54 protein-coding genes, 2 tRNA genes and 1 pseudogene (1 of these 57 running past the window's edge) are annotated in these 55,589 nt (G+C 67.5%); 18 read left to right on the top strand and 39 right to left on the bottom strand.

What is annotated here, in order from left to right; translation table 11 throughout:
• Positions 1–49: 49 nt before the first annotated feature.
• The 7 genes from mshD (at position 50) to asd (ending at position 7,337) form a co-directional block, all read left to right on the top strand.
• Entirely contained in the window at positions 50–1,021 is a 972-nt protein-coding gene (gene mshD / locus ABD243_RS03380; RefSeq protein ID WP_344362069.1) for a mycothiol synthase, read from the top strand.
• Between the two features lie 142 nt (positions 1,022–1,163).
• Complete coding sequence (locus ABD243_RS03375; RefSeq protein WP_116765124.1) at positions 1,164–3,428, top strand: RNA degradosome polyphosphate kinase; 2,265 nt, start codon at positions 1,164–1,166, stop codon at positions 3,426–3,428.
• An 11-nt stretch (positions 3,429–3,439) separates the two neighbouring features.
• A complete protein-coding gene (locus tag ABD243_RS03370; protein ID WP_344362065.1) occupies positions 3,440–4,417 on the top strand; it encodes an NUDIX hydrolase in 978 nt (325 codons plus the stop codon).
• Positions 4,418–4,495: 78 nt separating this feature from the next.
• Positions 4,496–5,299, top strand: coding sequence for a thymidylate synthase (locus ABD243_RS03365; protein WP_344362063.1), 804 nt, complete (start codon positions 4,496–4,498; stop codon positions 5,297–5,299).
• On the top strand, positions 5,296–5,889 hold the full coding sequence (locus tag ABD243_RS03360; protein WP_116765127.1) for a dihydrofolate reductase: 594 nt from the start codon (positions 5,296–5,298) through the stop codon (positions 5,887–5,889). The genes ABD243_RS03365 and ABD243_RS03360 overlap by 4 nt, the downstream gene beginning before the upstream one ends.
• Complete coding sequence (locus ABD243_RS03355) at positions 5,889–6,107, top strand: NF038396 family protein (RefSeq protein WP_344362060.1); 219 nt, start codon at positions 5,889–5,891, stop codon at positions 6,105–6,107. The genes ABD243_RS03360 and ABD243_RS03355 overlap by 1 nt, the downstream gene beginning before the upstream one ends.
• A gap of 87 nt (positions 6,108–6,194) precedes the next feature.
• Entirely contained in the window at positions 6,195–7,337 is a 1,143-nt protein-coding gene (gene asd, locus ABD243_RS03350) for an aspartate-semialdehyde dehydrogenase (RefSeq protein WP_091251914.1), read from the top strand.
• Between the two features lie 6 nt (positions 7,338–7,343).
• Here the strand turns inward: asd and ABD243_RS03345 are convergent, their stop codons facing one another.
• Complete coding sequence (locus ABD243_RS03345) at positions 7,344–8,462, bottom strand: winged helix DNA-binding domain-containing protein (protein ID WP_344362056.1); 1,119 nt, start codon at positions 8,460–8,462, stop codon at positions 7,344–7,346.
• 138 nt (positions 8,463–8,600) lie between these two features.
• Here ABD243_RS03345 and ABD243_RS03340 point away from each other — a divergent pair, with 138 nt between their 5' ends.
• Positions 8,601–9,107 carry a hypothetical protein gene (locus ABD243_RS03340; protein ID WP_237563233.1) on the top strand — a complete coding sequence of 169 codons (507 nt, stop codon included), beginning with the start codon at positions 8,601–8,603 and terminating at the stop codon, positions 9,105–9,107.
• On the opposite strand, the gene ABD243_RS03335 is transcribed toward ABD243_RS03340, so the two are convergent.
• The 6 genes from ABD243_RS03335 to ABD243_RS03310 form a co-directional block, all read right to left on the bottom strand.
• Positions 9,104–10,255 carry an amidohydrolase gene (locus ABD243_RS03335; protein WP_344362114.1) on the bottom strand — a complete coding sequence of 384 codons (1,152 nt, stop codon included), beginning with the start codon at positions 10,253–10,255 and terminating at the stop codon, positions 9,104–9,106. The genes ABD243_RS03340 and ABD243_RS03335 overlap by 4 nt on opposite strands.
• Positions 10,256–10,266: 11 nt before the next feature.
• Positions 10,267–11,379 carry a mandelate racemase/muconate lactonizing enzyme family protein gene (locus ABD243_RS03330; protein ID WP_344362051.1) on the bottom strand — a complete coding sequence of 371 codons (1,113 nt, stop codon included), beginning with the start codon at positions 11,377–11,379 and terminating at the stop codon, positions 10,267–10,269.
• Between the two features lie 116 nt (positions 11,380–11,495).
• On the bottom strand, positions 11,496–12,302 hold the full coding sequence (locus tag ABD243_RS03325; protein ID WP_344362048.1) for an amino acid ABC transporter ATP-binding protein: 807 nt from the start codon (positions 12,300–12,302) through the stop codon (positions 11,496–11,498).
• A complete protein-coding gene (locus tag ABD243_RS03320; RefSeq protein ID WP_344362045.1) occupies positions 12,299–13,294 on the bottom strand; it encodes an amino acid ABC transporter permease in 996 nt (331 codons plus the stop codon). The genes ABD243_RS03325 and ABD243_RS03320 overlap by 4 nt, the downstream gene beginning before the upstream one ends.
• On the bottom strand, positions 13,291–14,241 hold the full coding sequence (locus ABD243_RS03315; protein WP_344362043.1) for an ABC transporter substrate-binding protein: 951 nt from the start codon (positions 14,239–14,241) through the stop codon (positions 13,291–13,293). The genes ABD243_RS03320 and ABD243_RS03315 overlap by 4 nt, the downstream gene beginning before the upstream one ends.
• Before the next feature lie 26 nt (positions 14,242–14,267).
• Complete coding sequence (locus tag ABD243_RS03310) at positions 14,268–15,134, bottom strand: hypothetical protein (RefSeq protein ID WP_344362040.1); 867 nt, start codon at positions 15,132–15,134, stop codon at positions 14,268–14,270.
• 104 nt (positions 15,135–15,238) lie between these two features.
• On the opposite strand from ABD243_RS03310, the gene ABD243_RS03305 reads away from it, so the two are divergent.
• Entirely contained in the window at positions 15,239–16,837 is a 1,599-nt protein-coding gene (locus ABD243_RS03305; protein WP_344362038.1) for a PucR family transcriptional regulator, read from the top strand.
• A gap of 64 nt (positions 16,838–16,901) precedes the next feature.
• On the opposite strand, the gene ABD243_RS03300 is transcribed toward ABD243_RS03305, so the two are convergent.
• The 4 genes from ABD243_RS03300 to ABD243_RS03285 are packed head-to-tail and all read right to left on the bottom strand — an operon-like array spanning position 16,902 to position 20,259.
• Positions 16,902–17,969, bottom strand: a complete 1,068-nt coding sequence (locus ABD243_RS03300; RefSeq protein ID WP_344362035.1) for a UDP-N-acetylmuramate dehydrogenase — start codon at positions 17,967–17,969, stop codon at positions 16,902–16,904.
• Between the two features lie 57 nt (positions 17,970–18,026).
• The gene (locus ABD243_RS03295; protein ID WP_344362033.1) at positions 18,027–19,334 is read right to left on the bottom strand and encodes an MFS transporter; all 1,308 of its coding nucleotides are present in this window, start codon (positions 19,332–19,334) and stop codon (positions 18,027–18,029) included.
• 14 nt (positions 19,335–19,348) lie between these two features.
• Entirely contained in the window at positions 19,349–19,786 is a 438-nt protein-coding gene (locus tag ABD243_RS03290) for a MaoC family dehydratase (RefSeq protein WP_116765140.1), read from the bottom strand.
• 2 nt (positions 19,787–19,788) lie between these two features.
• Positions 19,789–20,259, bottom strand: coding sequence for an FAS1-like dehydratase domain-containing protein (locus ABD243_RS03285; RefSeq protein WP_116765141.1), 471 nt, complete (start codon positions 20,257–20,259; stop codon positions 19,789–19,791).
• Between the two features lie 250 nt (positions 20,260–20,509).
• Between ABD243_RS03285 and ABD243_RS03280 the strand changes: the two genes are divergently transcribed.
• Together ABD243_RS03280 and ABD243_RS03275 are read left to right on the top strand one after the other, a co-directional pair.
• Positions 20,510–20,941: an ArsR/SmtB family transcription factor gene (locus tag ABD243_RS03280; protein WP_116765142.1), complete on the top strand. Its 432-nt coding sequence runs from the start codon at positions 20,510–20,512 to the stop codon at positions 20,939–20,941.
• Entirely contained in the window at positions 20,938–22,635 is a 1,698-nt protein-coding gene (locus tag ABD243_RS03275; RefSeq protein ID WP_344362027.1) for a SulP family inorganic anion transporter, read from the top strand. The genes ABD243_RS03280 and ABD243_RS03275 overlap by 4 nt, the downstream gene beginning before the upstream one ends.
• On the opposite strand, the gene ABD243_RS03270 is transcribed toward ABD243_RS03275, so the two are convergent.
• The 5 genes from ABD243_RS03270 to ABD243_RS03250 form a co-directional block, all read right to left on the bottom strand.
• Positions 22,625–22,849 (bottom strand): DUF3188 domain-containing protein, encoded by a 225-nt coding sequence (locus ABD243_RS03270; protein ID WP_116765144.1) that lies wholly within the window; start codon positions 22,847–22,849, stop codon positions 22,625–22,627. The genes ABD243_RS03275 and ABD243_RS03270 overlap by 11 nt on opposite strands.
• Before the next feature lie 128 nt (positions 22,850–22,977).
• Positions 22,978–23,382 (bottom strand): hypothetical protein, encoded by a 405-nt coding sequence (locus tag ABD243_RS03265; RefSeq protein ID WP_344362024.1) that lies wholly within the window; start codon positions 23,380–23,382, stop codon positions 22,978–22,980.
• 324 nt (positions 23,383–23,706) lie between these two features.
• A complete protein-coding gene (locus ABD243_RS03260) occupies positions 23,707–24,570 on the bottom strand; it encodes an HpcH/HpaI aldolase/citrate lyase family protein (RefSeq protein WP_116765146.1) in 864 nt (287 codons plus the stop codon).
• Between the two features lie 168 nt (positions 24,571–24,738).
• A complete protein-coding gene (locus ABD243_RS03255; RefSeq protein WP_425547118.1) occupies positions 24,739–25,734 on the bottom strand; it encodes an aldo/keto reductase in 996 nt (331 codons plus the stop codon).
• Positions 25,731–27,437, bottom strand: a complete 1,707-nt coding sequence (locus ABD243_RS03250; protein ID WP_344362020.1) for a glycoside hydrolase family 13 protein — start codon at positions 27,435–27,437, stop codon at positions 25,731–25,733. Before ABD243_RS03250 ends, ABD243_RS03255 begins: the two co-directional genes overlap by 4 nt.
• A 105-nt stretch (positions 27,438–27,542) precedes the next feature.
• On the opposite strand from ABD243_RS03250, the gene ABD243_RS03245 reads away from it, so the two are divergent.
• Positions 27,543–28,724 carry an ROK family protein gene (locus tag ABD243_RS03245; protein ID WP_344362018.1) on the top strand — a complete coding sequence of 394 codons (1,182 nt, stop codon included), beginning with the start codon at positions 27,543–27,545 and terminating at the stop codon, positions 28,722–28,724.
• A 15-nt stretch (positions 28,725–28,739) separates the two neighbouring features.
• Here the strand turns inward: ABD243_RS03245 and ABD243_RS03240 are convergent, their stop codons facing one another.
• The 7 genes and pseudogenes from ABD243_RS03240 to ABD243_RS03210 all read right to left on the bottom strand — a co-directional run bounded on the left by ABD243_RS03240 (position 28,740) and on the right by ABD243_RS03210 (position 35,644).
• The gene (locus ABD243_RS03240) at positions 28,740–30,311 is read right to left on the bottom strand and encodes a Na+/H+ antiporter (protein ID WP_344362016.1); all 1,572 of its coding nucleotides are present in this window, start codon (positions 30,309–30,311) and stop codon (positions 28,740–28,742) included.
• A gap of 123 nt (positions 30,312–30,434) precedes the next feature.
• Positions 30,435–31,094: an NAD(P)H-binding protein gene (locus ABD243_RS03235; protein WP_344362014.1), complete on the bottom strand. Its 660-nt coding sequence runs from the start codon at positions 31,092–31,094 to the stop codon at positions 30,435–30,437.
• A 20-nt stretch (positions 31,095–31,114) separates the two neighbouring features.
• A pseudogene (gene yidC / locus ABD243_RS03230) lies at positions 31,115–31,903 on the bottom strand (membrane protein insertase YidC); the annotation flags it as partial.
• 121 nt (positions 31,904–32,024) lie between these two features.
• Positions 32,025–32,098, bottom strand: a tRNA-Met gene (locus ABD243_RS03225).
• 62 nt (positions 32,099–32,160) lie between these two features.
• Positions 32,161–32,232: transfer RNA gene (locus ABD243_RS03220), tRNA-Thr, on the bottom strand.
• A 231-nt stretch (positions 32,233–32,463) separates the two neighbouring features.
• Complete coding sequence (locus ABD243_RS03215; RefSeq protein WP_344362012.1) at positions 32,464–34,602, bottom strand: DEAD/DEAH box helicase; 2,139 nt, start codon at positions 34,600–34,602, stop codon at positions 32,464–32,466.
• Between the two features lie 388 nt (positions 34,603–34,990).
• Positions 34,991–35,644: an MOSC domain-containing protein gene (locus ABD243_RS03210; RefSeq protein ID WP_116765153.1), complete on the bottom strand. Its 654-nt coding sequence runs from the start codon at positions 35,642–35,644 to the stop codon at positions 34,991–34,993.
• A 120-nt stretch (positions 35,645–35,764) separates the two neighbouring features.
• Between ABD243_RS03210 and ABD243_RS03205 the strand changes: the two genes are divergently transcribed.
• Together ABD243_RS03205 and ABD243_RS03200 are read left to right on the top strand one after the other, a co-directional pair.
• A complete protein-coding gene (locus ABD243_RS03205) occupies positions 35,765–36,955 on the top strand; it encodes an acyl-CoA dehydrogenase family protein (RefSeq protein WP_344362007.1) in 1,191 nt (396 codons plus the stop codon).
• 197 nt (positions 36,956–37,152) lie between these two features.
• Positions 37,153–37,635 carry a hypothetical protein gene (locus tag ABD243_RS03200; RefSeq protein ID WP_344362005.1) on the top strand — a complete coding sequence of 161 codons (483 nt, stop codon included), beginning with the start codon at positions 37,153–37,155 and terminating at the stop codon, positions 37,633–37,635.
• 61 nt (positions 37,636–37,696) lie between these two features.
• On the opposite strand, the gene ABD243_RS03195 is transcribed toward ABD243_RS03200, so the two are convergent.
• The 6 genes from ABD243_RS03195 to ABD243_RS03170 all read right to left on the bottom strand — a co-directional run bounded on the left by ABD243_RS03195 (position 37,697) and on the right by ABD243_RS03170 (position 44,563).
• On the bottom strand, positions 37,697–38,458 hold the full coding sequence (locus tag ABD243_RS03195) for an SDR family oxidoreductase (RefSeq protein ID WP_344362003.1): 762 nt from the start codon (positions 38,456–38,458) through the stop codon (positions 37,697–37,699).
• A gap of 35 nt (positions 38,459–38,493) precedes the next feature.
• Positions 38,494–39,900, bottom strand: a complete 1,407-nt coding sequence (locus tag ABD243_RS03190) for a glycosyltransferase 87 family protein (RefSeq protein WP_344362000.1) — start codon at positions 39,898–39,900, stop codon at positions 38,494–38,496.
• A 101-nt stretch (positions 39,901–40,001) separates the two neighbouring features.
• On the bottom strand, positions 40,002–41,348 hold the full coding sequence (locus ABD243_RS03185) for an MFS transporter (protein WP_344361998.1): 1,347 nt from the start codon (positions 41,346–41,348) through the stop codon (positions 40,002–40,004).
• Positions 41,345–41,890 carry a winged helix-turn-helix transcriptional regulator gene (locus tag ABD243_RS03180; protein ID WP_344361996.1) on the bottom strand — a complete coding sequence of 182 codons (546 nt, stop codon included), beginning with the start codon at positions 41,888–41,890 and terminating at the stop codon, positions 41,345–41,347. The genes ABD243_RS03185 and ABD243_RS03180 overlap by 4 nt, the downstream gene beginning before the upstream one ends.
• Before the next feature lie 61 nt (positions 41,891–41,951).
• On the bottom strand, positions 41,952–43,160 hold the full coding sequence (locus tag ABD243_RS03175; protein ID WP_344361994.1) for a cystathionine gamma-synthase: 1,209 nt from the start codon (positions 43,158–43,160) through the stop codon (positions 41,952–41,954).
• A 17-nt stretch (positions 43,161–43,177) separates the two neighbouring features.
• On the bottom strand, positions 43,178–44,563 hold the full coding sequence (locus ABD243_RS03170) for a cystathionine beta-synthase (RefSeq protein ID WP_116765161.1): 1,386 nt from the start codon (positions 44,561–44,563) through the stop codon (positions 43,178–43,180).
• 93 nt (positions 44,564–44,656) lie between these two features.
• Between ABD243_RS03170 and ABD243_RS03165 the strand changes: the two genes are divergently transcribed.
• Positions 44,657–45,826, top strand: a complete 1,170-nt coding sequence (locus ABD243_RS03165) for an SLC13 family permease (RefSeq protein WP_344361991.1) — start codon at positions 44,657–44,659, stop codon at positions 45,824–45,826.
• Between the two features lie 52 nt (positions 45,827–45,878).
• Here the strand turns inward: ABD243_RS03165 and ABD243_RS03160 are convergent, their stop codons facing one another.
• Positions 45,879–46,295 (bottom strand): VOC family protein, encoded by a 417-nt coding sequence (locus tag ABD243_RS03160; protein ID WP_344361988.1) that lies wholly within the window; start codon positions 46,293–46,295, stop codon positions 45,879–45,881.
• Positions 46,296–46,459: 164 nt separating this feature from the next.
• On the opposite strand from ABD243_RS03160, the gene ABD243_RS03155 reads away from it, so the two are divergent.
• Positions 46,460–47,440, top strand: coding sequence for a DNA-3-methyladenine glycosylase family protein (locus ABD243_RS03155; protein ID WP_344361985.1), 981 nt, complete (start codon positions 46,460–46,462; stop codon positions 47,438–47,440).
• Positions 47,441–47,530: 90 nt separating this feature from the next.
• Here ABD243_RS03155 and ABD243_RS03150 read toward each other — a convergent pair whose 3' ends face one another.
• Positions 47,531–49,207 carry an AMP-binding protein gene (locus ABD243_RS03150; protein ID WP_344361983.1) on the bottom strand — a complete coding sequence of 559 codons (1,677 nt, stop codon included), beginning with the start codon at positions 49,205–49,207 and terminating at the stop codon, positions 47,531–47,533.
• Between the two features lie 112 nt (positions 49,208–49,319).
• Between ABD243_RS03150 and ABD243_RS03145 the strand changes: the two genes are divergently transcribed.
• On the top strand, positions 49,320–49,598 hold the full coding sequence (locus ABD243_RS03145; protein ID WP_344361980.1) for a putative quinol monooxygenase: 279 nt from the start codon (positions 49,320–49,322) through the stop codon (positions 49,596–49,598).
• A 96-nt stretch (positions 49,599–49,694) separates the two neighbouring features.
• Here the strand turns inward: ABD243_RS03145 and trxA are convergent, their stop codons facing one another.
• From trxA to ABD243_RS03130, 3 genes are all read right to left on the bottom strand, one after another.
• Positions 49,695–50,108: a thioredoxin gene (trxA, locus tag ABD243_RS03140; RefSeq protein ID WP_344361978.1), complete on the bottom strand. Its 414-nt coding sequence runs from the start codon at positions 50,106–50,108 to the stop codon at positions 49,695–49,697.
• A 101-nt stretch (positions 50,109–50,209) separates the two neighbouring features.
• Positions 50,210–50,755: an acyl-CoA thioesterase gene (locus ABD243_RS03135; protein ID WP_116765168.1), complete on the bottom strand. Its 546-nt coding sequence runs from the start codon at positions 50,753–50,755 to the stop codon at positions 50,210–50,212.
• 68 nt (positions 50,756–50,823) lie between these two features.
• Positions 50,824–51,552: a Type 1 glutamine amidotransferase-like domain-containing protein gene (locus ABD243_RS03130; RefSeq protein WP_344361974.1), complete on the bottom strand. Its 729-nt coding sequence runs from the start codon at positions 51,550–51,552 to the stop codon at positions 50,824–50,826.
• A gap of 296 nt (positions 51,553–51,848) precedes the next feature.
• Here ABD243_RS03130 and ABD243_RS03125 point away from each other — a divergent pair, with 296 nt between their 5' ends.
• The gene (locus ABD243_RS03125) at positions 51,849–52,283 is read left to right on the top strand and encodes a DUF7144 family membrane protein (RefSeq protein ID WP_237563235.1); all 435 of its coding nucleotides are present in this window, start codon (positions 51,849–51,851) and stop codon (positions 52,281–52,283) included.
• Between the two features lie 13 nt (positions 52,284–52,296).
• Here ABD243_RS03125 and ABD243_RS03120 read toward each other — a convergent pair whose 3' ends face one another.
• The 5 genes from ABD243_RS03120 to ABD243_RS03100 all read right to left on the bottom strand — a co-directional run.
• The gene (locus ABD243_RS03120; RefSeq protein WP_344361970.1) at positions 52,297–52,716 is read right to left on the bottom strand and encodes a VOC family protein; all 420 of its coding nucleotides are present in this window, start codon (positions 52,714–52,716) and stop codon (positions 52,297–52,299) included.
• The gene (locus ABD243_RS03115) at positions 52,716–53,258 is read right to left on the bottom strand and encodes a GNAT family N-acetyltransferase (RefSeq protein WP_344361967.1); all 543 of its coding nucleotides are present in this window, start codon (positions 53,256–53,258) and stop codon (positions 52,716–52,718) included. Before ABD243_RS03115 ends, ABD243_RS03120 begins: the two co-directional genes overlap by 1 nt.
• Positions 53,259–53,367: 109 nt before the next feature.
• A complete protein-coding gene (locus ABD243_RS03110; RefSeq protein WP_344361964.1) occupies positions 53,368–53,781 on the bottom strand; it encodes a DUF1801 domain-containing protein in 414 nt (137 codons plus the stop codon).
• A complete protein-coding gene (locus tag ABD243_RS03105) occupies positions 53,765–54,496 on the bottom strand; it encodes an MgtC/SapB family protein (RefSeq protein WP_344361962.1) in 732 nt (243 codons plus the stop codon). Before ABD243_RS03105 ends, ABD243_RS03110 begins: the two co-directional genes overlap by 17 nt.
• A gap of 128 nt (positions 54,497–54,624) precedes the next feature.
• Positions 54,625–55,589, bottom strand: the 3' portion of a protein-coding gene (locus tag ABD243_RS03100) for an ABC transporter permease (RefSeq protein ID WP_344361959.1). 628 nt of this gene lie beyond the right edge of the window; 965 of the gene's 1,593 nt are visible here — the last part of the coding sequence; its start codon lies off the right edge, out of view; it ends in the stop codon at positions 54,625–54,627.

Below are 55,589 nucleotides of genomic sequence, written 5' to 3'. Positions count from 1 at the left end.
GTTCGACAAAATCGGCCGCCGGCGGCCCTGCGCCCGATAGCCTTGCACCATGAGCCCTGCGCACCCGGAAAACTGGCCTGTACTTACTGTCAAAGGAACCGTCGACGGCGGCCTGCTGCGGGACGTCGCGGCCCTTGTCGCCGCCGCGGAAGAGTCCGACGGCAATCCGCCACTCTCCGAACAGACCCTCGTAACGCTGCGCGCCGCCGACCCCGGCGAGCATTCGGTGCTGGCCCTGGCGCTGTACGCCGCGGACGACGAGTCCGACCCCGCGACGGCGCAGGACCTGGCCGGCGTCGCCGTCGTCATCGAAGAACCCGACGGAACCGGGGTCCTCGAGGTCGCGGTCCATCCCAGCTACCGCAACCAGGGCGTCGGCGACCGCCTGGTGGGGGAACTGAAGAACGTCCGCGGCTTCGCGGGCCTCAACGCCTGGTCGCACGGAAACCACGAGGCCGCCGCGGACCTGGCGGCCCGCTACGGCTACGGCGCCGTCCGCGAACTGTGGAAAATGCGGCTCATGACGGCGGCGGCGGAGCTGCCGGAGGCAGGGCTCCCGGACGGCGTCCGGCTCCGGGCCTTCGTGCCCGGCCGGGACGAGGACGCATGGCTGGCCGCCAACAAGGCCGCTTTCGCCCATCACCCGGAGCAGGGCAACATGACGCGCGCCGATCTGGACGCCCGCATGGCCGAGCCGTGGTTTGATCCGGCAGGCTTCCTCTTGGCCGTGGACCCGGCGGACCGGATCCTCGGGTTCCATTGGACCAAGGTGCACCCCCGGCACGGGGACCACCCGGCGATCGGGGAGGTCTATGTGGTGGGCGTGGCCCCGGAGGCCCAGGGTTCCGGACTGGGCAAGGCCCTCACTGTTGCCGGCATCAAGCACCTGCAGGGCCTCGGGCTCCGCGCCGTCATGCTCTACGTCGACGCCGACAACGCCCCCGCCGTCGCACTCTACCGCCGGCTCGGCTTCACCCGCTGGGATGTGGACGTCATGTACGCGCCGCTCCCGCAGCAGTAATCCCGCTACCCTCATCAGCCCCCGCGGACCGGCGTTAGTCACGTCGGCGGACTACCGGCCCGGCCGGGCCGAAATCTGGGGCCATCGGGCCGTTATTGCTTGTAAGGTTGAACCTACATCGCGCCAGCATTGAGGAGACACCATGCCACGGGAAACTGCCCGGACATCCACGTCTGAACCCGCTACGCCGGAAAAGGGGGCGCGCCCTGTACGTGCCCGCTTTGGCTCCTCCGAAGTGCCGGCCTCGCGCGCCACCCAGGACCGGATCGACATTCCGGAGTTCGCGCCGAACCTGGAACCGGAAGGCGAAATCAGCCCGGACCGGTTCCTGGACCGGGAGCTGAGCTGGCTTGCGTTCAACGCCCGGGTCCTGGAACTGGCCGAGGACCCCAATCTGTACCTTCTGGAGCGGGTCAGCTTCCTGTCCATCTTCGCCTCCAACCTCGACGAGTTCTTCATGGTCCGGGTGGCCGGGCTGAAGCGGCGGATCGCCACGGGACTCGCCGTCCCCTCCCCCGCGGGGCTGAGCCCCATGCAGGTCCTGGAGCAGATCGGCGACGCGGCCCACCGGCTGCAGCAGCGCCACGCCCGGGTCTACGCCGAACAGATCAGGCCTGCTCTGGCCTACGAGCACATCCACCTCATGCACTGGGAGGAACTCGACTCCCAGGCCAAGGACCAGCTCAGCGCCATGTTCGCGGAAAAGGTATTCCCGATCCTGACCCCGCTGGCCGTGGATCCGGCCCACCCCTTCCCCTACATTTCCGGGCTGTCCCTGAACCTGGCCGTGGTGGTCCGCAACCCGGTCAGCGACAAGGAGCTCTTCGCACGTGTCAAGGTGCCTGACCAGCTGCCGCGCCTGATCTCCATCGACGGTCCCCGTGCCGGCTCCGTCCCGGGACGCGTGGCACGGTTCATCGCCCTCGAAGAGGTCATTGCCGTGCACCTGGACCAGCTGTTCGCCGGCATGGAGGTCCTGGAGCACCACACCTTCCGCGTGACCCGCAACGAGGACGTCGAGGTTGAAGAGGACGACGCCGAAAACCTCCTGCAGGCACTGGAGAAGGAACTCCTGCGCCGCCGGTTCGGCCCTCCCGTCCGGCTCGAGGTCACCAACGACATCAACCCGAACATCCGCGCCCTGCTGATCCGGGAGCTCGGCGTCGAGGAATCCGAGGTCTACTCCGTCCCGGCACCGCTGGACCTGCGCGGCCTCTCGGTCATTGCCGGGATCGACCGGGCGGACCTGCATTATCCGAAGCACGTCCCGCACACCTCGCGGCACCTCAACGAATCGGAGACGTCCAAGGCGGCCAACGTCTTTGCCGCCATGCGGCGCCGGGACATCCTCCTGCACCACCCGTATGACTCTTTCTCCACGTCCGTCCAGGCGTTCCTGGAACAGGCGGCCGCGGACCCGAAGGTCCAGGCCATCAAGCAGACCCTCTACCGCACGTCCGGGGACTCGCCGATTGTCGACGCCCTGATCGACGCCGCCGAATCCGGCAAGCAGGTCCTTGCCCTCGTGGAGATCAAGGCCCGCTTCGACGAACAGGCCAACATCTCCTGGGCGCGGAAACTCGAGCAGGCCGGCGTCCACGTGGTGTACGGCATCGTGGGCCTGAAGACCCACTGCAAGCTCTCGCTTGTGGTCCGCCAGGAAGTGGACGGCCTGCGCCGCTACTGCCACATCGGCACGGGCAACTACCACCCGCGCACAGCCCGGTACTACGAGGACCTGGGCCTGCTGACGTCCAACGAGCAGGTGGGCGAAGACCTCTCGAAGCTGTTCAACCAGCTTTCCGGCTACGCGCCGAAGTCCACATTCAAACGGCTGCTCGTGGCGCCGCGCTCAGTCCGGTCCGGTCTGATCGACAGGATCGAAACCGAGATCAGGAACGCTAAGGCCGGCATCGCCGCCCGGGTCCAGATCAAGGTCAATTCGATGGTGGACGAGGCCATCATCGATTCGCTCTACCGCGCGTCCCAGGCCGGGGTGCCGGTGGACGTCATCGTCCGCGGCATCTGCTCCCTGCGTCCCGGCGTTCCGGGCCTGAGCGAGAACATCACGGTCCGCTCCGTGCTGGGCCGTTTCCTGGAGCACTCGCGCGTCTTCGCCTTCGCCAACGCCGGCGACCCCGTGGTGTACATCGGCTCGGCCGACATGATGCACCGCAACCTGGACCGCCGGGTGGAGGCCCTCGTGCAGCTCACGAGCGGCGACGACACGAGCTATGTCCTGGACCTGCTCAAGCGCTACATGGATCCGGAAACCGCCAGCTGGCACTTGGACAAGCAGGGCGACTGGACCCGCCACCACCTCGCGGAAGACGGCCGGAACCTCGAGGACGTCCAGTCCTGGCTGCTTGCTTCCCGCTCGCGTCAACGTTCGACCAGCCTGCGGTAGGGGCCGTGAGTGTGAGCAGCGATGCACTGGTTGCGGACCAGACGGACCAGCCCGGCGAGGCGGTTGCCGTCACGGCGGCCGGCGCCATTCCGTGGCGCCTCAATTCGGTCAACAAGGACCAGCTTGAGGTCCTGCTGATTCACCGCCCGCGGTATGACGACTGGTCCTGGCCAAAGGGAAAGATCGACCCCGGCGAGACCATCCCGGAATGCGCCGTCCGCGAGGTCTGGGAAGAAATCGGGCTCGTTGCGCCTCTCGGGATCCCTCTTCCGCCCATCCACTACCACGTGCCCGCCGGGCTGAAGGTGGTGCACTACTGGGCGGTCGACGTCAACGGCGCTGCGCTGGTGCCGGACGGCAAGGAAGTGGACAGCATCATGTGGTGTTCACCCGAAAAGGCGGCCCGGCTGCTGAGCAACCCCAGCGATGTCGAGCCGCTCGAGCATCTGGCTTCGGCCCATGCCCGCGGCGAACTCAAGACCTGGCCCCTGCTGGTGGTCCGCCACGCGAAGGCCAAGCCGCGCTCCTCCTGGAGCAAGGCCGAGGGTGATCGCCCGCTGGCCGCGACCGGCATGCGGCAAGCGCAAGCGGTGGGCCGGCTCCTGCAGGCCTGGAAGCCGGCGCGGATCGTCTCCAGCCCGTGGCTCCGGTGCGTGGCCACCATCGCGCCCTACGCGAAGGCGGCCGACGCCAAGGTGAAGCTCAACGAGGCTCTCACCGAGCACCGGCACGGCCGCAGCCCGCACAAGACGGCCGCCGCCGTCGAGGCGCTGTTCGACAAGCAGCGGGCCGTGGCCCTGTGCACGCACCGCCCGGCGCTGCCGACCGTCTTGAAACAACTCGAAAAACACATGAACTCCCGCCTTCGGGACGAACTGCCGTCCTCGGACCCGTACCTGGCCCCGGGCGAGATGATCGTCTGCCACGTGGCCCACGGCAGCAAGAACAAGGTGGTTGCCGTGGAGCGGTTCAGGCCCTTCGACGACTGACGTCCCGCAACACGTGGCGCCCTGCTGCCCGGTACCTTCACACTGCGAAGCCTTGGACCGGACCTCTAGACTGGAACCGTGAGCATTCCTACGCCCTATGAAGACCTGCTGCGTGACGTCCTCGAGCACGGCACGCACAAATCGGACCGTACCGGAACCGGCACCCTCAGCGTGTTTGGTCGCCAACTCCGCTTTGACCTGAGCAAGAGCTTCCCGCTCATCACCACCAAACGGGTGCACTTCAAGTCCGTGGCCGTGGAGTTGCTGTGGTTCTTGCGCGGCGACACGAACGTCAAATGGATGCAGGACCAGGGCGTGACCATCTGGGACGAATGGGCCGACGCCGACGGCGAGCTCGGCCCCGTTTACGGGGTCCAGTGGCGCTCCTGGCCCACGCCCGACGGCGGCCACATCGACCAGATCGCCGAACTCGTCGAGAACCTCAGGTCCAACCCGGACTCGCGCCGGCACATCGTCTCGGCGTGGAACGTGGCCGAGCTCAAGGACATGGCTCTGCCGCCCTGCCATGCGTTCTTCCAGTTCTACGTGGCCGATGGCAAACTCTCCTGCCAGCTGTACCAGCGCTCGGCGGACACCTTCCTGGGCGTACCTTTCAACATCGCGTCCTACGCGCTGCTGACCTGCATGCTGGCCCAGCAGACCGGCCTGGAACCGGGCGAATTCGTCTGGACCGGCGGAGACGTGCACATCTACGACAACCACATGGACCAGGTCCTCAAGCAGCTCGCCCGCGAGCCCTACGACTACCCGCAGCTGAAGATCACCCGCAAGCCTGACTCCATCTTCGACTACACCCTCGAGGACTTCGAGGTGATCGGATACCAGCACCACCCGACGATTAAGGCCCCGATAGCCGTATGAGCACAGAAAAGACCCCGGGCGTGCAGCCCGGCGATTTCACCGAGCAACTCCGAGCCTCCACCACCGGCCTGGGGCTGGTCTGGGCCCAGACCAGCACCGGCGTCATCGGCAAAAGCGGCACCATGCCGTGGCACCTGCCCGAGGACCTCAAGCACTTCAGCAGCCTCACCGCCGGCCACCCGGTCATCATGGGCCGCAAGACCTGGGAGTCGTTCCCGGAGAAGTTCCGCCCGCTGCCCGGCCGGACGAACATCGTCATCACCCGCCAGGAAGCCTGGGGCGGAACGCCCGCGGCGGCCGGTGCCGTCGCCGTCAGGTCCCTCGACGATGCTCTCCTGGAATCGCAGTTCGCCCCCGGCAACGAGATGGTCTGGATCATCGGCGGCGGAAGCATCTACGCGCAGGCGCTGGACCTTGCCGACGTCGCGGTTGTGACCACGATCGACACCACAGCGGAAGGGGACACCTTCGCGCCCGAACTCGGCTACGAATGGGCCGCCTCGGCCAGCCTTCCCGCCAACGGCTGGCTGACGTCCGCCAGCGGCACCCGCTACAGGGTCACGCTATGGCGCCGTACGGAGGCCAAGTAGTGCTGAGGAAGCCCGAGACACTCTTTGTCCTGGGGTACATGCTCCTGCCCCTGCTGGCGCTGCTCTCGGCGATCGTGGGACTGACCATGATCCTGGGCGGCAACAAGATCCCCGGTGCCATCGTGCTGGTGGTGGTGACCCAGGTCTTCGCGTTCGGGGCGGTCTTTGCGCTGCGCCGACGCAAAGCGGCGCTGCTGGAAGAGCCGCACAGCGACTAGCGCCGGCCGCCTCCCGGCCCGGCGTCGTCCGCGCCCGCGTGACGTAACCGACTGCGTCCTGCGGCCGGTGAAGTCTAAACTGGGCCCATGACTACAGCAGCTACCCCGTCCGTCGGCCTGGTCGGTTGGCGTGGCATGGTCGGTTCCGTCCTGATGCAGCGCATGCAGGACGAGGGCGACTTCGCCAATATCAACCCGGTCTTCTTCTCCACCTCGAACGCGGGCGGTGCCGCCCCGGCCATTGCCGGTGCTGCCGCGGGCGCGGCCGGCAAGCTGGAGGACGCGTTCGACGTCGAGACGCTGGCGAAGCTGCCCATTATTGTCACCGCACAGGGCGGCGACTACACCAAGCAGGTCCACGGCGAGCTGCGCAGCCGCGGCTGGGACGGCCTCTGGATCGACGCCGCGTCCACCCTGCGCATGAATGATGACTCCATCATCGTGCTGGACCCCATCAACCGGGATGTCATCGACGCCGGCCTGTCCGGCGGCGTGAAGGACTACATCGGCGGCAACTGCACCGTGTCCTGCATGCTCATGGGCCTCGGCGGGCTGTTCAAGAACGGCCTCGTCGAGTGGGGCACCTCCATGACGTACCAGGCCGCCTCCGGCGGCGGCGCACGCCACATGCGTGAACTGCTGAACCAGTTCGGCACCCTCAACGCGGAGGTCAGCAGCGAACTGAGCGACCCGGCGTCGGCCATCCTGGAAATCGACCGGAAGGTCCTGGCGCACCAGCGCACCGACATCGACGCCACGCAGTTCGGCGTCCCGCTGGCTGGCTCCCTCATCCCCTGGATCGACGCGGATCTCGGCAACGGCCAGTCCAAGGAGGAGTGGAAGGCCGGGGTGGAGACCAACAAAATCCTCGGCACCTCGGCCGAAGACCACGTCATCATGGACGGGCTGTGCATCCGGATCGGCGCCATGCGCTCGCACTCCCAGGCCCTGACCCTGAAGCTGCGCGAAGACCTCTCGGTCGCCGAGATCGAGAAGCTCCTGGACGCGGACAACGAGTGGGCCCACGTGGTGCCGAACACCAAGGAAGCCTCGATGGCCGACCTCACCCCCGTGGCGGCGTCCGGCACCCTGAACATTCCGGTGGGACGCATCCGCAAGATGGAGATGGGCCCGCAGTACATCAGTGCGTTCACGGTCGGTGACCAGCTGCTGTGGGGCGCCGCCGAGCCGCTGCGCCGCATGCTCCGCATCGCCACCGGAACCCTCTAGGGCTCGTCAGGAACCCGTTCCGGCACCAAGATATCTGCGGTACTTCGCGGCCTGCAGCTCAAAGGATTTTTGGGCGGCAGGCCGCAGCCCGTTAACGGCATCGAAGGGCTCGGCCACGACGCCACCGCCCCGGCGGCCCGCCGGTCCCGCCCAGGTGCCGATCACCCCGCCGCCCGCCACAATGGTCTTCTTGAACACGCCGTTGCCGCCCGGGACGATTCTGTCCGCATGCTCGGCCGGCAGCACGAGGGACCGGTCCGCGTAGCCGAGCAGGAATTCGTCGAACCCCGGCAGGGCCAGCACGGTGCGCCGCCCGGGGACGCCGTCGTCGAGCAGCGATGCCGTTTCGGGCGAGAGCCAGTAGCTGGTCCCCTCGTGCCGCAGCTCCACGAGCTGGTCCTTCACCTGTGCCAAGGCGGCCCGGGTTTCCGTCAGCGGAAGACCGGACCACCAGGCAAAATCACGTTCCGTGGCGGGGCCGTGGCTGCGGAAGTAACGCAGCAGCCATTCGGCGATACCTTCTGACCGGTCCAGGGTCCGCGACCCGGTGATCCAGTCGTCGAAAGCCACGATCAGCTGCTGGTTGCCGGCCAGCGGACCCTGCACCAGCAATCCCCGCTGGCACAGGGCGCCGAGCAGATGAATGCCGCGCTGGCCGGCCGTGGACTGTCCCGCCCGTTCCAAGGCCTGGAACAGCTCCGTCCGGCTGGCGGCTGCTCCTCCGGAGACCAGCTGCAGCGCGGTGTCCGCGGCGGCGTCGAGGTCCGCGGCGCTGATCTCCAGCTCCCGGTGGCGCGCGGCCAGGCCGCGGATCAGCCGGCCGGAGGTAATGGCCAGCATCCACTTCAGGTCCTCGGGAGCCAGCACGTGCAAAGTGCCGCGCATCGGCCAGGAGCGGACTATCTCCCCCCGGTCCAGGGCGGCGCGGACATCGTCACCGCGCGACCCCGGCACCCGCTGGCCGACAGCCCAGAGAACGGACGGCAGGTCCTGCGCCTGCATGGCCGTCATTCGGCGGACGGCGTCCGGTACGCTCTGAAACCCTGGCCCCAGCAGACCCTGTGCGGCCAGCCGCAGCCTGCCGATGATGCCGGGGCTGAGCCGGGCGCCTGTCGCTGCTGTCACGTGTCAATGGTAGGCCGGGCAATGCCTGGACGGCTTCGTTCGCTGCCGGGTTTGCCGGGCATTCTGCCGGGTTGCTTGCCCGGCTTGTTGCCCGGTTGCTCCCAGCCGCCGTACAGCGGACCTCATTACCCTTGATGCATGACCATGAGTGACGTGTGGCCGCAACTGCGGCCCCTGTGCCGGAAGCTGGCCCTGCTGGGCTGGGCCTCCAGCGCCGCCGGCATGGCTGCCGGACTCGCCGTCGCAATTGCCAGCGGGACGCGGCTTTCGCCCATGATGAGCACCCTGCAACTGGTGGCCGGGTTGTGCATGGCTGTTTCCGTGGCCAGCTTCGTCACGGCCGCGGCCCTGCAGCCGCGCGCCCGGGTCCGGGAAGGCGCGAAGCCCGGAAGCGTGGCCCCGCGCGGCCGGGACCTTCAGCTCGACTACGCCGGGGAGTTTCCGGCCACCGTCCAGGCCTTCCTGCTCGGCTCGCTGGCCCTCCTCGCCGGCGCCGTGGCATTTGCGTGCGCCGGACTCGTGCTGCAAAGCGGTCCCAGCGTCCAGTCCGTGGCCTTCTGCCAGGTCTTCCTGCTCGGGGCCGCTGCCTCCGGCTTCACCTTCATGCTCTTCAGCAAGGTGACCCCCCGCCATATGGACCGCTAGCCCGGCTTTTCCTGAAGGGCCATTCCTGCAGGGGCGACGCCGATCAGCAGCGGTTCCGGGTGAAGGCAGGCTTCAAGGAGCACGCCAACCGCCCGTTCCATGGATTCGGCTTCGAATGTCATGGCCGGGTCGTGAAGTCCTGGCTGGACGTTCGCTCCGACGGCGAGCATGGCTGCCTGAATTTCGGGGTTTCGCAGTGTGTAGAAATGGAAGTCGTCCGATCCCGATGTGACAATACGTGGCCGCAAGTGGTCGTCGCCCAGTTCCGTGGCCACTGCCGCTGCGAGGGCGGCTTCGGCGCGGGGTCCGATCATGGCCGCGGGTACGGCATCCCTGAAGTCGAGGTCGATCACTGTCCCTGTTGACGCAGCCACCCGTGCACAGACCGATTCGAGTCCTGCGCGGAGGGCGGACATGACTTCATTGGTTTGGGCGCGCAGGTCCACTCCGAAGCGCCCGCTGCCCGGTATGACGTTGAGGTTGTCCCCACCGGCGTGGAGCATGGTCATCTTGGCCGAACTGGGAACTTGCGGGTCAACCCGTATGCGACCCAACCCCTCGGAGATTTCGAGCGCAACCTCAACGGCGTTCGCCCCGAGGTGTGGACGCGCCCCGTGATGGTCAGACCCCGTGATGGTTCCCGCCGCAAACAGGCATGATCCGTGCGAAATGGATGGCGCGAAATATGGAGCCGGGAGTTCTTCTTCCGGACGTAAGTGCACGCCGAAGAGATAACTAAGCCCATCGCTGACACCCAAAGCAGCCACGTGTTCGGCACCGTTTCCCAATTCCTCGGCTGGCTGGAAGATCGCCCGCACGGAGCCTTCCAGCAGGTCCCCGAGTTCTCCCAGTTCCAGCATCACGGTGGCGACTATTGCCATGTTGGCGTCGTGACCGCAGGAGTGGACCGCCGTCGGTCCCCCTGCCGTGTCTCGTACAAGGGCGTCCATTTCTGCCCGCAGTCCAATCACCGGAGGACCCGTCCCCACGTCGGCCGTGAAACCCGGGAGGGAGTCGAACCTGCGAACCTCAAGGCCCGCCTGCTCCAGAAGTCCCGCGAGATACTCTGCAGTGGCGAATTCCTGCATGCTGGGTTCAGGATGGTTGTGCAGGTGAGTCCAAATCTCCGCCAGCCGGCGGCGCCTCATGGCGCCGCCACTCACGCGCTGACTTCGCATTCACTCACCGTGAGTTCGGCAAGAATGTCCGTGTCCATATCGACTCCGAGCCCTGGCCGCTCAGTGATCTGGACGTTGGGGAGAATGTACTGGAGGTCGCCAGGTTCCGTGGCGAACTTGATGGGACCGGAGAGTTCGGTGGACACGATGTTCGGGTGGCTGAGGGCCAGGTGGAAACCGGCAGCGGAGGCAACGCTTGTTTCCAGCATGGAACCGATCTGCACTTTGAGTCCGCCGAGTTCAGCCTGAGTGGCCAGACGATGACACGGCGTGATGCCGCCGCTCTTCATCAGTTTAAGGTTGACCATGTCCACCGAGCGGTCGCGGACGAACCGCGCGAGGTCGCTGGCGTCAACCACGGACTCGTCGGCCATGAGGCGGGCGTTCGTGTCCTGGCGGAGGAGCCGGAAGCCATCGATATCGTCCGCGGGGATTGGCTGCTCGACCCAGTCAATCCCGAATGGTTCAAGGGCTCGGATCATGGTGCGTGCGGTGGCGGTATCGCCCCAGCCCTGGTTTGCGTCCACCCGAATGGCCATATCGTTGCCGATCGCTGCCCGGACCGCCCGCACGCGCTCGATGTCCTGCCCGTCACCGCTGCCGAGCTTCATTTTGAGGTGGCGGTAGCCTTCCCCGCGCGCTTGGATTGCCTGCGCCACCAGGACTTCCGGTTCCAGGATGCTCAATACCTTGGCGATGGTTGGCTGTTCAGGCCGCCGGCCGCCGAGCAGTGCGTAGATGGGTCGCCCGGCCGCCTTTCCCGCCAGGTCCCAGCAGGCAATGTCGACGGCTGCTTTCGCAGCTCCACAGCCCTTGAGCGCCTGGTTGAGCCGCTGATGGATGGCAGTGATGTCGCGGGGATCCAAACCCATCACGGCGGGAAGCAACTCGGTTTTGAGGGCTTCGACGGTCCCGGTGGGGGTTTCTCCGGTGATGTGGCCGTCCGGAACGCTCTCGCCGTACCCGGTTAAACCGTCGGCGGTCTCGAGCGTAAGGATAACGCTCGGCATTGAGGCGTAAGTGGCATAGGAAACCACAAAGGGTTCCAGCAACGGAACCTCGATGAGGGTGACGGTGGCGCGGGAGATCTTCATGTAGGGCTCACTGTTCATAGGGCGGGAAGAAACGAGGAACGAGGGAAGGCGCAGTCAGGGCGTTCCGGGCCCGGCCGCCAAACATGACATCTGGTTTGGCAGTGCATCCGGGCTTCTTACATAACGCTGTTGAGGAATGCGATGGTCCGGGGGTTTTGCGGGTTGTCCAGCACGGATGCCGGCGCTCCTGATTCCACCACCACGCCGCCGTCCATAAAGACGACGTTGTCCGCAGCGCTACGGGCGAAGCCAATTTCATGAGTGACAACGATCATGGTCATGCCATCGGAGGCCAGCGTGCGCATAACGTCGAGGACGTCGCCGACCAGTTCCGGGTCCAGGGCGCTCGTCGGCTCATCAAAGAGCAGGAGTTGGGGGTCCATGGCCAGTGCCCTGGCAATTGCGACCCGCTGCTGCTGCCCTCCGGATAGCTGCGCCGGGTAGGCCTTCGCCAGGTGTGCCAGGCCCACCCGCTCCAGCAAGTCCATTCCGCGCTTGGACGCTTGCTGCTTGGGCACTTTTTTGACTCCCACCGGCGCAACCGAGATGTTCTCCAGGGCAGTCATATGCGGGAAGAGATTGAAGCGCTGAAAAACCATGCCGATGCCGCGCCGCTGCCTGGCCACTTGACGGGGATTCATTTCAAAAATCCGGTCCTGACGCTGGGTATAGCCGATCAGGTCCCCGCCGACGGATATCCGTCCTCCGTCGATCCGCTCCAAATGATTGATGCAACGCAGGAAGGTGGACTTGCCGGAACCGGATGGGCCTAGAAGGCACATAACTTCCCCGGGGTTGACGGTCAGCGAGATGCCCTTCAACACCTCCACGCTGCCGTAGCGTTTGCGGACGTTTCTGGCAACGAGGAGCGGCGAGGCGGCGGGGCCGACCGTGTGCTCACGGGTGGCGAGGGCATCGGTCATGGCTGAAGTCCTTTCGATTCTGCGTGGGGCTTGCCGTGTTTGCGGAGTGTGGAGATCATCCTGCCCAGGGGTGTGGGGGTCTGCTGGCGTACGTTTCCACGGCCGTAGTGCCGCTCCAGGTAGTACTGCGGAACGGATAGCACCGTGGTCAGGAACAGGTACCAGCAGCTGACCACCACGAGCAGTTCCACCTGGCGCAGGCTCTGCGAAGAGATTTGCGTTGCCACGGTATAGAGCTCGAGTACCGCGATGACTGACAACAGCGAGGTGTTTTTCAACATCGAGATGGTCTCGTTGCCCATCGGCGGGATGATCACGCGCATCGCTTGCGGCAGCACCACCCGGAAAAGGGCGAAGGCTGGTGACATCCCGAGCGAATACGCGGCTTCGTGCTGGCCGGTATCCACTGAAAGCATCCCTCCCCGGATTATTTCCGCTGAATACGCGGCCTGGTTCAACGTCATGGCCAGCAGCCCGGCCGTGAACGCTGGAACCAGTGCGTTGGTGTCCATGGAGAAGAACGTGAAGTCAGTGAACGGGAGGCCCAGGGAAATCTGCGAATAGAGCAGCCCCAGGTAGCCCCAAAAGACGACTTGGATCAGCAGTGGGGTGCCGCGGAAGACCCACACGTAGAGCCAGGCGAAGGCGTTCATCACCGGATTTCTGGACAGGCGCATCACCGCGAGCAGCACTCCAAGCAGCGTGGACACGAGCATGGAAATGACCGTCAGCGCCAGGGTAAGGCCTATTCCGCCGAGGATCCGTCGATGGAACAGGTAGTTCTTGATGGTCGAGTGGTCGATGTTCGGGTTGGACCACAGCGATGACAAAAGGGCCACAAACCCGAGAGCCAGCACTGCCGCGACTACCCAGCGCCACGGGTGGCGCAACGGAACAGCTACAACATCGTCCTCGGCGGTGCCGACGATTGCGGTTTCGGTTGCGGTCTCAGCCGTTACTCTCCGGGATGGGAGCGTGCTTGCCTGTTTCATGGTTTGGCCGTACCCAAGTTGAGGCCGGTTTCCTTGACCCTGTAGTCGGAGAGGTCGTACTTCTCAAGGATCGTGCCATAACTGCCGTCGGCGACGATCGCCTGAAGGGCTGCCAGCAACGCCTTGCCGAGCTCCGCATCCTTCTTAAGGACACCGATCCCGGTGTAGACCGGGTTGTAGCCGGCAGGGTTTGCCGGGTCTTTGACGATGTCGAAGATCTTGCCGTTCCCGGCAGTCTTGGCGGCGTAGGCAGCCGCGGCGGAATCGACGACGTCAGCTGCGGCTTTTCCTGAACGGACGGCCGTCTGGACATCCGTTTCCAGCGGAAGTTCGGAGACGCTCACCGGTTCTGATCCCTTGTCCCTGCACTGCTGGTCATAGCTGCGGAGAATCTCCGCCTGCACAGTCGCCTTCTGCACGGCTACGTTCCTGCCGCAAAGGTCCATCACGGTCGTGATGCGGTCCGGGTTGCCCTTGGGCACGAGGATGGAGAACCCGGCATGAAAGTAGTCCACGAAGTTCAGGGTCGCCTGGCGCTCGGCGGTGTCGTTCATCCCTGACATGATGATGTCGTTCTTGCCCGACTGCAGCGACGGAATGATGCTGTCGAAAGCCTGGGTCTGCAGTTCCAGGCGGACCCCGAGCTTCGCGCCCAGGGCCTGGGCAAGGTCGTAGTCCAGACCCGTGAGTTTTTGGTTCTCATCGAACATCTCCATCGGCGGGTACGGAATGTCCGATGCCACCTTGATGACTCCGGCTGACTTGTAGCGCTCTGGCAGGGCCGCTGCTGCAGCGGGGTCGACGTCGGCGGCGGACAAAGTCTTCGAATTCGCCGCGGGCACTGCTCCTCCCGAACAGGCCGCTAGTCCGAAGGTGAGGGTCAGGCCGGCAGCGCCAAGGGCCTGGCGCGCGATACGCGCGGAAACCGTACGATTCCTGGGTCGCATTCTGTACTCCTGGTGTTGGGTAAGGGTTATGCCTGGTTGGTTTTGGTCAGCCGGTACCAGCCGGTTCGGGTGACTCCGGACGCGTTGTAGCCGGATGCGAAGGCCGATTCGAAGATTCCGCGGATCCGCAACCGCCACAGTCCCGCTTCATCGGAGTCCGCGGCCCTCAGCGCCACGATGTCTTGCGGTGCACGGCACCATAGGGTGTCCGGCGTTTCGAGGAGGACCGGCCTGGAGTCCGGGCCGTACTCCAGAATGTTGTTCTGGGCCGTTTCGGGCAGTTCCAGTTCTTCGACGGACCCTTCGCTGCAACTGATGCTCCGCTTGGAGGACAAAGGCCAAACGGCGACGAGCCGGTCGCTTTCATCGTTGGCGTTGATGTCGTCCTGCATTTCGCCGTAAAAATCGCGTGCGTACTCGAATGCATGGGCTCCGAGTTTCGTGAGGTTGAAACGGGCGTTCCGGCTGACCAGCGGGTCAAAGGTCCACGTCATGGTCTCGATTCCGCGGGCAAGCGACCACGCCCGCTGATGCTGTTTGAGCGCGAAACCGACGCCTTTGTCCGCCGCGCCGGGCAGGACACCGGCGATCAGGGAATAGGTAGCCGCTCCGCCGGGGGACACGATGCCGACGGCGGCTCCGCGCAGGGCCCCGTCCGCGTTGTATGCAGCGGAAACATTGCAGCCTGCGTGCGAAATGCTCCGCAGCAAATCGAAAGGAACAGGCGCTCCGTGGGGAGACATACCCCAGATCGCGATGAGCAGCCCTTCAACGTCCCTGAGCTTGTCGCGGTCATGTTCGTCGATGACCCGGACGCCGGCCTTGGATGCTGCGGCTGCTGCCGCTTCCCCGGCCTGGCGTGCTGTTGGACTGGCTTCAACAATAAGTGACATGCATCAACTATTGGCTTTGCCGGTGCCGGCTGGCTTCGGTGCCAGACACCAACGTCAGTCCTCCAACTTGTGTGCCAGCACTAGGGGCCGTAGATTTACGCCTTGTGGAAACCATCCCGAAAACCCCGGGCAGCATCGATTTGCCTGACCTCCTGCAAGTGCTTGCGAACTCCGGACTGGTTCTCCGCTCACACGGAACTACACCCGGGCTCTCCCTGACGAGCCCGTCCCTCTACGATCCCCTCGCGCCTTTGGAAGGGCTCCGGGGAGGGATCTTGCTGGGAATCGGACTCCACCCCGCGGAACCGGAAACAACCGTCGTCGTCCGGGAAGCAGCGCAAGCTGGCTTCGGCGCGATCGTGCTCAAGCAGCTGTCTCAGGACATCGAAGAACTCGCGAACACAGCTGACCAGGCCGGCATAGCACTATTGGTCGTCGACGACGCCGTGGGGTGGCGGCAACTCGATGCGCTCCTGGAATCTGCCCTCAGCGCCTCCGCGGAAGCCAACCGGTCGGCCTCGCCGCTGGGAGTGGGCGACCTGTTTGCCCTAGCCAACGCCATTGCCGCACTGGTAGGTGGGGCCACGGCCATCGAAAACCTCCAGGAACAGGTTCTCGCATACTCCACGCTCCCCCACCAACCGATCGACGACGACCGGCGGAACGGAATCCTGGGGCGCCAGGTTCCCTACCTGCCGGAGAATGCCGGTCAATATGCCAGCGTGTTCCGGGCCCGCGGCGCCGTGCGCATTGAAGGTGTCCGTCCGGCAATGGACCGTCTGGCCATCGCCGTTCGTGCCGGTAACCAGCCGCTGGGGTCTATCTGGGTAGTGGACGCCAACGGGGACCTGGATTCCGACGCGGAGCAGGCGCTCGAGCGCGCCGCGGATATCGCAGTCCTCCACATCCTGAGGGCGCGAAGCACCATCGACCTTGCGCGGCAACAACGGGCCGAGCTCCTCCGCCGGCTCCTCGAAGGGGGAGACGACGTCCAGCTTGTAGCAGAACAGCTCGGACTGAAGCACTCGGGCCCCTTCGCCGTCGCGGCTTTCCAACTGGACCTCGGGCAGTCCGACGAGCTGTCCCTGATCCGGCTCGTCGACCTTGTCACGACCCAGTGCGAAGCGCACGGGCAAGGTGCGCAGTGCGTACTCATCGGCACCACGATTTATGCGTTGTTCACCGAGGCCCCCGCCTCGGGCCCCGGATCCATTGAGGCGCTGGCCCGCCGCCTGATCGAGCGTTCAGCTGCGTCGCTGCGGGTCAAGCTGCGGGCGTCAACGGGCTCGACCGTCACCACCGTTGCAGACATCAGCCGTTCCCGGCACGACGCGGACCTCGTCTTGCTGATGCTCGCCTCCGGGCGGAGCCCCGGCGACTACGCCAACGCTCAGGAAGTGCGCAGCCGTCTGACCTTGCTGGAACTCAGTGCGCTTTTCCGGAACACGCCCCACCTTGTGTCTCCGGCCGCTGCCAGCATGAGGAAGTACGACGCCGAATCAGGAACCGAATACGCGAGAACTTTGCGCACCTACCTCGATTTCTCCCGCGATTCCGCCAAAACCTCGGCGGCACTTTCAGTGCACCAGAACACGCTCCGCTACCGCTTGCGGCGTCTCCGGGAACTTTTTGGAATTGATGTGGACAACCCCGAAGACACAGTGGTCTTGTGGCTCAGTCTGCACGTTCAGGAGTTGCTGTAGGGAAATCGCCCCTACCTCGATGGGTGCCTTACGTGGCGACGGGCGGCCCGGGCCGGGGCAGGAACTAAAGGGTGACGCCGATCAGCAGCGGTTCCGGGTGCAGTTCGATCCCGAAGCGTTCGACGACGCCGTGGCGCACCTCGCGCGCAACGGCCAGCATGTCCGCCGTGCTCGCCCCGCCCCGGTTCGTGATGGCGAGAGTGTGCTTGGTGGAAAGCGATGCCCTGCCGCCCGAGACGCTGTCCGGGGCCAGCCCAAAGCCCTTGGCGAAGCCGGACTGGTCGATCAGCCACGCCGCCGAGAGCTTGGTCAGCCCGTCGGCACCGCCGGGGTAGCGCGGGGCGTCCTGCGGCAGCCGTGCCGCGACGTCCTCGGACACGATCGGGTTGGTGAAAAAGGACCCCGTCGAGTAAGTGTCCCGGTCGGCCGCATTCCACACCATGCCCTTGGAGGCCCGCAGCCGCAGCACTTCGCGGCGGACGTCGCTGGAGTAGGCCCGCTGGCCCTGCTCGACGCCGAGCGCCCGGGCGAGTTCGGCGTAGCGGATCGGGGCGCTCATCCGGCCGAGCGGGAGCTGGAATTCCACGGTGAGGACCACATAGCGCGGCGAACCGTTGACGGTGGCCTGCTTCAGGACGGAGTCACGGTAGCCGAACTTGAGTTCGGAATTCGTGAAAGTCTTGACCGCGTTCCGTTCCCGGTCCCACGTACGGACTGCGGCGATCGTCTGCGAGACGTCGGCGCCGTAGGCGCCGACGTTCTGCACGGGAGTGGCTCCCGTGGCTCCGGGAATTCCGGAGAGCGCTTCGACGCCGGACCAGGCATGCCTCACGGCGTGGTCAACGAAGGCATCCCAGTTGTGGCCGGCCTGCACCACCACCGCCACGCCGCCGCAGGAGTCCTCGGCGTTGACGGTAAAGCCCGCCGAGGCGATCTTAAGTACCGTTCCGGGGAACCCGGCGTCGGACACCAGCAGGTTGGAACCGCCGCCGATGATCAGCAGGGGCTGGCCGCCGGCGTCCGCCGACCGCACGGCATCGATGATCTCGGCCTCGCTGCGGGCTTCAATGTAGCTGCCGGCGGGGCCCCCGACAGCGGAGGTGGTCAGGGCGGAGAGCAGAATCGGGGTCACCTGAACAGCCTAGCCGGGATCGTGCGCCGGCCTAAGCCGGTGGTGGCTTGTACTTAGCTAGGCGGCGGGAACGGCTGCGGGGAGTTTGCGCGCCACCGGGGAGAGCAGGAAGCTGCCGATCAGCATCACCATGACGGCCAGCAGCGAGTGCAGGATGCCCACGTGTTCGGCCAGGAGCCCCAGCAGCGGCGGACCGCACAGGAACGCGCCGTAGCCGATCGTCGAGACGACGGAGACGCGTGCGGCAGCCTTGCCGGGATCGTCGGCGGCGGCGGACATGCCCACCGGGAAACCAAGGGAGGCGCCAAGCCCCCAAATGGCCAGGGCCACGTAGGCCAGCCACGGCACGGAGGCGAAGACGAACAATCCGAGGCCTGCTACGGCCAATGCGGCGCACCACCGCATCACCGGGACGCGGCCGAACCGGTCCAGGACGAGCGTTCCGGCGAAGCGGCCCACCGTCATGAAGGTGACGAACAGTCCATATCCGGCGGCCCCGGCGGCGTCAGACTGGCCGTGGCCGTCCGCGAGCGCCAGTGCCACCCAGTCCCCCGCCGCCCCTTCGGCGAGGGCAAGGCCCAGGACCAGCACGCCCAGCAGCAGGGTGCGCCGGTCCCGCCAGGCCTGGGCGATCTGGCGTTTGTTGTCCAGCGGCTGTTCGGGGACCGCGTCCGCCTGCCGGACGATGGGGATGGGCCCGGTGGAGGGATCTTCGAAGGTATCTGTCCCGGAGGCCGCGAACGGTTGTTCCCCCTGCAGCGGCGTGATGTCGGCGCGGAACCACGCCGCAGCGGTCGTCACGGAACCGGCCACCAACAGGCCGGCCGCGGCGAGGTGCCAGAAGACCGGGATCCCGGCGCCGGCAGCCCACGCACCCAGCCCGGCTCCGGCCACTGTCCCCAGGCTAAAGGAGCCGTGCAGCCGGGGCATGATGTGGCGGCGGACGGCGCGTTCCACCGCGGCGCCTTCGACGTTGGACGCCGTGTTCCAGCTGGCGGTACCCAGCCCGATGATTGACAGTCCCGCGGCGACCGCCACCGGGTTGGCGAGCACGGAGGTGCCGAAGCCTGCCAGCATCAGCCCGAACCCGACCATGATGCTGCCGATCCGGATGGTGCGCTTCGAGCCCAGCCGAAGGACAATCAGGCCAGAGGCGGACACGGACAGGAAGGACCCCGCCGTCATGCAGAGCAGGAGCAGCCCGATGGTGCCGGGAGTCAGGTCCAGACCGTCGCGGATGGCCGGCAGCCGGGATACCCACGTGGAAAACGCGATTCCGCTGGCCGCATAGGCCACCACCACGGCATTCCGCCAGTGCGTGATCTCGGCAGCCGGGACGAAGACGTCTTTAGTCTCCTTGGTCACAGCAGCGCCACAGGCTACGCCAGCCTGACGACGGCCTGGGCCTTGACCAAGACTTTCTGACCGGCCGAGACGACCGTGAGGTCGACGCGGGCGGTGCCGGCGTCGGCGTCGAGCGCTCCGATGGCGCCGCTGACCTCGATCACGGCGCCGGCTTCCGGCGTCCCCGTGGTGTCGGCCACCGGCACCGGCTTGGTGAAGCGGGTCTGGAAGTCCACGACGGCGGCGGGGTCGCCGGCCCAGTCGGTGACGAGCTGGACGGCCGCGCCCATCGTGAACATGCCGTGGGCGATCACGCCCGGCAGGCCCACGCCCGTGGCGAAGGCCTCGTTCCAGTGGATCGGGTTGAAGTCACCGGATGCGCCGGCGTACTTGACGAGGTCGGTGCGGGTGACGGCGATGCTGCGGCTGCCGATGTCCTGGCCGACCGTAAGTCCTGCGATGTTGATGCTCATGGCTACTGTCCCTCTCCGCGGACCAGGATGGACGAGGTGGTGGTGGCAACCGGCTCGCGGACATCGGCGGAATCGCTGTTGCCCAGGGCGAAGATCTCTGAGCGGGTGGTGATCATGGCCCCGCCGCCCATGGCACGGACGCCGTCGACGTGCAGTTCGGCGACCAGCCGGTCCCCGGCAATGATCGGGCGGTGGTGGGTGAACCGCTGGTCGGCGTGGACCACGCGGGAGAAGTCGATGCCGGATTCCGGATCCTCGATCAGCTGCGCGTCGGCGCGCTGGGCGACGATAATGGCGAAGGTCGGCGGCGCGACGAGGTCGAGGTGGCCCAGTGCCTTGGCCGCGGCGACGTCGAAGTGGGCGGGATGAGTGGCCTTGACCGCGCGCGCGAACTCGCGGATCTTCTCGCGGCCGACGTCGTACACCTCTGCGGCAGGGTAGCTGCGCCCCTGCAGATCCGGATTGATAGTCATGGTTCCAGCCTATCGCCACGCCCGCGGCGCCCCGGCTTCATTACAGGGTGTGCGCCGGGCAGCAGAGTGCTTGAGCCGGGCGTGCACCGGGGCCAAGCGGGCAGTGGCGCCCGACTCGGGCCGGGCGGGGCTTGACCGATGCGATATGATGAAAACATCAATCCATCAATCCACTGGCGATCGAAGCCCGCCGGGCACCGATGCCGCTGGATCCGAGAAAGCGTTCTCCTGTCATGATCCCCTTCCGCCCATGATCACCCCCGCGCAGACCCCGCTGTACGAAATCAAGGCCAACCTGTTCAAGGCCCTCGCCCACCCGGCCAGGATCCGGATCCTGGAGCTTCTGGCCGCGGCGCCGGACACGGCAGCCCCTGTGAGCTACTTGCTCGCCGAGACGGGCCTGGAGGCCTCGCATTTGTCCCAGCACCTGGCGACGCTGCGCCGGCACGGGGTGGTGACGTCGGTCCGGACGGCGAATGCCGTGACCTACCGGCTGGCTCATCCCAAGATCTCGGAGCTGCTGGCGATCGCCCGGGTCTTCCTGCTGGACAGCCTGGCCGGATCCAGCGAACAGCTTCGGCTGGCGCAGGAACTGCCCGCCGGCCACCTCGGCAGCACAGGCCCCGTAGGCATCCCCGACCGCCTCGGGAGCACCGACGGACTCGAGAGCACAGCGCCATGAGCGCGGCCCAGACCTCACGCCCGGACCGGGCAACCGGCACTGCCCGGGCACGCATGGCGCGGTTCCTGCCGTCGCGCCGCGACTATGGGCTTCTGCGGTCCGCCTGGAAGACGGACCTGTTCGCCGGCATCACGGTAGGCATTGTGGCGCTCCCCCTGGCCCTGGCCTTCGGGGTGAGTTCCGGCGTCGGCGCAGAGGCCGGACTCATCACGGCGGTGGTGGCCGGGCTGGTGGCGGCCGTCATGGGCGGATCCAACGTCCAGGTCTCCGGCCCCACCGGCGCCATGGTGGTGGTTTTGGCCCCGGTGGTCGCCGCCCACGGTGTCGGCAGCATCGCCTTGGTTTCGGTACTGGCTGGACTGATCGTCATGATCCTGGGGGTGAGCGGACTGGGCCGCGCCGTCGCCTTCATCCCGTGGCCCGTCGTGGAGGGCTTCACGCTCGGCATCGCCGCCATCATCTTCCTGCAGCAGGTCCCCCTGGCCACGGGCACTGAGGCAACGCCGGGCCACAACACCTTCCTGGCCGCCGTCGAGAGCGCGTCGCAGGCTACCGTCCCGGCCGTTCTGCAAACGCTCGCTGTGGTGGCAGGTGTCGCCGCTGTGATGTATCTGCTCCCCAAGCTCAGCAAGGCACTGCCCGCAAGCCTAATTGCGGTGTTGCTCGCCACCGTGGCGGCCGAGGTGCTGGCGCTGGACATCCCCCGGATCGGCGCGCTACCGCACTCCCTGCCGGCACCGTCCATGCCGTCCCTGGATCCGGGCGCACTGGGCGGTCTCCTGATGCCTGCCGTGTCGATCGCCACGCTGGCCGCCATCGAATCCCTACTCTCGGCCCGGGTGGCCTCCGGCATGGCGGGACCGGACGGCCGTCCGTCCGGCGCGTACAGCCCCGACCGCGAGCTCACGGGCCAGGGCCTGGCCTCGATCGCCGCGGGCTTCTTCGGCGGCATGCCGGCGACGGGCGCGATCGCCCGGACCGCCGTGAATGTCCGCTCCGGCGCGAAGACCCGGCTCGCCGCGATGGTGCACGCGCTCGTGCTGCTCGCCATCATCTACCTGGCGGCCGGGCTGGTCGGGCGGATCCCGCTGGCGGCTCTGGCAGGCATCCTCATGGTCACGGCCACCCGCATGGTCTCGCGGCACACGGTCACGGCGATCCTGCGGTCCACCCGGGCCGACGCCGCGGTGTTCGTGATCACGGCCTTCATTACGGTCGCCTTCGACCTCATTGTGGCCATCCAGATCGGATTCGCCGCGGCTGCCGTGTTCACGCTGCGGACGTTCGCTTCCCTGAGCGGGGTCCGGCGCGAGGCGGTTCCCGAGCCGACGCTTCCCGGGGATGAGCACATCGCGATTTTCCGGCTGGACGGGGCGATGTTCTTCGGCGCCGCGGAGCGGGTCCTGCAGGAGATCGGCCAGGTCAAAGACATCCAGGTGGCCATCATCCGGCTGTCTCAGCTGCGGATGCTGGATGCCACCGGCGCCCACGCGCTCGTGGAGGTGATTTCCGCACTGGAGTTGCGCGGCGTCACGGTCTTGCTGAAGGGGGTCCAGCCACAGCATCTGGAGCTCGTCACCAACGTGGGCGTCATCCGCTCACTGCGGCATCACAAGCACCTGTTCACGTCCCTCCCGGACGCCGTGCAGCATGCCCGGAGCCATGTGCTGCGGAACGCGGCCGCTAGCGCTTGAGGTTCTTCCGGATCGCCTGGCCGCGGACCACAAGCCCGGCAAGGTGCAGGATCAGCCCCAGCCCGATCACCGGCAGTGAGGCGAGGGCCAGGGCCTGGTTGCCGGTGCTGTTGCCCACCACGTTGAGGACGATGCCGAGGGCAATCAGTCCCATGGCGCTGAAGACGAGCACCTTGTAGGCGGTTGACGCGGTGGCCCAGAATTCATTCAGCACCGTGCCAGTCTACCGGGGCCGGCGACGCACGCCGCGATCCGCACAATTTCCGGCGACGCTCAAAATGCCTGGCGACGCCGGAATACGGGCGCGTCCGGCATTTTGCGCGTCGAGGGGCAAATCCAGCCTCAGAACAGGGATTCCTGCACGGCCGGGACGTCGGACTTGTACTCCCCCAGCAGAACCGTCCTCGCCTTCAGCAGGCCCAGGTTCACGATGAATTCCAGGTCCGTTCCGGCCAAACCCGCGACGGCGCAGCTGCCGCTCAGGGAGGCGATCCCGAACCCGTGGTCCCCCGAATCGAACCCGTGCGGGTACGGGTGCCGTGCGGTCCGCGCGCCAGCACCGTTCGGCAGGCAGGCGACCTCCGCCAGGCCGGGTCGCAACCACGGCTCGTCCACGATCCCGAAGCCGTCGGCGGGGACCCGGGACAGCAGGTCCCGGACTTCCGCGGCCAGCCGCCGGTTGAGGGCGGGACCCGGCCGCCGCGGTGGAAGTCGTGGATCAGCCGCGAGTCGTCCAGAACGAAGCACCGTTGGCACTGGCTGCCCCGAGCGGCCTCTGCCCGGGCAGGGCAGGGAATGTGGTCCCGGTCCGCGGGGCCGTGCACCTTGTGGTGGCCCAGGCAGCGCTTGCCTGGGGCGGCGAGCCGGAACCCGAGCCGCGTCCCGGCGTCGAGCGCCAGTTCGGTGAAGGCGCCCGCAGGGTCCTGCAGCCGCAGGACGGCACTCCCGGCGGCCGCCTGTTCGGGTCCGGGCTGGCTCCGTCCGGCCGCTGCCGGCTCCGGACCATCCCAAAAGACCCCGTGGACCAGATAACGGGTACCGGTCACGGGGTCTCCTTAAGTGGCGGGGCGGCTACAGGGCCGGCTTCACGCCAAAGGCTACGGCGAGCTTCATGATCTTCTCGGCGCGGCCCAGGCGCGGCAGGTCGGAGCCGTCCCGGATGACGCGGCCGTTGGCTTCGAAGTCGTTCATGAAGTCCGTGGCCCAGGCGACGTCGGACGGGGTGGGGCTAATGACTTCGTTGATCACCGGAGTCTGGTCGATCGCCAGGCAGAGTTTCCCGGTCATGCCCATCATCACGGTGATGCCGGTCTGCTCGCGCAGGATCGGGTGGTTGGTGCCGACCGTGGGGCCGTCGATGGGGCCCGGCAGGTTGCCGACGCGGCTGGCCACCACCAGCTTGGCCCGCGGGTAGGCCATGGCCTCCGGGGTGGCGGCCATGCCGGTGTCGCGGCGGAAGTCGCCGGAGCCGAAGGCCAGGCGGAACGCACCCTGGGCCTTAGCGATGTTGTTGGCTTCCTCTATGCCGACGGCGGACTCGACGAGCGGGATGACCGGGGTCTTGCCGTCCATCCGGTGGAAGCTCTCTGTGACCTGGTCGGCCGATTCGGTCTTGGCCAGCATGACGCCCAGCAGGCCGGGGGTGCCGCGCAGTCCGGCGAGGTCGTCGGCCCAGAACCGGCTGGTGGCGTCGTTGATCCTGACCCACGCGCTGCCGCCGGCGGTCAGCCAGTTCACGACGTTGTCGCGGGCGGCGTCCTTCTGGGAGGGGTCCACCGCGTCTTCGATGTCGAGGATGATTGCATCGGCCCGGGAGACGGCGGACTGGTCGAAGAGTTCGGGCTTCATCGCGTTGACCAGCAGCCAGGAGCGGGCAATGTCGGCCGGGATGTTGCGCTGGGGCCGAAGGGATTCGGCGGTGGTGGTAGAAGTCATGCATCTACGCTATCCGCCCGGAGGCGTTTGCGGCTAAGCGATCCGGCCCTCCGGGGTGACCATTACGACCAAAATCACATCCGCACCCAAGTAGCTGGCAGCTGAAGTCGTTTTCAGCGCGAATAGCGGCCTTAACTGCCAGCCAGTTGGGTGGGCATGGTGGGCGTACTAGGGGATGTTGCTGCCCCGAGCCGCCACCCAGAGCCCGTACCACTCGGCGCGGGTCATGGACGCGGCGGCCTCTGCGGCGCCGGCACAGGCGAGGATCCGGTCAGGGTTGGCGGTGCCGATCACGGGCGCGATCCCGGCGGGGTGTTTCATGAGCCAGCCCAGCACGATTGCCTCCCCCGTGGTCCCCTTCGCGGCGGCCAGGGCGGCGACGAGGGCGGTGGCGGCTTCCTCGGCCGGCGTCGGCACGGCGGCCGGCGCCCCGGTGTACAGGCCGCGGGCCAGCGAGCCGTACGCCTGCAGACGGATGCCGTGCCGGACGCAATGCTCAACGGTGCCGTGCGGGAAGCTGTAGTCCGTGCCCTCGGCATGGTTGACCAGCACCGTGCTTTCGAGCCAGGCCCGCTTGAGCAGGCTCATCTCCAGCTGGTTGGCCACCACCGGCGTCTCGAGCCGGTCCTGCAGCATCTCGATCTGCGGACCCGACATGTTGGACACGCCCACGGCGCGCACCTTGCCTTCGGCCATGAGCTGCCCGACGGCGGATGCCACTTCCGCCGGATCCATCAGGGGATCCGGGCGGTGCAGCATGAGCACGTCGACGTAGTCCGTGCGGAGCCGGGCCAGGCTTTCGTTGACCCGTTCCAGGATGCCGTCCCGGCTGAGGTCGTAGTACGCCTCCAGGCCCTGCTCGTTGAGCCGGATGCCGCATTTGGTCTGGAGCCGGATCTTCTCGCGCAGTCCCGGAGTCCCGGCCAGGATCTCGCCGAAAACGGCCTCGGCCTTGCCGTTGGTATAGATGTCCGCGTGGTCAAAGAGCGTGATGCCGGCCTTCAGGGCTGACTCGACGGCGGCCGCCGCCTCGTCCACCTCCGCGGACGAGTACGGCTCCGCCGACCAGCTGCCGCCCAGGCCCATGCAGCCATAGATGAGCTCCTGGCCGGGATTCCCGTCGCGGGCGGGCGCACCGGTCGAGTCCTTCGCCGGAATGCTCACCGCAGCCAGACGGTGGTGTTGGCCGGCAGCAGTCCGCCGTCCAGCGGGCCGCTGCTGACCAGCACCTCACCGGCGGGCAGTTCCACGGGCGTGTCACCGAAGTTGGTCACCGTCTGCCAGCCGCCCGGGCGGCTGAAGTGCAGGACGTCGGCGCTGCCGGATTCATGCCATTCCATTTCCTCCGAGGTCTGCAGTTCGCGGCGGAACTTCAGGGCCGTGCGGTAGAGCTCCAGCGTGGAGCCTTCCACGCCGTCCTGGGCTGCCACGGCGTAGCGGGCGAACCAGGCCGGCTGCGGCAGGTGCGCGCCGCCGTCGCCGAACCCGAACGAGGTGCCTTCCGGGGCCCAGGGCAGCGGCACGCGGCAGCCGTCACGGCCGATCTCGACGCCCTTGTTCCGGAAGAAGGTGGGGTCCTGGCGCTCGGCGTCGGGGATCTCCGCGACTTCCTGCAGGCCCAGTTCCTCGCCCTGGTACAGGTAGGCGGATCCGGGAAGGGCCAGCATCAGGAGCGTGGCGGCGCGGGCCCGGCGCAGGCCGAGTTCGACGTCGAGTTCTTCCGCGGGGGCTCCGGCCAGAAGCCAGCCCTTGCCGTCCTGGCCCTGGGCGTGCTTGCCGCCGCCCTTGGGAAGGCCGTAGCGGGTGGCGTGGCGCACGACGTCGTGGTTGGAGAAGACCCACGTCGAGGAGGCGCCGGATTCGGTGGCCTCGGCGAGGTTTCGGGTGATGATTTCGCGGAACTCATCGGCGTCGAAGTCGGCCTGCAGGAGGTCGAAGTTGAACGCCTGGCCCAGGCCCTGCGGGCTCGCGTAGCGGGCGCGGCGGCTGGCGTGCACCCAGGCCTCCGCGACGGCGGTGCGCGGAGGGTTGTACTCGTTGAAGACCTCGCGCCACTCGGCGTAGACCTCATGGACTTCGTCGCGGTCCCAGAAGGGGTGCGATCCGTCGTCGAATCCGTCGGTTCCGGTGTTGGCGGCGCTGAGCTCGACCTTGGAGATCAGGGGCTCGGTGAGGTCCTTGGTCAGGGCGTGGGCGACGTCGACGCGGAAGCCGTCCACGCCACGGTCCGACCAGAAGCGGAGCGTCTTGAGGAAGTCGTCGCGGATTTCGCGGTTGGACCAGTTCAGGTCCGGCTGTTCCTTGGCGAAGATGTGCATGTACCACTGGCCGGGAGTGCCGTCGGGCTCGGTGATGCGCTCCCAGGCGGGGCCGCCGAACACGGACTCCCAGTCCGAGGGCGCGATCTCGCCGTTTTCGCCCTTGCCGTCGCGGAAGATGTAGCGCTCGCGGGCGGCGGAACCCCGCGGGGAGGCAAGGGCTTCCTGGAACCAGACGTGCCGGTTGGAGGAGTGGTTGGGGACGATGTCCGCGATCAGCTTGATGCCGGCCGCGTGCAGCGCGGCGGACATTTCGTCGAAGTCCGCCAGGGTGCCCAGCTTGGGGTCGACATCGCGGTAGTCGTCGACGTCGTAGCCGCCGTCGGCCAGCGCCGAGGGGTAGAACGGGGAGAGCCAGACGGCGTCAATTCCGAGTTGCTTCAAGTACGGGACCTTGGCGGTGATGCCCTTGATGTCGCCCAGGCCGTCACCGTTGGAATCGGAGAAGCTCCGCGGGTAGATCTGGTACACCGAGGCCTGGCGCCACCAGTTGGGGTCGGCGGCGAGGTCGGAACCGGACAGGGTTGCCAGCGTGGCGGTGTTGGACAAGGGATGATCCTTCGGGGCTGGGAGACGGCTTCTGGTATTTTAGATACAAGCTAAATATATTGCCTGAACAATTATGGGTCCGGGAACAGAAGAGGTCAAGAAGTGATGCCGCACGCAGCCGCCGCCACGCCGCAGCTGCTGCGCCGCGTCAACGCCCAGGCCGTTCTCCGCCACATCCGCGGCGCGGAGGTTGCCACCGGGACGGAGCTGATGGCCCTCACCGGGCTGACCCGGGCCTCCGTCATCGCCGTCTGCGAGGACCTGATCGGCCGGGGCTGGATCGTGGAGCTGGACCAGCCCGGAACGAACTCTGAAGGTCCCCGGAAGGGCCGCCCGGCCCGGCGGTTTGCCTTCAACCGGGAGGCCGGCTTCGTCCTGGGCCTCGACATCGGCGCGGCCACCACCACCGCCGCCGTGGCCGACCTCCGCGGCACCGTCGTCGGCCGGTCCAGTGAGAGCTTCCGTGCGGTGGACATCCCCGCGCAGGAGCGGATCGGCGTCATCGACCGCGCCTGCCGCAGGGCCCTGGAGGCCGCGGGAACGGACCCGAGCATGGTTCTCGCCGTGGGCGCCGGGATCGCCGCGCCGGTGGACCGGGACGGCAACGTCTTGGTGACCCAGCGGTTCTGGAGCCTGTTCGACGTCGGGCTCCGATCCGCGCTGAAGGAACTGCATGGCTGGACAGTGCTCCTGGAAAACGACGCCAACCTGGCCGCCCTCGGTGAGCGTTGGCGCGGTTCCGGTGCGGGGGTGGACGATCTGGTGGTGCTTCTCGCGGGCGAACGCCTGGGCGCCGGGGTCATGGAATCCGGGCGCCTGCTCCACGGCCGCGGCGGGGCAGCCGGCGAGATGGGCTATCTGGACATGGTGGAGGGCGTTGGCTCCAGCGACGGCATCGCGGCCCTGGCACGGCAGTGGTCCGCGGCAGGCGGCGGCCCGTCCGACGGCGGTGCTGCCAGCGCACCGCGGGTGTTCGAGGACGCGGCGGCGGGAGACCCTGCGGCATTGGCGATCCTGAGCCGGATTTCGGAGCGCATGGCCCGCGTGATCGCCTCGATCGCGAGCCTGATCAACCCCGAGCAGGTGGTGATCAGCGGCGCCGTCGCCGATTCCGCCGGCGCCCTGCTTCCGGAGATCACGGCGTTGCTCCCCCTCTTCACCGCGACTCCCCCGCGCGTAACGGCCTCACCGCTGGGCGACGCAGTCGTCACGGTCGGCGCTGTGCGGCACGCTTTGGACTACGTCGAGGCGAATGCGATGGAGCTGACGCTGCCCGCGCGGGGCTGACCCTGATCGGTTGCCCTAGTCCGGCATGATCATGGTGCGGAGGTCCAGCTGACGCAGCACCCGGTCCGCCACTTCCGGATCCATGCCCGGCTCGTTCCGGGCCGCCACGACTTCCTGGCGGGCCGCGTCGAGGGCGATCGTCTGCACGGCAATCGCCAGTTCGCGGCCGCGCTTGCGCTTATCTCCCGCGCTTTCATTCTTCAGGCTCCCGTCGAGCAGTTCGGCGTGCAGCCGGGTCATCTTCTCTTTCACCAGCGCCACCTTCTCCGCCGGCAGCTCCTTCATGAGCTCGTTGTCCTTGAGCGCCGCGATGGCTGCCTGTTGGGCACGGTAGGCCAGCACGCGGGCGGCGTCCCGTTCTTCCGAGCCGTCCTCGGATGCCTTCAGGACGCGCATGAGCCACGGCAGCGTCAGCCCGGGCAGCACCAGGGTGGCCAGCAGCACCGCGCAGGCGATCACCAGCAGCTCGCTCCGGGCCGGAAACGGCGTGCCGTCCGCAACGGTCAACGGAAGGGCCAATGCCAGCGCCAGCGTAGCCAGGCCGCGCATGCCGCACCAGGTAAGGATCAGCACGTCCTTCGCCGAGGTAGGGCGCAGGACGTCCTTCCTGGCCCGCGACAACCCGGACATCATGGCCAGCCAGGCGAACCGCACGGCGAACACGAGCACGCAGACCACCGCGGCGCTCCCCACCATGCCCAGCACGGACGTGCCTTCGTCGTGGATGACCTGCCGTACTTCCAGCCCCACCAGCCCGAACGCCAGGCCCGTGATCAGCAGCTCCACCACATCCCAGAACGCGGTGCGGGTGACCCGCTCGGCGGCGTCCTGCGGGCGGGAGTGACGCTGTATTTCCAGCGCGGTAACGACCACGGCGATCACCCCGGAGGCGTGCACTTCCTCGGCCAGGATGTACGCGGCGAACGGCACCACGAGGGTCACGGCGCTGCGGGCCACCATGGAGGCCACGAGGCGGGTAATCAGGCTCGTGAGCCAGCCCATGCCGATCCCGACCAGCACTGCGATCGCGGCGCCGAGGATGAACTGAAGGACGACGTCGGAGGCGATCTTGGTGCCGGCCACCGCGGCGGCCACGGCCGCCTGGAAGATGACGATGGCGGCGGCGTCGTTGAAGAGTCCCTCGCTCTGGAGCACGTTGTTAAGCCGCCGCGGCATGTGGACCCGGCTTGCGATGGAGTCCACGGCCACGGGATCCGGCGGCGCCACCATGGCCCCCAAGGCGATGGCGGCCGGGATGCCGATGCCCGGGATCATGAGCCACGCCGCGCCGGCCACCACCGCGGTGGAGGCCACCACGAGCGCGACGGCGAGCATGAGCAGCGTGCGCCAGCGGACCCGGAAGACGGCCCAGGAGCTGCGCTGGGCTGTGGCGAAGAGCAGCGGCGGAAGGAAGATCGGCAGGATCAGATCCGGCGCGATCTGGACTTCCGGAAAGCCCGGGATGAACGTCAGGGCCACGGCCAGGAGCAGCATCAGCACGGGGTAGGGCAGCTTGAGCCGGTCCCCCAGCCCAACGGCCACCACGGTGGCCAGCAGGAGTCCAACGATGAGTGCCAACTGGTCCATGCGCCTGCTCTCCCCGAAATCCGGCCGCGCGCATCCCGGGTGGATGCACGGACCGACCCCACTACCCTATCGGCCGGACGCGGCCTCCCAAGGCCCGGGTCTCTGCGGGGCTGGGCCCTGGTGCTAGGCCCGTGGGCCCAGGGCTGCGGCGAGCGGCAGGGTGCCGTCCCGGAATTCGATCGTGCGTCCGATCGTGGCGGGCAGCCCGAGCACCGCGGCCGCCACGAGGGCGACATTGGCGCGGGTGGTTCCGGTGCCGTCCGACGTGTCGGCGGGATCGACGTCGATCATCCCGTTGCCTGGTCCGTTCGTCAGGGTCCCGGGGCCCAGGACGGTCCAGTCAAGGCCCGAGCCGCGCAGGTAGGCATCCGCGGCGGCCTTGGCCTCGGCGTAGGCGAAGAACCCGTTGTCGGCGGGGACCCCGTGGTCCGGCCCCGCGCCGAAATAGGAGACCATGACGTACCGCCCGACGCCGGCGTCTGCGGCGGCGTCCATGGAGCGGATCGCGGCGTCCCGGTCCACGGCGTAGGTCCGTTCGGGGCTGCCGCCCCCGGCCCCGGCGGACCACACGACGGCATCGTGGTTGCGCAGGGCATCGGCGATCTGCGCCGTCGTCGCGTTCTCCACATCCAGAACGGTGGGCGTAGCGCCGGTGGCGGCGACGTCGGCCGCGTGGTCCGGGTTGCGGATGAAGGACGTGACCTCCTGCCCGTCCGCTGCGAGGATCCTGGACAGTTCCAAAGCCACTTTGCCGTGGCCGCCAATGATTGCGATTCGCGTCATGGACCCATTCTGTCCCATGCGACAAAAAACTGCTGTCCCATGGTCCAGAGGTTGGTGGTGGTCCAGTAGATCAGGACACCGATGGGGAAGTTGATGCCGCCCACACCGAAGACGACCGGCAGGATGTAGAGCATCATCTTCTGCTGGCGCATGAACGGGCTGGCCAGGGCCTCTTCGGACATGTTCCTGGCCATGATCTGCTTCTGCGTGATGAACTGCGAGGCCGTCATGGCCAGGATCATCACGATGGAGAGAATCCACACGGCGGTCTGGTTGCCGCCGCCGCCATGGAGCAGGGATGCGGACAGCGGTGCGCCGAAAATGGTGGACTCATCGAACTGCTTGACCTGCTCGGCGCTCATCGCTCCGATGCCCTGGCCGCTGACTTTGGCGCTGCTGATGCCCGAGAGCACCTGGAAGAGCGCGAAGAAGAACGGCATCTGGATCAGCATGGGCAGGCAGGCCGAGAACTGGTTGGTGCCGTGCTTCCTGTAAAGCGCCATCTGTTCCTGCGCCATGGCCTGGCGGGAGAGCTGGTCAGTCTTGCCCTGGTACTTGTCCTGCATCTTCTTCAGGTCCGGCTGCAGCAGCTGCATGCCGCGCTGGGCCTTGATCTGCTTGACGAAGACGGGAATCAGGGCCGCGCGAATGACCAGCACGAGCCCGATGATGGACAGGGTCCACGTCCAGCCGTTGGCCGGCGACATGCCGATGGCGCTGAGGCCGTCATGGAAGCCCACCATGATGGCTGAGACCAGCCATTTGAACGGGGCCATGATTGCTCCCAGGACGTCCACCGAAACCCCCATCCGCCAGGTGCTGCCAAGCTACGGCGAAAGGAGGAACTTGTCACGCACTTGGCGGGGACTGCAGTTGTCGGGAAGACAGAAAGACCCCCGCAATCTCAATGGATTCCGGGGGTCTTGCCTGTAGCGGTGGGGAGGCTCGATCTCCCGACCTCACGATTATGAGTCGTGCGCTCTAACCAACTGAGCTACACCGCCATAAATGAGGAAAACCTGCGCTAAGCCGGTCAAAAACCGCCTTGACACAGGCCCTCATTCAGAGCCCCCCACCGGAATCGATCCGGTGACCTCGTTCTTACCAAGAACGCGCTCTACCACTGAGCTAGGGGGGCAACGAGTAAATACTCTACCGGAAGATTCGCCCACCAACAAATCGGCGCCCGAACGACGGCGGTACTGCCGAAAGTCGCGGAAATCAGAGCTTCCAAGGAAGTCCGGGGCGCCAAAATCGGCCTCCCGGGCCGACCCTCCGCCTGCGGTGTGACGAAGCGAACACAGGCGTGGAAGCTTAAAGAAGAAAGGGCCGGCTCAGGAGCCGGCCCTCTCTCAGATAGTGCTAGTGGTTACCACTTGTTGCGGGGTTTGAAGCCGCCTTCGTGGCGGGGCTTGCGGGTGTCGGTGCCGACGCTCCGCTCGGAACGCTCGCTGAAGGAGCGGCCGCCACGGTCAGCGGAGGACCGCTCGCCGTCGCTCTTGCGGAATTCGCGCTTGAAGCCGCCGTTGCCCTTGAAGTTGCCGCTGCCACCGGAGTAGCCGCCGCGGTCTCCCCCACGGTCGCCGCCGCGGTTGCCCTGGTACGAGCCACGCTCGCCGGAGGGCTTGCGGCCGTTGTCGAGCTCGAGGTGGATCAGCTCGCCGCCGATCCGGGTGCGGGACAGGGCCTTCAGCTGATCGGGGCTCAGGTCTGCCGGGAGCTCCACGAGGGAGTGGTCCGAGCGGATGTCGATGCCGCCGATCTGGGCCGAGGAGATGCCGCCTTCGTTGGCAATGGCGCCCACGATGGAACCCGGCATGACGCGCTGGCGGCGTCCGACGGCGATCCGGTAGGTGGCGTTGCCCTCGGTCAGCGTACGGGTCGGCCCGCGGGAGCCGAAGCCGTCCTTGGAGCGTTCGCGCTTCTGGAATTCCGGCGCGGCCGGGAGTTCCTTGACCAGCAGCGGCTGTCCGCCCTGGGCCATGACGGCCAGCGCGGCTGCAATCTCGGCGGCCGGCACGTTGTGCTCTTCCTCGTACGAGGAGATGAGGTCGCGGAATGCCGCAACGTCCTCGGACTCGAGCGTCTCCGTGATCTTGTCGGCAAACTTGCCCAGGCGCAGGGTGTTGACGGTTTCGGCGGTGGGCAGGTGCATCTGCTCCACCGGCTGGCGTGTGGCCTTCTCGATGGAACGCAGCAGGTACTTCTCCCGCGGGGTCATGAACAAGATCGCGTCGCCGGAACGGCCCGCGCGGCCGGTGCGGCCGATGCGGTGGACGTAGGACTCGGTGTCGTGCGGGATGTCGTAGTTGACCACGTGGCTGACGCGCTCGACGTCAAGGCCGCGGGCCGCGACGTCGGTGGCGACCAGGATGTCGATCTTGCCGTCGCGCAGGGCCTCGACCGTACGCTCACGCTGCTGCTGCGGGATGTCGCCGTTGATGGCGGCAGCCTGGAAGCCGCGGGAGCGCAGCTTGTCGGCGAGATCCTCGGTGGCCATCTTGGTCCGCACGAAGGCGATGACGCCCTCGAACTCTTCGACCTCAAGGATGCGGGTCAGCGCGTCGAGCTTGTGCGGGCCCATGACCTGCAGGTAGCGCTGGCGGGTGTTGGCGCCCGTGGTGGTCTTGGACTTGACCTGGACCTCGGCCGGGTTGTTCAGGTACTGCTTGGAGAGCCGGCGGATCTGGCTCGGCATCGTGGCGGAGAACAGCGCAACCTGGCGGCCCGCGGGGGTCTGCTGGAAGATCTGTTCAACGTCCTCGGCGAAGCCCATGCGCAGCATCTCATCGGCCTCGTCCAGCACGAGGTACTGGAGTTCGGACAGGTCCAGGGAACCCTTGGAGATGTGGTCGATGACGCGGCCGGGGGTTCCGACAACAACCTGGGCGCCGCGGCGCAGGCCGGCCAGCTGGGGGCCGTAGGCGGAGCCGCCGTACACCGGCAGGACGGTGAAGTCGTCGATGTGCTTGGCGTAGGAGGTGAAGGCCTCGGCAACCTGGAGCGCAAGCTCGCGGGTCGGCGCCAGGACCAGGGCCTGGGTCTTGCGGGACGGGCCGTTGAGGTCGTGGAGCTCGGCCAGGCGGGACAGCGCCGGTACTGCGAATGCTGCAGTCTTACCGGTACCGGTCTGGGCCAGGCCCACGACGTCGCGGCCTTCGAGCAGCAGCGGGATGGTTGCTGCCTGGATCGGGGACGGCTTCTCGTAGCCGACGTCCTGCAGGGCAGCGAGGACGCGGCCGTCGATGCCGAGGTCAACGAACTTAACGCCCTCATCTTCGGTGTCCTCGTCCTTGGACGGGGCGGACTTGGCCTCGGTCCCGGCTTCGGTCGTGGTGTCAGCCTGCGGGGCGGCCTCGGCTACCGGAGCCTCAACGTTCGCAGGAGCCTCGGTGAATTCCGGGGCGGAGCCGGGTGCGGGGGCAGCCGTTTCAGAAGTCTCGACGTCGGCCTGGCTGTTCTCGGTGGCGAGTTCGGTGTCGACGGAGTTGTTCTGATTTTCGGGCATAGGTGAAATTTCCTCATCCATAGGGGCCAAGCGGCACAACCCGAGATGAGCGGAGCCGCAGTACGCGTGACACGAGTTGCCGGGCGTACGTTGACCGGCGGGTCACAGAAGTCCGGCGCTTTCGCAATCCCGTGGCAGGACTTCCCGCTGCATCTCTTGGCTGCTATCCCAGCAGTCTGTACAGCGTTTTCTTTTGCCGGCTCTCCCTATGAAAATGCCCGCATCACATTTTGCGGGCCCCAACACTTACCAGTCCTGCCTCAAGAATTGGGCAGGAATAAGGGATTTCCGGAGTGGGGGATAGTTCCAGTGTAAGGCATGAACCAGAACAGTGGTAATTGAGGGGCCGACGGCGGCGGGTGAGCTTGCGCACACCGGCGCGGCACGGCTACACGCCAAGCTGTCGCTGCAGCCTCTCGAATCGCTCGTGATATTCGGGCTGGAGGCGGATCTCGCCGTCAGCGTCGGCGTCGCGCAGGGCTTCCATATCCTCCAGCGTGGGGTCGGTGAACCACTTGGCAACGGTCACGCCGTGGACCGGAACAAAGATCCGGTGGATGTGGTCTCCGGCCTCGATGCTGCCGGTCCGTACCACCCGCAGGTACGTGCCGACCTTGCCCGCCTCGGTGAACCGCTTGACCCAGTGCGGCTCGCCCATCCGCCGCTGAAACGTGGCGCAGGGGACGCGCGGGGAGGTGACTTCCACCTCGACGTCCAGTCCAATCTTCCACCGTTCGCCGATCACAGCATTGGAGGCGCTGAGTCCTGAGATCCGCAGGTTTTCGCCGAAGATGCCCGGCGGCATCTCCCGCCCGAGCTCCCCTGCCCAGTAATCGGCGTCGTCCTGCGAGTACGCGTAGAGAGCCTGGTCCTCGCCGCCGTGGTCCATCCTGCTCGCCTGGACATCACCGCGCAGGCCGAGTTTGTGGACCCGTACCGGACCGTCCACGGGGCGCTTGTCGATCGCGGTGACCCCGACGCTGCCGGGATCTTCGAGCAGCTGGTGAACCCGGCAGACAGCAAGCACAGATGCGGTTTCCATGGCACCAGTGTAGGCCCGCCCGGGCACCGGATTCAGCGCCCGCACCGGGCCCCGTGCGCCGGGCGGGCACCACCGGGCTGAGCACCACCGCTACGAGCGGAGCCGCCGTAGGATGCTGGCATGAGCAACGAGGCCAACCTTTCCGATGTTTCCGATGTCCTGGCGATCGATTCCCTGCTGAGCGCCGGGGAGCTGGCCGTGCGGGAGCGCGTCCGCGACTTCACCAACCAGCGCATCCGGCCCGGGATCGCCGGCTGGTACGACGACGCCGTGTTCCCCCTGGACCTCGCCCCGGAGCTTGGCGAACTCGGCGTGCTCGGCATGCACCTGGAGGGCTACGGCTGCCCCGGCCGCTCCGCCGTCGAGTACGGCCTCGCGGCAATGGAGCTCGAGGCCGGCGATTCCGGCATCCGCACCTTTGTCTCCGTGCAGGGCTCCCTCGCCATGACGGCCATCCACAAGTGGGGCTCCGAGGACCAGAAACAGGAGTGGCTCCCCCGGATGGCCGCCGGCGAACTGATCGGCGCCTTTGCCCTGACCGAGCCCACGGCCGGCTCGGACCCCGCCTCGATGAAGACCTTCGCCCGCCGCGACGGCTCCGCGGACACCGCCGGCTGGGTCCTGGACGGCGCCAAACGCTGGATCGGGCTCGCGTCGGTGGCGGACGTGCTGGTGGTGTGGGCCATGACGGAGGACGGCGTGCGCGGCTTCCTCGTCCCCGCCGGCACCCCGGGGGTCACCGCAACGCCGATCGGGCAGAAGCTCTCGATGCGCGCTTCGATCCAGTGCGACATCACATTCGACGCCGTCCGGCTGGGTCCGGAGGCGCTGCTGCCGGCGGCGCGGGGGCTCCGGGGCCCGTTCTCCTGCCTCAACGAGGCCCGGTACGGGATCGCCTGGGGCGCGATGGGCGCCGCCCGGGATTCCTACGAGGCGGCCCTGGCCTATGCCCAGGAGCGGCTGCAGTTCGGCAAGCCGCTGGCCGGGTACCAACTGACGCAGGAGAAGCTCGTGAACATGCTCCTGGAAATCCAGAAAGGCACCCTCCTGGCCCTGCATCTGGGCCGGCTCAAGGACGCCGGCAGGCTGCGGCCGGAGCAGATCTCGCTCGGCAAGCTGAACAACGTCCGGGAGGCGCTCAGCATTGCCCGGGAGGCCCGCACCATCCTGGGCGGCAACGGAATCACACTGGACTATTCGCCCCTGCGGCACGCCGCCAACCTGGAATCCGTCCGCACCTACGAGGGCACCGACGAGGTCCACACCCTGGTCCTGGGCCAGCACCTCACGGGGATCCCGGCCTTCCGCTAAGCCCGCGAGCCCGCGAAGGCGATCCCGGTCGTGAGGTACGTATGGGGCCAGTGATACAAGTGGTGACTGCTGAGATTTCGGGTAGCCAGCACTCGTGTTCTCCCTGGGGCGCATTCGTAGAGTGGTGCCATCGCTCCGGAGGGCGGCACGCTGCCTGTCCGACGGATCGGAACAGGATGCCGGGTTAGGGGGACATCATGGGTCTCAATGCCAAGTCAGCCGCGTGGACGCTCCGGTTCTTTCCGGCACGTCACGCCACGACCAGCGCGGGCGCGAACGATCAGGACATTTTGGGGGCTGACCAGGGACCCCGCAGGTACCGTGCCCGCATCGCCACGGCACCTGTTCTGGACCGCGACCGCCTTCAGGAGAGCACAGGCACACTCCAGTCCTGGCGGTTCCACGACTTCGTCACTACATTCCAGCTCATGCTTCCCCACCGGGTCGAAAAGGTTCACCGGGCCTTGACCGTCGGGGACTGGGAAGACGCGCGCCTCGCCGCCCAAAGCCTGTCCTGGTCCGCATCCATTGCCGGTGCGTGCCAGCTCCAACTCATGGCCGACCTCATTGATGCCGACCTCCAGTCCGGACGCAACGCCCGGGCACGCGAGACGGCCTGCCTCCTCCAAGGCGCCGCCACCGAACTGGCAACAGCCCTCGCCCTGCTGACCGCCGACTGACCGGATCCGGCCACCACCGGATCAACGACGTCGGCGTGCAGGGAAGCGGGGTCCGGGGACCTCAGGCGGAGAAGCCGCCGTCGGCCTTGACCAGCTGCCCGGACATCCAGCGGCCCTCGGGCGAGAGCAGAAACGCGACCGTGCCGGCCACGTCCGCCGGAGTGCCCAGCCGGCCGCCGGGCTGCCGGACGGCCAGTTCGCCGCGGAGCACGTCATCCATCCAGCCGGTGTCCACGGGTCCCGGGTTGAGGACGTTGGCGCTGATCCCCAGCGGGCCGAGCTCCCGGGCCGCCGCGATCACGATCCGGTCCAGCGCACCCTTTGACGCTCCGTAGGGCAGGTTGAAGGCGGTGTGATCGCTGGTCAGCGCCACGATGGCCCCGCCGTCGGGACCCGCCTGCCGGGCGAAAGCGGCAATCAACTGCCAGCCGGCGCGGGTGTTGACCGCGAAGTGCCGTTCGAAGCTCGCCAGGGACGTATCCAGGATGCCGGAGTCCACGGATTCGGCGTGGCTGAGCACCAGGCCCTCCAGAGTTCCGGCCTCGGCCGCCACCGCGGCCATCAGCCCGTCCACGGCCTGCGGGTCTTCCAAATCCGCCGGCAGGACCACGACGGCGGCGCCGGTCGCCTGCAGCTCGACGGTGAGGCGTTCGACGTCGTCGGGCTGGACTCCCCACGGCATCCGGGCGTCGTAGTCCTGCCAGTAGCTCAGGACGAGGTCCCAGCCGTCCGCGGCGAGGCGGCGCGCGATGCCGGCGCCGATTCCGGCGAGCCGGCCGACGCCGGTGACGAGGGCAGTCTTACGGGGTGACGGGGAGCTCATGGCGAACAGCCTAGCGCCGCCCGGCGGGGCGGCAGCTACGAGGAGACCGCGGAGGTCCGGACGTCCACTTCGGCGGCAGGCATGGAAGCAAGGTCAAGCTGCGGCGCCACCGAGTCCCGGCGCAGGGCGACGAGCCAGCAGACCAGGAGGGCCACGGCGCAGAACACCCCGGCGCTGGAGGCCATGATCCACAGGCCCGGTGTCTGGAGGTCGAGGTTCTGCGCGCCCAGCGCCGTGCCGATGGTCTTCGGTGAGAACAGGAACACCAGGATCGAAACGCCCAGCACCCCGCCCATGGTCCAGCGCATCCGGGCGTAGCGGCGGGGGGTTTCGCGCAGGGTCCAGGCGAAGGCCGGGAAGACCGCCGCGACCCACACCCAGTGATGGGACCAGGAGACCGGGCTGATCAACAGCATGGTCAGCGCCGTCGCCGCAACAGCGACGACCCGGGCGCCCTGGTCGCTGGCGGCCTTGATGACTCCTGCGCCCAGGGCCACGACCGCCAGGCTCAGCACGAGCCACGGCACGGTGACGAGCGGTTCCGGAACGCCGAAGTGCAGCAGCGCGCCCTTGAGGGACAGGTTGTCCACATAGCCCGCTCCGCCCATCCGGGAGGTGTCCGGCAGCATCTGGAGCCAGAACTGCAAGGACTCGACGGGACGCAGCAGCCAGCCGATCACCACCGTGACAGTGAAGCCGGCGGCCATGTTGCACAGTCCGCGCCAGTCCTTGCGGACCACGTAGTACAGGCCGAACACCAAGGGCGTCAGCTTGATGCCGGCGGCGACCCCCACCAGGAAGCCGCTGCCGGGGACGCCGCGGGTCCAGCGCGAGTTCCGGGCCAGCAGGTCCGCGGCCATCAGGCCCATCAGCAGGATATTGATCTGGCCGAACACCAGGGTCTCGCGCCACGGACCGAGATTCAGCAACGCCAGGACCACGACGGCGGCGGCCCAGCAGTTGCGCGGGGACCGGAAGGTGGCCCGCCAATTGGTTTTGGCGTTCCAGTAACGGACCGTGCGGACGGCGGCCAGGATGCCGACGACGGCGCCGGCGGTATTGAACAGTGTCAGCGCGGTCACCTGCGGCAGCCGGGCCAAGAAGCTGAAGAGCAAGGCGGCGAACGGCGGATACGTGAACTTCAGCCCCGGGCCCCCGGCCCAGTCCACGTTTCCCGCGTACAGGTCCGACGGCGCGGCGCCGGCGTCGTTGAGGATTTTCCCGCCGTACCAGTAGACGCTGAAGTCCAGTCCGTGCTTGGCCCAGACCCCGAGCGACACCCAGATGAAGTAGCCGACGGCAGCGATGGCCACTATGACGGAGAGCCACAGCAGTATCCGGACCGGTTGTGTCGCGCTCAGCGGTTTCGGGACGGGCCGTATCGGGAGGGGCGGTTTCGGGTCCGGCTGCGCCGGGCGGTCTTCGGAATCGAGCACTGACATGAATTCCCCAATCGGGCTGCTGGTGTAGACGCTTGCCGAATGGTCGGTTCCGTCCGGGCGGCCGAAACGCGCCCTCGCTGTCGGGTCAGTCTACAGAACAGCTACGCCGCAGCCGGGACCGTGTCCGTCTTTCTGGCGTCCTTGCGGATGGTGGCGCTGATGACGGCGGCGATCGTGCACATCGCGGCGGCGGCGAACCAGGCGTAGGTGTACTGGCCGGTGGCGTCCCGGACGGCTCCGGCCGCCAAGGCGGCAGCGGCCGCGCCAAGCTGGTGGGCGGCGAACACCCAGCCGAACACGACGCTGCCGTCGGCGCCGAACACCTGGCGGCAGATCGCGGCGGTGGGCGGCACCGTGGCCACCCAGTCCAGGCCGTAGATGACGACGAACACGATCATGCTGGGCTGCACCGTGGCGCTGAGCAGCAAGGGCAGGACCAGCAGCCCGATACCGCGGAACTGGTAGTACACCGCGAGCAGGATCCGGGGGTTGAAGCGGTCCGTGAGCCAGCCGGAGGCGATGGTTCCGACGATGTCGAAGAGCCCGACGACGGCGAGCAGGCCCGCCGCGGTGGTTTCCGGCATGCCGTGGTCGTGGGCCGAGGGGATGAAGTGGGTGCCGATCAGCCCGTTGGTGGTTGCGCCGCAGATCGCGAAGCCGGCCACGAGGGCCCAGAAGGTACGGACCTTGCTGGCCCGCTTGAGGACCTGCAAGGCTCGGACGGCCGCGTTGCGGCTGGGTTCGGCGGCTTCCGGCGCGGCGGTCTCGGGCCCGGCAGTCTCATCGGAGGTCCCGTCGGCGGCCGGCGGCGTGGCCCCGTAAGGCAGCACGCCGACGTCGGCCGGTGAGTTCTTCAGGAACTTCAGCACGAGCGGCACTACCGCGAGCGCGCCGGCACCGATGAGGAGCGAGGCCTGGCGCCAGCCCGGGTCCTGGGCCAGGAGCGCAATGAAGGGCAGGAATACGAGCTGCCCGGCGGCGCTGCCGGCGGTGAGGATGCCGATCACCAGGCCCCGGCTCTTGGCGAACCACGTGTTGGCGACGGTGGTGGCGAAGACCAGTGCCATGGACCCGGTGCCGAGTCCGATCAGCAGCCCCCACGTCAGCAGGATCTGCCAGGACTGGTTCACGAGGACCGTCAGCGCGCTGCCGGCGCCGATCAGGATCAGGGCCACGGCGGTGACGGCGCGGATGCCGAAGCGTTCCATGAGGGCCGCAGCGAACGGTGCCGTGAGCCCGAACAGTACGAGGTTGATGCTGACCGCGGCAGAGAGCACGGTCGTGGACCAGCCGAACTCGTTCTGCAGTGGCACCATAAGCACGCCCGGGGCGGCACGGAACCCGGCCGCGCCGACGAGCGCGAGGAAGGCCACGGCGGCCACGCCCCACGCCGGGTGGATCCGGCGGCGGACGGGCGCGGGGGTCAGAGTGTCTTGGGGGGCGCTCATGCGGCGGTTCCGTTCTGGGGCTGGGACTTGGGCCGGCCGGGGATCGGGGTCTGCGCGCGGGCCGAGGCCAGCGGCACGGGGTCGGCGGTGCGGGTCAGGCTGTGCCAGCTCGTGTTCCCGGCCGTCAGCCGCTCCCCGCAGGCAGTACAGGTGTCCGCAGAGGAGGTCCTCGCCCCGCAGCCGTTGTGAATGACGAACATGTGCGCCTGCTCGGAAGGGGCCGGGAGGTGCTTTTCGGCCCAGATGACGACGGCGTTGAGCACCGGCAGGGCGTCCTCGCCCTTGGTGGTGAGGACGTATTCCTGGCGGGTGCGGCCGCCGTCGTCGTAGGGCCGCCGGGTGAGCAGCCCGGCGTCGACGAGCCCGCCGAGCCGCTTGGTGAGCACGGAATCGGCTGCTCCGAGCCGCTGCTTCATGGCCTCGAAGCGGCCGTTGCCGAAGAAGACCTCGCGCAGGACGAGCATGCTCCAGGGATCGCCGAGGATGTCGAGGCCGCGGGCCATGCTGCAGGTCCGCTGGGACCAGTCGGATCGGAGTGCCATGCAGCCAACCCTAGCTGACTCTCTTAGAGAAAGCTAGGGTCGGCACTGCGGGAACGGGTGGCTAGCTGCCGCCGTCCAGGGCGGAAAGCGCGGCGTCGAGGTCGGCGATGAGGTCCTCGACGTCCTCGATGCCGCACGAGAGCCGGATCAGGTTGACCGGGACCGCCAGTTCGGTGCCCTTGACCGAGGCGTGCGTCATTTCGGAGGGGTAGTTCATGAGCGATTCGATCCCGCCCAGGGACTCGGCCAGGGTGAACACGGACGTCGATTCGGCCACCTTGCGTGCCGCGGCCTCGCCGCCCTTGAACTGCACGGAGATCATGCCGCCGAATTTCTTCATCTGCTTCCTGGCGAGCTCGTGGCCCGGGTGGGAGGGCAGTCCCGGGTACAGCACGGCCTCCACTTCGGGGCGTTCGAGCAGCCATTCCGCGACGGCCTGGGCGTTGTCGCTGTGCCGGTCCATGCGCACGCCGAGGGTTTTCAGGCCGCGGGTGGTGAGGAAGGCGTCCATCGGACCTGACACGGCGCCGACGGCGAACTGGACGAAGCCGATCTTCTCGGCCAGCTCCGGGTCGTTCACCACGATCGCGCCGCCGACGACGTCGGAGTGTCCGCCGATGTATTTGGTGGTGGAGTGCACCACGACGTCGGCGCCGAGGGCCAGCGGGTTCTGCAGGTACGGCGAGGCGAAGGTGTTGTCCACGACGAGGAGGGCACCGGCGTCGTGCGCCACTGCGGCGAGGGCCTCGATGTCGGTGATCTTCATCATCGGGTTCGACGGCGTCTCCACCCACACCAGACGGGTCTTGCCGCCGCCGTCGGCAGCACCGCCGGCGGCCACGGCCTTGGCGACGGCGTCAAGGTCGGACATGTCCACCGGGGTGTTGCCGATGCCCCACTCGCCCAGGACCCGGCTGATGAGCCGGTAGGTGCCGCCGTAGGCGTCGTTGCCGAGCACGATGTGGTCACCGGGCCGGGTCAGGGCACGGATCATGGAGTCCTCGGCCGCCAGACCCGAGCTGAAGGAGAATGCGGCGGTCCCGCCCTCCAGCGCGGCCAGCTGCTCCTGCAGGGCATCGCGGGTGGGGTTGGTGCCGCGGCCGTATTCGTAGCCGGCGCGCAGTCCGCCGATCCCGTCCTGCGCGTAGGTGGAGGAGAAGTGCACGGGAGGCACCACGGCGCCGGTGCGCGGCTCGAAGGCCTGGCCGGCGTGCACGGCGCGGGTGTTGAAGCCGGTCTTCTTCGCGGAAGAGCTTTCTGGCAGAGACATGGGACTCCTTGAACTGGTCAGTTGCTGAGGTAGGCGAGGAGGTCGTGGCGGGTCAGGATTCCCACCGGAGCGCCGACGAACGTCACCATGAGGGTGTCGGCGTCGGAGAGGAGTTCGCGGGCGGTCGAGATCGATTCGAGGGAGCCGATCACGGGCAGCCGGGCCTCCATGTGTTCGGAGATCTTGTCCGAGAGCTTGGCCTCGCCCCGGAAGAGCTTGGCCGTGAGCGTGCGTTCGTCCACGGCGCCAAGGACCTCGCCCATCACGACGGGCGGTTCCTGGGACAGGACGGGGATGTGCGAGACGCCGAACTCGTTCATGATGTTGATGACATCGCGGACGCTCTCGTTCGGGTGGATGTGGACGAGGTCCGGGAGTTCCCCGGTCTTGGCCTTGAGGATCTCGCCCACCGAGGCCTCGTCCCCGCCGGCCAGGAAGCCGTAGGAGCGCATCCACTGGTCGTTGAAGATCTTCGCGAGGTAGCCGCGTCCGGAGTCCGGCAGGATGACCACCACGACGGCGTCCGCAGGGAGGTCCCTGGCGACCTCCAGCGCGGCCACGACGGCCATGCCCGAGGACCCGCCCACCAGCAGGCCTTCTTCGCGGGCCAGCCGGCGCGTCATCGCGAAGGAGTCGGCGTCGCTGACGGCAATGACGTCGTCCGGGATGGACTTGTCGTAGTTGGCCGGCCACATGTCCTCGCCGACGCCCTCGACAAAGTAGGGGCGGCCCGTGCCGCCGGAGTAGACCGAGCCGGCGGGATCGGCGCCGATGATCTTGACGACGCCGCCCTCGGCCTCGGGCCGTCCGGCGGAGACTTCCTTCAGGTACCGGCCGGTGCCGGTGATGGTGCCGCCGGTGCCGGCGCCGATCACGCAGTGCGTGATCCGGCCGTCGGTGTCGTTCCAGATCTCGGGTCCGGTGGTTTCGTAGTGGCTTGCCGGGGCGGCCGGGTTGGAGAACTGGTCCGGCTTGTAGGCTCCGGGGATTTCGGTGACGAGCCGGTCGGAGACGCCGTAGTAGCTTTGCGGGCTGTCCGGCGGGACGGCGGTGGGGGTGACCACCACTTCGGCGCCGTACGCCTGGAGCACGGCCCGCTTGTCTTCGCCGACCTTGTCCGGCACGACGAAGATGCAGCGGTAGCCCTTCTGCTGCGCCACGAGCGCCAGGCCGACGCCGGTGTTGCCCGAGGTGGGTTCCACGATCGTGCCGCCGGGCAGGAGTTTGCCCGTCCGTTCGGCCTCCTCGATCATCTTGACCGCGATGCGGTCCTTGATCGAACCGCCGGGGTTCAGGTATTCCAGTTTCACCAGGACGGTGGCTGCAATGCCGTCGGTCACGTGGTTGAGCTTGACGAGCGGTGTATGGCCGATGAGGTCCAGAACGGACGGGGCGTACTTCATAGGTACCAAGTTACCGTCTCCGGCGGACGGGCACGTCGGCGCAGTCCCGTCCCCTTGAGGTGCGACGATTGGGCGGTGAAGTGGATCGCCCGGATGAAGAGGTTCAAGAGCTATGCGCTGCCGGCGGGCATGCTGCTGGCAGGGTGCGCGGCGCTGGCGTCGGGGCTGCTGCCGGTCCAGGCGTTCGACGAGCTGGCGGCGCGGACTGTGCCGGTTCTGGCGTTTGTCGTGGCAATGTCCCTGGTCACGGAGCTGGTGGATGACGCCGGGCTCTTCCGCGTGGTGACGGAGCGGCTGGCCGCCCTGGGCCGTGGCCGGGTGTTTCTGTTGTGGCTGCTCGTGATCGCCCTCGCCACCGTGTCCACGGTGTTCTTGTCGCTGGATACGACGGCGGTACTGGTGACGCCCGTCGTCGTGCTGCTGGCCGTTCATGCCCGGATTCCGGCGCTGCCGTTTGCCATGACCACGGTCTGGCTGGCGAACACGGCGTCGCTGCTGCTGCCGGTCTCCAACCTGACCAACCTGCTGGCGCAGGACCGGCTCAAACTGAGCCCCGCCGCGTTCGCCTCGCTGGTGTGGGCGCCGGCCGTGGTGGGCATCCTCGTGCCGCTGGTGCTCCTGTGGCTGGCGTTCCGGAAGGATCTGCGCGGCCGCTACGGGCCGCAGCCGATCCACAAAGTGCGGGACCGGGTGCTGCTGTACGCGGCGTCCGGGGTGATGGTGGTCCTGCTGCCGGCGCTGGTTTCCGGGATTCCGGTGCAGATCCCGGCGATCGCGGCGGCGGCCGTCCTGCTCCTGCTGTTCCTTTGGCGGCGCCGCTCCGCCCTGCGCTGGTCCATGATTCCGTGGCGGCCGCTCATGCTCACCTCGGGCCTGTTCATGGTGGTGGAGACCCTGCACGCGAACGGGCTCACCCGCTTCCTGACCGGGATTGCCGGCACCGGGGACAGCCTGCCGGCGCTCCTGCAGCTCGCCGGGCTGGGCACCGGGGCCGCCAACGCCGTCAACAACCTGCCTGCCTACCTGGCCCTGGAACCGGTGGGCGGCTCCCCGGCCCGGCTGGCGGCGCTGCTGATCGGAGTGAACCTGGGTCCGCTGGTCACCCCTTGGGCTTCGCTGGCCACGCTGCTGTGGCACGAGCGGCTCCGCGCACTCAACGTGGACATCCGCTGGGGCGGCTTCGCCGTGGCAGGCGTCGTCGCCGTCGTCCTGGTAATCCCGCTGGCAGTCCTGGCGCTCTGGCTCAGCACAGGGATGCACTGACCTGCTGCGGCCGCCTGCCGGAATCGGTCAACCCGGCACATGAGTACGCCACTCAGGCGCCGATGTCATTCCCCGGGTCCGCGCCGGCCGCCGGCACCGCGTTCTGCCACAACCCCACCACGTTGCCTTCACTGTCCTTGAAATAGGCGTTCCATCCCATCCCCGGGACCTCCAGCTTTTCACGGACCACGGACCCGCCGCGGGCGGCGATGCTCGCCAGTGCGGCATCGATGTCGTCGACGTCGATCGTGACAACCGGCGCCGTAAGGTCCCCGCGCCGGAACAACGCGCCGTTGATGGACCCGGTGACGGCGGGCCGGCCGTGCTCGTCCATCGGGGTCGTCATGGCCAGGCTGTACTCCATTTCGGGCATGACCTGGAAACCCCAGCCGAAGATTGAACTGTAGAACTCCCGCGCCCGATCCTCGTCGTCTGCGGGAATCTCGAAATGCACCACTCCACCGGCCATGATCTGCTCCTGGCGGCCCCAGGGCCCGGGCCAACGGCGGGACCACCGCATGGGTGTCCCAGCCGGATTCTAGCCCCGGAAACCGCGCAGATTTAGGGCCGTTTGGCTCACCTGCCGGAACCTCCGGTGCGGGGGCTGTCCGTCCGGCGTGGGAACATATTCGGATGACCCTCGCAGACGTTCCCGCCGGCCATGCCGCCGCGGCGGACGCCTCTTTGCGGTGGCGGCCCGGCGGCCCCTTCGACCTGATGCAGACGGTCGGGCCGCTGCTGAGGGGGCAGGGGGACCCTTCCATCCGCACATCACCGGGCGCCGTGTGGTTTGCGTTCACGACGCCGGCCGGCCCGGCGTCGCTTCGGCTCGTGTCCTCCGGGCCCCGGACCGATCCCGCCGTCGATGTCCAGTCCTGGGGCCCCGGCGCCGCCGACGCCGCGGCCTCCGTTCCGCGCATGCTGGGCCGTGACGACGACTGGACGGCTTTTGATGAGCCGGCCTTCCACGCCACGCTCCCCCGCATGGTCGTCGAAGCCCGGCGCCGCAACCTCACCGTCCGGCTGCCCGCCACCGGACGGATGGTCGACGCGCTCGTGCCGACCATCCTGGAGCAGAAGGTCACCGTCATTGAGGCCCGCCGGGGATACCGGTACCTGACGTACCGCTTCGGGACAGCTGCCCCGGGCGCCGGGACGGTGGCCCCGGCCAACCTCATGCTCCAGCCCACGCCCGGCCAGTGGCTGCGCATTCCGTCCTGGGAATGGCATAAGGCCGGGGTGGGTCCGCAGCGCTCGGCGACCGTCATGCGTGCGCTGCGCTCCGCCGCCGCGCTGGAGCGGCTCGCCGACCTCCCCGCCGCGGAAGCAGCGGCGAAACTGCAAACCATCCCGGGGATTGGAGTGTGGACGGCCGCCGAGGTGGTGCAACGCACGCACGGCTGCCCGGACTCGATCGCGGTGGGCGACTACCACCTCGCGGCCTACGTCGGCGCTGCCCTGACCGGTCGCCGGACGGACGACGCCGGCATGCTCAGGCTTCTGGCGCCCTGGGCAGGGCACCGGCAGCGGGTGGTCCGGATGATCGGACTCAGCGGCTTCCGCAAACCGACCTTTGGCCCGCGGATGACCATCCAGGACCACCGTGGGCACTAGTCCCGTCCTCCCACCAGCGGGGCTGGCCGCGTTCCGGGGGCACCCCGCCCTAAAACAACACGCCCGACCCGGCCACCACCAGCAACGCGGTTAGAGTCCCAGGCGGGCCGCGGCCTCCTGGCGCATGTCCACCTTGCGGATCTTGCCGGAGACGGTCATGGGGAAGCTTTCCCGGACGTCGACGTAGCGCGGAATCTTGAAGTGCGCCAGCTTGCCCCGGCAGAACTCGGCCAGGCCGGCGGCATCCAGCGGCGCAGCCCCGGGCTTCATGATGACGCAGGCCATCAGTTCCTCGCCGTACTTGGCGTCCGGGATGCCGATCACCTGCACGTCCTGAATGTCCGGATGGGTGTAGAGGAATTCCTCGATTTCGCGCGGATAGACGTTCTCACCGCCGCGGATCACCATGTCCTTGATACGGCCTTCGATCACCACATACCCGTCCTGGTCCATCCGGGCGAGGTCCCCGGTGTGCATCCACCCCTCGGCGTCGATCGCTTCGGCGGTCTTGTCCGGCTGGTTCCAGTACCCCAGCATCACGGCGTAGCCGCGCGTGCAGAGTTCGCCGATCCCGCCGCGCTCCAGCACCTCCCCCGTGACCGGGTCCACGATCCTGCTCTCCAGGTTCGGCATGGTCCGGCCCACGGTCTCGGTCCGCTGGGCCACTGTGTCCACGCTCCGGGTCATCGTGGACACCGGCGAGGTCTCCGTCATCCCGTAGCAAATGGCGACGTCTTTCATGTTCATTTCGGAGATGACCCGGTTCATCACCTCGATCGGGCACAGTGATCCGGCCATGACGCCCGTGCGCAGGGTCGAGAGGTCGTAGGAGGTGAAGTCCGGCAGGGCGAGCTCGGCGATGAACATGGTGGGCACCCCGTAGAGGGACGTTCCGCCGAAGTCCTGCACGGCTTCCAGTGCCGCGGCCGGTGAGAACGACCGGCCGGGGATGATCGTGGCGGCGCCATGGCTGAGCGCCGCCAGGTTCCCGATCACCATTCCGAAGCAGTGATAGAACGGCACCGGGATCACGACGCGGTCGTGTTCGGTGTAGCCGAGTTGTTCGCCGATGGAATAGCCGTTGTTGAGGATGTTGTGGTGCGTCAGCGTGGCGCCCTTGGGGAAGCCCGTGGTGCCGGAGGTGTACTGCAGGTTGATGGGGTCGTGCGGGTCCAGCGCCGCCATGCGCGCCTGCAGCGCGGAGTGCGCGACGTCGTCAGCCCGCTTGAGCAGTTCGGCGTATGTCCGCTCCGCCTCGTGCTCGGGTTCGCCGGCGGTGAGACCTTCCGCGCCGGCGTCCGGGAGGAAGACGAGCTCGCGCAGCTCCGGGCAGGCTGCCAACGCCTGGCGTGCCATGCCGGTGTAGTCGCTGTTCCTATCTGACGGCGCCATGACCAGCATCCGCATGCCGCTCTGTTTGACCACGAACTCGAGCTCATGGCTGCGGTAGGCGGGGTTGACGTTGACCAGGATCGCCCCGGTCTTCGCTGTCGCGTACTGCAGGATGGTCCACTCGGCACAGTTGGGACTCCAGATGCCGATCCGCTCGCCCTTCGCGACGCCCAGGGCCAGGAGCGCTCGCGCCAGGCGGTCGACGTCGTCGTTCAGCTTGGTATAGCTCCACCGCCGGGCCTCTTCGCCGGGCACTGCGGCCGCCTCGATCAGGGCATCGTGATACGGGAACCGCGCCGCGATCCGTTCGAAGTTCGCGCCAATGGTTTCCTCGAGCAGCGGGACGTCAGTGTCCCCGCCTGTGTAAGCAAGCATGGTGTGACGCTACCTTGTGCGCGGAGGCAAGAGAAGAGCAAAGCTTGGAAGTCCTATGAAATTTTCCGGTCATCTTCCGGCGCCGGCGCGGACGCCCGGTAGGGTAATTGCCATGAGCGCACCAATTGACCTCCTGGCCACCTTCATCCCCAACGACGGCGAATTCTTCCGCGTGAAGCTCGCGCTGGAGATCGCGATTGACGAGGTGGTCAACGAGCCCGGTTGTATCCGCTACGAGCTCACCGAGGCCAACGAGGACAAACTCGTGCTGACCGAACGGTGGGCAAGCCAGGAGGACCTGGACAAGCACTCCAAGGGCACGGCCGTGCAGGACCTGAATGAGTCCCTCAGCGCGCTACTGGCCGAGCCGGTCATCCTCGAAAAGCTCTGACCCACCACTCCAACGACAACGCGGGGTCACTCCGCGCCCATCCTTGAAGGATTTATGGGCTCGGAGTGACCCCGCGTTGCTTGCGTTTGTGGAGGTTTAGGCGTCCGGGATCTGGGTGCCGTCCTGCTTGGGCGCCGAGGCAGCGGCCTCGGCCTGGGAGCGGGCAACATGCGCGTGGACTTCTTCCATGTCCAGGGCCTTGACGGCGTCCACCACCTGCTCCAGCTGCTGGGCGTTCAGGGCGCCGGGCTGCGAGAACACCAGGACCTTTTCGCGGAAGGCCATCAGCGTGGGGATCGAGGTGATGCCGGCCTCGGCAGCGAGCTGCTGCTCGGCCTCGGTGTCCACCTTGGAGAAGACCACGTCCGGGTGCTTCTCGGAGACTGCTGAGTACGTGGGGCCAAACTGCTTGCACGGGCCGCACCATTCGGCCCAGAAATCGACGAGGACGATGTCGTTATCCTCGACGGTCGATGCGAACTGTTCACCTGTGATGTCTACGGTAGCCATGAGTCAACGGTACGGGAGCAGTCCGGGATTGTCCCCGGCATTTCGCTGTTGGCACATCCGGGCCAAAGCGGGAGCGCCTGCCTGGCCGGCGGGCGCACCCGTCAGGCCCAGGCATGCGGGGCAGGACGCCTGGCGCCGGGCAGGGCGTTGGTTTCGCGCCATTCGTGGATCCACTCAGGCAGCTCCAGATCCGCCGGCGGGGCGCCGAATTCGCGGACGATCTCCTCCTGGCTGACGGGCTTGCCCTTGCTGACCAGCCGGGTCGCGATGTAGGCGCGGGCATAGACTTCGCCGTCCACCACCATCCGCTGCTCGAAGTAGATGGCTTTTGAGTCAAGGCCGATGATCTTGGATTCGATGGTGTACTGCTGCCACAGCTGCAGCGAACGGCGAAAGGCGATGGTTTCCCCCGCGGCCACGGGCGTCCAGCCCCGGCGGCGCATCTTCTTCCAGGTTCCACTGCGGGCCATGAGGTCGAAGCGCCCGAGGTCCATGAGCGAGAAATACATGCCGTTGTTGACGTGCATGGCGATGTCGATATCCGTGGGCAACACGCGCAGCGGCAGGGACGAACTGTCCCAGATGCTCAGCGGTGGGCGGCGCGAGGACGTGAACAGCAGCAGGAGGGTGCGGAGCAGAAGGTGCATGGGGCAATGTTACCCGCGAGTAACAACGGTGCCAAGGGGTAGGACCCAAGGTGCCCGGCGTCCGCAGGCTAGCTGTGCGCGGACAGCACCGAGACGGTGGCCTTGGGTCCGGCGCCGCGGATCGTCCAGCAGTTCCCGGTGCCGATCACGTCGAGTTGCTGCAGGTCCGCGTGGTGCAGCACCAGGGCGGTGTTTTCATCGACGGCGGCCGCGTGGTCCACGAGTCCCTTCGCCACGGCACCGACGGCCCGGCTGAGTGTTCCGGCCTGCGCGGCATGGACGTCGACGGCGAAGGGCACCAGGCCCAGCCCGTCGCGGATCTCCACTTCCTCGAGCCCCTCGGAAAAGTCCATCGCGCAGACTTCGGTGCCCCTGATCCGGTATCCGCCCACGATCGCCCGCGCCGGGGCCACCATCGCCCCGGCGGAGAACCCCATGTACGGCACACCCTCCGAGACCGCACGGCGGATGGCCCCCGCGGACGGCAGGAGGCCTTCCAGATAGGCCGGCGTCGGGCCGCCCCCGACCACGATGCCGTCGACGTCGTCGAACGCGGCCGGATTCGCCTCTTTGTTGAAGCGGAGCAGGACCGGGAGCACCGTGCAGTCGATCCGGGATTCCAGCGGCCCAACATAGGCGGGCAGGAAATACTCAGAGCTGCCCTCGTGGTCAAAGAGAACGACGGCGACGCGAGGAACCCTGCCGGGGGCCCGGTGCCGGAGTTCCCGGACGAACCGGTCGAAGACGGCAGGAATGGTCACGGTGTCCGGGCCTCCGCCGACAAGGATGATGGTCATGGCTTCAAAGTACCCGGATCCGAAGCAATCGCAATGGGCCCGGCGCGCCTGCACCAGCTTTGGCCGCCGCCGCACTTGCTCGCGGCCCACGCGGCGGGGCGAGGCGGGTGGGGTCGCCGGAGTCCGTCGGTGCGCGGACAGAACCGGGCCGACCGCCGCGGCGGCTCCAAAGTTTCTGTAGTGATTGACCGGCACGGACGGTGAGGAACATAATCGGAATCGGTACTAGTTTCACGACACGACTGCGCCGACCATGAGGCCGACGGCAGAGCATTCAACGGAAAGCGGTCGGCATTATGACTACTGCCCATCATCCTGTTGCTTCGACTGGCTGGACCGGTTGGGTCCGTTTCGCCGGAGTCATTCTGATCATCAACGGCGTTTTCAGCGGCCTTCAAGGCCTCGTCGCTCTCACCGGTCCTGACACCTACTATTTGGCGACCCCGGGCACGCTGTTCATCTTCGACGCGAAGGGGTGGGGCTGGTGGAATCTAGCTCTCGGGGTGCTCTTGATCCTCACCGCCGTCGCGCTCTTCTCCGGTGCAACGTGGGCTCGAGTCGTTGGTGTTGTCGTTGCGGGCTTCAGCGCGGTCGTTCAACTGATGCTCATTCCGGCGCAGCCGTGGTGGTCCGTCATCGTCATCGCCATGGACGTGCTGATCATCTACGCGATCATCGCCCACGGCGAGGAACTTAAGGCTGAGCAGGCGCCTCCGCCAACCAACCCGTAGGGCACCGTCGCGATCAGTCGGCCGCAATCAACTCCACTTCGTAGCCGTCCGTGTTCACGAGGTAGGCGGCGAAGTGACCGGGGCCGCCTGCGTGCGGGTATTTGTCCGGAAACAGTTCGGTCCAGCCCAGGTTCAGGCCCTCGGCCGCCATGGCGTCCACCTGCTCCCGGGTCCCCGCGCTGAAGGCCAGATGGTTCAGCCCCGGGGCGGTGCGGTCGTGTTCGTTCCCGTTCAGGGCCGGAGATTGCTCGACGACGATATACGTGGACCCCCGCCGCCAGCTGCACCCGTGATCCCAGTCCTGGTAGGCCTCGTAGCCCAACCGGCCCAGGAGCCAGCCCCACTGGTCCCTGGCCCGTTCAAGGTCCGGCACCCAGAGCTCAACATGGTGCAGGGCACCAAAGGACGCGGGTGCACCCGGGACGGCGGTCATCAGAACAGGATCCGCTGAAAGAGGACGTGGTCCTGCCAGGCCCCGGCAATCCGGAGGTACCTAGGGGCCAGGCCGATTTCTTCGAAGCCGGCCCGTTTCAGGATTCGCTGGGATGCGGCGTTGTGCGGGAGGGTGGCGGCCTGTAACCGGTGCAGTCCGAGCTCCGTAAGGGCGGCCCCGACGGCGAATTCCACGGCGGCCGAGCCAATCCCCTGACCGGTCATGTCCTTGTCCACCCAGTAGCCGAGGTGGGCGCTGAGGAACGGCCCGCGGACAATCCCGCTGAGGTTCATCACCCCGACGATGCGGGAACCGTCCACGAGAACCCACGGGACTTCCGATCCCGCGATGAACAACCCGAGTTTGGACTCGATGCTGGCGGCCTGCCCGTCGGCGGTGAAAAATTCCTCGGCCCGCACGGGTTCCCAGGGCGCCAAGTGCTCCCGGTTCCGGAGGTAGGCCTCGGCCATCCGACCGGCGTCGGACCTGTGCAGCACCCGCACCCGCACTGTGCCCGTCAAAGCGATGCTGTTCTCGGTCATCCGGCGACTCTAACCGTCATGCCGAACGGCTTCAATCTACGGAGCGGCAGTGCGGGAATGGTCTTCATGCTCCGGCCCCGGTTGGCTTGGCCGGACCCGACGGTCAGCTTCACCCGCCGGGCTTGAGTTTCCGCCAGCCGCCGGCCCGGTTGTCCGCGATGATCTGCCGGAACATCGCGGTGAGGGCCTGCCCGGGGATGGATTCACCCTGGCGGAAAGCGATAGTGCGTGCGGTCTTGTTGTCGTGCCCGCCCGTGATGATCCCCTCCGGGTCCGGGACGATTCCGCCGTCGTAGAGGAAGACGTTGACGTGGTCCTTGGCCGCCAGGAGGGCGCAAATGTTGCCCTCGAGGACGAAGTAGGGCTGAGTGGTGCGCTTGATGGTCTCGGCGACGGCCGGGTCGGCGGCATGGACAAGTTCGCGCACCTGGCGGCAGATCTCTTGCTGCCAGTCCGGCAGTGCCCCGATGAACGCGTCAACCCGGGGGTCTCGTAGCGCCGAGTTCTCAGGCGCTGGCGTCATCGTCCTCCTCGTTCGCGTCGGCGCCGCGGACGGTGACGCTCTTCACGCCGGGCACGTCCAGGAGATAGGGCACGAGCTCCCGCAGCGGAAGGTGCCCGTGGAAGCGGATGTCCATGAGGACGATCGGATTTTGTTCGGTTCCCGATTTGTTGGTGCTCAGGATCGACGAGCTGAAGCCCATGTTGGTGGCGATCTCCAGCACCTGCCTGAGCACGCCCTGGTTGTCGGCGTAGCCAAGGTGCAGGACCCGGTGGGCGTCCGTGGTCGGTATCTTCCTGACCACGGGAGAGACCACATACAAGGTGATGAGGTGGAATGCGGTCAGTGAGAGGGCCAGGGAAAGCATCCCGGCACCGCACGCCATGCCGACCGCCGCCGAGACCCAGATGCTCGCGGCCGTTGTGAGGCCCCGGACAACGTTCCGTCCCTTGAAGATCACGCCGGCGCCGAGGAAGCCGATGCCGCTGACGATTTGGGCGGCAATGCGGGACGGGTCCATGGTGGCCCCGGGGGCCAGAGCGGCGGAGAACCCGTAGGCAGAGATGAGAGTGAAAGTGCACGATCCGAGGCCGACCAGGACGTGGGTGCGGTAGCCCGCGACCTTTTGCCGGACCTGCCGCTCGACGCCAATCAGGGAGCAGAGGACAAAGGTCGCCAGCAGGAGCCCGATTTCCACCAATGTGGTCGGGGTATATAGCCCGTATGCGTCCTGCATCCGCCCTCCGACTCGGCCCGAGAGCGGCGCCCGGTCGTTTCTGAGGTGCGCCAACGGCTCTCGAAGTTGATACTACCGCCGCCCCCGTATGGGGAACAGGGCGGGGAACAGGGGCGGTTCGGTTCCGCTCATGGGGCCAGGTCCCGGCGGCGCCAGCCGGTGTAGCCGAGCGCGGCGAGCGCCGCGGCGGTCACGGTAAGTCCCAGCAAGGGCCAGACGGCGTCGGAATCCAAGGGGAGCAGTGGTGAATGCCGGAACGGGGAGAGCTCCATCACCCACTCCGGGGCGTTCCACAGGACGCCAAACTCGCCCAGGGCGACGAAGACCAGCAGCAGTCCCCAGACCGTCCCGGTGAGCCGGGGCGCCCAGCCGAACACGGCCAGGACTACTGAGGCCATGACCCAGGCCGCGGGGATCTGCGCGGCGGAGGCCACCGTAATGCGCCCCAGCTGATTTCCGTCGGACAGGACCATGGCGGCGCCGGCCCCGACCGACAATCCGGACAGCAGCATGAGCACGGCGACGCCGGCGAGCGCGAAAGCGAAATGGCTTGTTGCCCACCGAGGCCTGGTGGTGGCCGTGCCCAGCAGCGCCTCCACGTGGCCGTCCGTTTCCTCGTCGCGGAGCCGGCTGGCCGCGGACAGCCCGTAGGCAGCGGCAAGCAGTCCCATGATGCTGATCTCTGCGGCGATGAAGGCGTCCGTCATGGCCTGGGTTCCGCCCAGCATCCTGATCAGGTCCTGGGCGTTGGGGGAACTCAGCAGGTCCGTGACGTTGCCGGCCAGCGACCCGATCACGACACCGAACGCCACGAATGCCACGGCCCACGCCGCAAGGAGACGGAGCTGGAGTCGCACGGCGAGGTCCCAGACGCCGTTGAGTGAGCCGCGCGCCGGGCCGGGGCGTTCCTCCCGCAGCCCCGAGCCGAGGTCCCGGCGGGCACGAAGGGCCAGCGCGACCGGCACGAGGGCTGCGCAGAGTGCCAGCGGCAGGGCTAGCACCCACCACCGGTCTCCGGCAAAGGCCCGGATCTGCTGGTTCCAGCCGATCGGCGAAAGCCAGGACAAGGCTGACGGCCCCGGCTCTGCGAGAT

It is taken from the genome of Arthrobacter humicola (genome assembly GCF_039531445.1).
GTDB lineage: Bacteria > Actinomycetota > Actinomycetes > Actinomycetales > Micrococcaceae > Arthrobacter > Arthrobacter humicola.
Note: the sequence above shows the minus strand (reverse complement) of the source record. Positions and strands in the feature narration are given on the sequence as shown.

Bases quoted from the DNA above. Each gene is read 5' to 3' on its own strand.
- mshD (WP_344362069.1), top strand. From the start codon at position 50: ATGAGCCCTGCGCACCCGGAAAACTGGCCTGTACTTACTGTCAAAGGA.
- ABD243_RS03375 (WP_116765124.1), top strand. From the start codon at position 1,164: ATGCCACGGGAAACTGCCCGGACATCCACGTCTGAACCCGCTACGCCG.
- ABD243_RS03360 (WP_116765127.1), top strand. From the start codon at position 5,296: ATGAGCACAGAAAAGACCCCGGGCGTGCAGCCCGGCGATTTCACCGAG.
- asd (WP_091251914.1), top strand. From the start codon at position 6,195: ATGACTACAGCAGCTACCCCGTCCGTCGGCCTGGTCGGTTGGCGTGGC.
- ABD243_RS03340 (WP_237563233.1), top strand. From the start codon at position 8,601: ATGACCATGAGTGACGTGTGGCCGCAACTGCGGCCCCTGTGCCGGAAG.
- ABD243_RS03335 (WP_344362114.1), bottom strand. From the start codon at position 10,255: ATGAGGCGCCGCCGGCTGGCGGAGATTTGGACTCACCTGCACAACCAT.
- ABD243_RS03330 (WP_344362051.1), bottom strand. From the start codon at position 11,379: ATGAAGATCTCCCGCGCCACCGTCACCCTCATCGAGGTTCCGTTGCTG.
- ABD243_RS03325 (WP_344362048.1), bottom strand. From the start codon at position 12,302: ATGACCGATGCCCTCGCCACCCGTGAGCACACGGTCGGCCCCGCCGCC.
- ABD243_RS03320 (WP_344362045.1), bottom strand. From the start codon at position 13,294: ATGAAACAGGCAAGCACGCTCCCATCCCGGAGAGTAACGGCTGAGACC.
- ABD243_RS03315 (WP_344362043.1), bottom strand. From the start codon at position 14,241: ATGCGACCCAGGAATCGTACGGTTTCCGCGCGTATCGCGCGCCAGGCC.
- ABD243_RS03310 (WP_344362040.1), bottom strand. From the start codon at position 15,134: ATGTCACTTATTGTTGAAGCCAGTCCAACAGCACGCCAGGCCGGGGAA.
- ABD243_RS03290 (WP_116765140.1), bottom strand. From the start codon at position 19,786: ATGAGCATCAACATCGCAGGACTTACGGTCGGCCAGGACATCGGCAGC.
- ABD243_RS03285 (WP_116765141.1), bottom strand. From the start codon at position 20,259: ATGACTATCAATCCGGATCTGCAGGGGCGCAGCTACCCTGCCGCAGAG.
- ABD243_RS03280 (WP_116765142.1), top strand. From the start codon at position 20,510: ATGATCACCCCCGCGCAGACCCCGCTGTACGAAATCAAGGCCAACCTG.
- ABD243_RS03275 (WP_344362027.1), top strand. From the start codon at position 20,938: ATGAGCGCGGCCCAGACCTCACGCCCGGACCGGGCAACCGGCACTGCC.
- ABD243_RS03260 (WP_116765146.1), bottom strand. From the start codon at position 24,570: ATGACTTCTACCACCACCGCCGAATCCCTTCGGCCCCAGCGCAACATC.
- ABD243_RS03245 (WP_344362018.1), top strand. From the start codon at position 27,543: ATGCCGCACGCAGCCGCCGCCACGCCGCAGCTGCTGCGCCGCGTCAAC.
- ABD243_RS03240 (WP_344362016.1), bottom strand. From the start codon at position 30,311: ATGGACCAGTTGGCACTCATCGTTGGACTCCTGCTGGCCACCGTGGTG.
- ABD243_RS03235 (WP_344362014.1), bottom strand. From the start codon at position 31,094: ATGACGCGAATCGCAATCATTGGCGGCCACGGCAAAGTGGCTTTGGAA.
- ABD243_RS03215 (WP_344362012.1), bottom strand. From the start codon at position 34,602: ATGCCCGAAAATCAGAACAACTCCGTCGACACCGAACTCGCCACCGAG.
- ABD243_RS03210 (WP_116765153.1), bottom strand. From the start codon at position 35,644: ATGGAAACCGCATCTGTGCTTGCTGTCTGCCGGGTTCACCAGCTGCTC.
- ABD243_RS03205 (WP_344362007.1), top strand. From the start codon at position 35,765: ATGAGCAACGAGGCCAACCTTTCCGATGTTTCCGATGTCCTGGCGATC.
- ABD243_RS03200 (WP_344362005.1), top strand. From the start codon at position 37,153: ATGGGTCTCAATGCCAAGTCAGCCGCGTGGACGCTCCGGTTCTTTCCG.
- ABD243_RS03195 (WP_344362003.1), bottom strand. From the start codon at position 38,458: ATGAGCTCCCCGTCACCCCGTAAGACTGCCCTCGTCACCGGCGTCGGC.
- ABD243_RS03190 (WP_344362000.1), bottom strand. From the start codon at position 39,900: ATGTCAGTGCTCGATTCCGAAGACCGCCCGGCGCAGCCGGACCCGAAA.
- ABD243_RS03185 (WP_344361998.1), bottom strand. From the start codon at position 41,348: ATGAGCGCCCCCCAAGACACTCTGACCCCCGCGCCCGTCCGCCGCCGG.
- ABD243_RS03180 (WP_344361996.1), bottom strand. From the start codon at position 41,890: ATGGCACTCCGATCCGACTGGTCCCAGCGGACCTGCAGCATGGCCCGC.
- ABD243_RS03175 (WP_344361994.1), bottom strand. From the start codon at position 43,160: ATGTCTCTGCCAGAAAGCTCTTCCGCGAAGAAGACCGGCTTCAACACC.
- ABD243_RS03170 (WP_116765161.1), bottom strand. From the start codon at position 44,563: ATGAAGTACGCCCCGTCCGTTCTGGACCTCATCGGCCATACACCGCTC.
- ABD243_RS03165 (WP_344361991.1), top strand. From the start codon at position 44,657: ATGAAGAGGTTCAAGAGCTATGCGCTGCCGGCGGGCATGCTGCTGGCA.
- ABD243_RS03160 (WP_344361988.1), bottom strand. From the start codon at position 46,295: ATGGCCGGTGGAGTGGTGCATTTCGAGATTCCCGCAGACGACGAGGAT.
- ABD243_RS03155 (WP_344361985.1), top strand. From the start codon at position 46,460: ATGACCCTCGCAGACGTTCCCGCCGGCCATGCCGCCGCGGCGGACGCC.
- ABD243_RS03150 (WP_344361983.1), bottom strand. From the start codon at position 49,207: ATGCTTGCTTACACAGGCGGGGACACTGACGTCCCGCTGCTCGAGGAA.
- ABD243_RS03145 (WP_344361980.1), top strand. From the start codon at position 49,320: ATGAGCGCACCAATTGACCTCCTGGCCACCTTCATCCCCAACGACGGC.
- trxA (WP_344361978.1), bottom strand. From the start codon at position 50,108: ATGGCTACCGTAGACATCACAGGTGAACAGTTCGCATCGACCGTCGAG.
- ABD243_RS03135 (WP_116765168.1), bottom strand. From the start codon at position 50,755: ATGCACCTTCTGCTCCGCACCCTCCTGCTGCTGTTCACGTCCTCGCGC.
- ABD243_RS03130 (WP_344361974.1), bottom strand. From the start codon at position 51,552: ATGACCATCATCCTTGTCGGCGGAGGCCCGGACACCGTGACCATTCCT.
- ABD243_RS03125 (WP_237563235.1), top strand. From the start codon at position 51,849: ATGACTACTGCCCATCATCCTGTTGCTTCGACTGGCTGGACCGGTTGG.
- ABD243_RS03120 (WP_344361970.1), bottom strand. From the start codon at position 52,716: ATGACCGCCGTCCCGGGTGCACCCGCGTCCTTTGGTGCCCTGCACCAT.
- ABD243_RS03115 (WP_344361967.1), bottom strand. From the start codon at position 53,258: ATGACCGAGAACAGCATCGCTTTGACGGGCACAGTGCGGGTGCGGGTG.
- ABD243_RS03110 (WP_344361964.1), bottom strand. From the start codon at position 53,781: ATGACGCCAGCGCCTGAGAACTCGGCGCTACGAGACCCCCGGGTTGAC.
- ABD243_RS03105 (WP_344361962.1), bottom strand. From the start codon at position 54,496: ATGCAGGACGCATACGGGCTATATACCCCGACCACATTGGTGGAAATC.